56 protein-coding genes (2 of these 56 running past the window's edge) are annotated in these 55418 nt (G+C 64.1%); 39 read left to right on the top strand and 17 right to left on the bottom strand.

Features of this window, described 5'->3' with window-relative positions:
* The 6 genes from UP09_RS00945 to UP09_RS37345 all read left to right on the top strand — a co-directional run.
* Positions 1-358, top strand: partial view of a dihydrofolate reductase gene (locus UP09_RS00945; RefSeq protein ID WP_044536114.1) — the 3' portion only. The gene continues 155 nt to the left of window position 1, outside the view; 358 of the gene's 513 nt are visible here — the last part of the coding sequence; the start codon falls outside the window, past its left edge; its stop codon occupies positions 356-358.
* 146 nt (positions 359-504) lie between these two features.
* On the top strand, positions 505-1644 hold the full coding sequence (gene hflK, locus UP09_RS00950) for an FtsH protease activity modulator HflK (protein ID WP_044536115.1): 1140 nt from the start codon (positions 505-507) through the stop codon (positions 1642-1644).
* Positions 1641-2543: a protease modulator HflC gene (hflC, locus tag UP09_RS00955; protein ID WP_044536116.1), complete on the top strand. Its 903-nt coding sequence runs from the start codon at positions 1641-1643 to the stop codon at positions 2541-2543. The genes hflK and hflC overlap by 4 nt, the downstream gene beginning before the upstream one ends.
* A 110-nt stretch (positions 2544-2653) precedes the next feature.
* The gene (locus UP09_RS00960; protein WP_044536117.1) at positions 2654-2854 is read left to right on the top strand and encodes a DUF2065 domain-containing protein; all 201 of its coding nucleotides are present in this window, start codon (positions 2654-2656) and stop codon (positions 2852-2854) included.
* A 251-nt stretch (positions 2855-3105) separates the two neighbouring features.
* Complete coding sequence (locus UP09_RS00965) at positions 3106-4614, top strand: Do family serine endopeptidase (RefSeq protein WP_044536118.1); 1509 nt, start codon at positions 3106-3108, stop codon at positions 4612-4614.
* A gap of 155 nt (positions 4615-4769) precedes the next feature.
* The gene (locus UP09_RS37345; protein ID WP_156164379.1) at positions 4770-5099 is read left to right on the top strand and encodes a hypothetical protein; all 330 of its coding nucleotides are present in this window, start codon (positions 4770-4772) and stop codon (positions 5097-5099) included.
* Positions 5100-6174: 1075 nt separating this feature from the next.
* Here UP09_RS37345 and serB read toward each other — a convergent pair.
* Entirely contained in the window at positions 6175-7080 is a 906-nt protein-coding gene (serB, locus tag UP09_RS00970) for a phosphoserine phosphatase SerB (protein WP_044536119.1), read from the bottom strand.
* Between serB and miaA the strand changes: the two genes are divergently transcribed.
* From miaA to ilvC, 8 genes are all read left to right on the top strand, one after another.
* Entirely contained in the window at positions 7058-8008 is a 951-nt protein-coding gene (miaA, locus tag UP09_RS00975) for a tRNA (adenosine(37)-N6)-dimethylallyltransferase MiaA (RefSeq protein ID WP_245301723.1), read from the top strand. The two genes, serB and miaA, sit on opposite strands and share 23 nt — an antisense overlap.
* A gap of 429 nt (positions 8009-8437) precedes the next feature.
* Positions 8438-10213, top strand: coding sequence for an acetolactate synthase 3 large subunit (locus UP09_RS00980; protein WP_044536121.1), 1776 nt, complete (start codon positions 8438-8440; stop codon positions 10211-10213).
* Between the two features lie 178 nt (positions 10214-10391).
* Entirely contained in the window at positions 10392-11390 is a 999-nt protein-coding gene (locus tag UP09_RS00985; protein ID WP_044536207.1) for a threonine dehydratase, read from the top strand.
* 24 nt (positions 11391-11414) lie between these two features.
* On the top strand, positions 11415-11957 hold the full coding sequence (gene ilvN, locus UP09_RS00990) for an acetolactate synthase small subunit (protein ID WP_044536122.1): 543 nt from the start codon (positions 11415-11417) through the stop codon (positions 11955-11957).
* 3 nt (positions 11958-11960) lie between these two features.
* Positions 11961-12656 carry a class I SAM-dependent methyltransferase gene (locus UP09_RS00995; protein ID WP_044536123.1) on the top strand — a complete coding sequence of 232 codons (696 nt, stop codon included), beginning with the start codon at positions 11961-11963 and terminating at the stop codon, positions 12654-12656.
* Positions 12657-12691: 35 nt separating this feature from the next.
* Positions 12692-13567 carry an EamA family transporter gene (locus tag UP09_RS01000; RefSeq protein ID WP_044536124.1) on the top strand — a complete coding sequence of 292 codons (876 nt, stop codon included), beginning with the start codon at positions 12692-12694 and terminating at the stop codon, positions 13565-13567.
* Between the two features lie 7 nt (positions 13568-13574).
* Positions 13575-14186 (top strand): LysE family translocator, encoded by a 612-nt coding sequence (locus UP09_RS01005; protein ID WP_044536125.1) that lies wholly within the window; start codon positions 13575-13577, stop codon positions 14184-14186.
* A 151-nt stretch (positions 14187-14337) separates the two neighbouring features.
* Positions 14338-15357: a ketol-acid reductoisomerase gene (ilvC, locus tag UP09_RS01010; protein WP_044536126.1), complete on the top strand. Its 1020-nt coding sequence runs from the start codon at positions 14338-14340 to the stop codon at positions 15355-15357.
* A 131-nt stretch (positions 15358-15488) separates the two neighbouring features.
* On the opposite strand, the gene UP09_RS01015 is transcribed toward ilvC, so the two are convergent.
* A complete protein-coding gene (locus UP09_RS01015; protein ID WP_044536127.1) occupies positions 15489-15728 on the bottom strand; it encodes a PilZ domain-containing protein in 240 nt (79 codons plus the stop codon).
* A gap of 179 nt (positions 15729-15907) precedes the next feature.
* Here UP09_RS01015 and UP09_RS01020 point away from each other — a divergent pair, with 179 nt between their 5' ends.
* Positions 15908-18934: a bifunctional diguanylate cyclase/phosphodiesterase gene (locus tag UP09_RS01020; RefSeq protein ID WP_052832910.1), complete on the top strand. Its 3027-nt coding sequence runs from the start codon at positions 15908-15910 to the stop codon at positions 18932-18934.
* A 24-nt stretch (positions 18935-18958) separates the two neighbouring features.
* On the opposite strand, the gene UP09_RS01025 is transcribed toward UP09_RS01020, so the two are convergent.
* Both UP09_RS01025 and UP09_RS01030 read right to left on the bottom strand, forming a co-directional pair.
* Positions 18959-20065 carry a DUF2336 domain-containing protein gene (locus UP09_RS01025; protein ID WP_044536128.1) on the bottom strand — a complete coding sequence of 369 codons (1107 nt, stop codon included), beginning with the start codon at positions 20063-20065 and terminating at the stop codon, positions 18959-18961.
* Between the two features lie 169 nt (positions 20066-20234).
* Entirely contained in the window at positions 20235-21278 is a 1044-nt protein-coding gene (locus tag UP09_RS01030; RefSeq protein WP_044536129.1) for an adenylate/guanylate cyclase domain-containing protein, read from the bottom strand.
* A 158-nt stretch (positions 21279-21436) separates the two neighbouring features.
* On the opposite strand from UP09_RS01030, the gene UP09_RS38370 reads away from it, so the two are divergent.
* Together UP09_RS38370 and UP09_RS01040 are read left to right on the top strand one after the other, a co-directional pair.
* Positions 21437-21865, top strand: coding sequence for a lysozyme inhibitor LprI family protein (locus UP09_RS38370; RefSeq protein ID WP_245301724.1), 429 nt, complete (start codon positions 21437-21439; stop codon positions 21863-21865).
* Between the two features lie 25 nt (positions 21866-21890).
* Positions 21891-22127, top strand: coding sequence for a hypothetical protein (locus UP09_RS01040; protein ID WP_245301725.1), 237 nt, complete (start codon positions 21891-21893; stop codon positions 22125-22127).
* Between the two features lie 18 nt (positions 22128-22145).
* On the opposite strand, the gene UP09_RS01045 is transcribed toward UP09_RS01040, so the two are convergent.
* Positions 22146-22766, bottom strand: a complete 621-nt coding sequence (locus tag UP09_RS01045) for a hypothetical protein (protein ID WP_044536130.1) — start codon at positions 22764-22766, stop codon at positions 22146-22148.
* A 109-nt stretch (positions 22767-22875) separates the two neighbouring features.
* On the opposite strand from UP09_RS01045, the gene UP09_RS01050 reads away from it, so the two are divergent.
* Entirely contained in the window at positions 22876-23583 is a 708-nt protein-coding gene (locus tag UP09_RS01050; RefSeq protein ID WP_044536131.1) for a TetR/AcrR family transcriptional regulator, read from the top strand.
* Between the two features lie 168 nt (positions 23584-23751).
* Complete coding sequence (locus UP09_RS01055; protein WP_044536132.1) at positions 23752-25464, top strand: sulfatase-like hydrolase/transferase; 1713 nt, start codon at positions 23752-23754, stop codon at positions 25462-25464.
* Between the two features lie 96 nt (positions 25465-25560).
* Here the strand turns inward: UP09_RS01055 and UP09_RS01060 are convergent, their stop codons facing one another.
* From UP09_RS01060 to UP09_RS01070, 3 genes are all read right to left on the bottom strand, one after another.
* Complete coding sequence (locus UP09_RS01060) at positions 25561-27120, bottom strand: ABC transporter permease/substrate-binding protein (protein WP_044536133.1); 1560 nt, start codon at positions 27118-27120, stop codon at positions 25561-25563.
* Positions 27117-27905 (bottom strand): ATP-binding cassette domain-containing protein, encoded by a 789-nt coding sequence (locus UP09_RS01065; protein WP_044536134.1) that lies wholly within the window; start codon positions 27903-27905, stop codon positions 27117-27119. The genes UP09_RS01060 and UP09_RS01065 overlap by 4 nt, the downstream gene beginning before the upstream one ends.
* A 160-nt stretch (positions 27906-28065) precedes the next feature.
* Positions 28066-28281: a hypothetical protein gene (locus UP09_RS01070; protein ID WP_044536135.1), complete on the bottom strand. Its 216-nt coding sequence runs from the start codon at positions 28279-28281 to the stop codon at positions 28066-28068.
* Between UP09_RS01070 and UP09_RS37350 the strand changes: the two genes are divergently transcribed.
* The 3 genes from UP09_RS37350 (at position 28280) to UP09_RS01080 (ending at position 29758) form a co-directional block, all read left to right on the top strand.
* Positions 28280-28420, top strand: a complete 141-nt coding sequence (locus tag UP09_RS37350) for a hypothetical protein (RefSeq protein WP_156164380.1) — start codon at positions 28280-28282, stop codon at positions 28418-28420. The genes UP09_RS01070 and UP09_RS37350 overlap by 2 nt on opposite strands.
* Positions 28421-28510: 90 nt before the next feature.
* Complete coding sequence (locus tag UP09_RS01075) at positions 28511-29347, top strand: hypothetical protein (RefSeq protein ID WP_044536136.1); 837 nt, start codon at positions 28511-28513, stop codon at positions 29345-29347.
* A 45-nt stretch (positions 29348-29392) separates the two neighbouring features.
* Positions 29393-29758: a hypothetical protein gene (locus UP09_RS01080; protein ID WP_245301726.1), complete on the top strand. Its 366-nt coding sequence runs from the start codon at positions 29393-29395 to the stop codon at positions 29756-29758.
* Positions 29759-29766: 8 nt separating this feature from the next.
* Here the strand turns inward: UP09_RS01080 and UP09_RS01085 are convergent, their stop codons facing one another.
* Genes UP09_RS01085 through UP09_RS01095 form a run of 3 tightly spaced genes read right to left on the bottom strand, consistent with a single transcriptional unit; the run spans position 29767 to position 32788 of the window.
* On the bottom strand, positions 29767-30594 hold the full coding sequence (locus tag UP09_RS01085) for a carbohydrate ABC transporter permease (protein WP_156164381.1): 828 nt from the start codon (positions 30592-30594) through the stop codon (positions 29767-29769).
* Positions 30591-31439 carry a carbohydrate ABC transporter permease gene (locus UP09_RS01090; protein ID WP_052832911.1) on the bottom strand — a complete coding sequence of 283 codons (849 nt, stop codon included), beginning with the start codon at positions 31437-31439 and terminating at the stop codon, positions 30591-30593. The genes UP09_RS01085 and UP09_RS01090 overlap by 4 nt, the downstream gene beginning before the upstream one ends.
* Positions 31440-31447: 8 nt before the next feature.
* On the bottom strand, positions 31448-32788 hold the full coding sequence (locus UP09_RS01095) for an ABC transporter substrate-binding protein (RefSeq protein WP_044536138.1): 1341 nt from the start codon (positions 32786-32788) through the stop codon (positions 31448-31450).
* 72 nt (positions 32789-32860) lie between these two features.
* Between UP09_RS01095 and UP09_RS01100 the strand changes: the two genes are divergently transcribed.
* The 4 genes from UP09_RS01100 to UP09_RS01115 all read left to right on the top strand — a co-directional run bounded on the left by UP09_RS01100 (position 32861) and on the right by UP09_RS01115 (position 36787).
* Positions 32861-33913 (top strand): LacI family DNA-binding transcriptional regulator, encoded by a 1053-nt coding sequence (locus tag UP09_RS01100; RefSeq protein ID WP_044536139.1) that lies wholly within the window; start codon positions 32861-32863, stop codon positions 33911-33913.
* Positions 33914-33940: 27 nt separating this feature from the next.
* A complete protein-coding gene (locus tag UP09_RS01105) occupies positions 33941-36091 on the top strand; it encodes an ADP-ribosylglycohydrolase family protein (protein ID WP_044536140.1) in 2151 nt (716 codons plus the stop codon).
* A 63-nt stretch (positions 36092-36154) separates the two neighbouring features.
* On the top strand, positions 36155-36427 hold the full coding sequence (locus tag UP09_RS01110; protein ID WP_044536141.1) for a DUF3551 domain-containing protein: 273 nt from the start codon (positions 36155-36157) through the stop codon (positions 36425-36427).
* 99 nt (positions 36428-36526) lie between these two features.
* Positions 36527-36787, top strand: a complete 261-nt coding sequence (locus UP09_RS01115; RefSeq protein WP_044536213.1) for a DUF3551 domain-containing protein — start codon at positions 36527-36529, stop codon at positions 36785-36787.
* Positions 36788-36793: 6 nt separating this feature from the next.
* Here the strand turns inward: UP09_RS01115 and UP09_RS01120 are convergent, their stop codons facing one another.
* Positions 36794-38245, bottom strand: coding sequence for a short-chain fatty acyl-CoA regulator family protein (locus UP09_RS01120; RefSeq protein WP_044536142.1), 1452 nt, complete (start codon positions 38243-38245; stop codon positions 36794-36796).
* Between the two features lie 142 nt (positions 38246-38387).
* On the opposite strand from UP09_RS01120, the gene UP09_RS01125 reads away from it, so the two are divergent.
* From UP09_RS01125 to prpB, 4 genes are read left to right on the top strand one after another with little or no spacing between them, the layout of a single operon-like run.
* Entirely contained in the window at positions 38388-38822 is a 435-nt protein-coding gene (locus UP09_RS01125) for an acyl-CoA thioesterase (RefSeq protein ID WP_044536143.1), read from the top strand.
* 16 nt (positions 38823-38838) lie between these two features.
* Positions 38839-40353, top strand: a complete 1515-nt coding sequence (locus UP09_RS01130; RefSeq protein ID WP_044536144.1) for an MmgE/PrpD family protein — start codon at positions 38839-38841, stop codon at positions 40351-40353.
* Positions 40354-40388: 35 nt separating this feature from the next.
* Entirely contained in the window at positions 40389-41576 is a 1188-nt protein-coding gene (prpC, locus tag UP09_RS01135) for a bifunctional 2-methylcitrate synthase/citrate synthase (protein ID WP_044536145.1), read from the top strand.
* Between the two features lie 8 nt (positions 41577-41584).
* A complete protein-coding gene (gene prpB / locus UP09_RS01140) occupies positions 41585-42505 on the top strand; it encodes a methylisocitrate lyase (RefSeq protein ID WP_044536146.1) in 921 nt (306 codons plus the stop codon).
* A 72-nt stretch (positions 42506-42577) separates the two neighbouring features.
* On the opposite strand, the gene UP09_RS01145 is transcribed toward prpB, so the two are convergent.
* From UP09_RS01145 to UP09_RS01165, 3 genes are all read right to left on the bottom strand, one after another.
* A complete protein-coding gene (locus tag UP09_RS01145; RefSeq protein WP_156164382.1) occupies positions 42578-42958 on the bottom strand; it encodes a DUF1330 domain-containing protein in 381 nt (126 codons plus the stop codon).
* A 293-nt stretch (positions 42959-43251) separates the two neighbouring features.
* Entirely contained in the window at positions 43252-44244 is a 993-nt protein-coding gene (locus UP09_RS37355; RefSeq protein ID WP_156164383.1) for a hypothetical protein, read from the bottom strand.
* Between the two features lie 401 nt (positions 44245-44645).
* The gene (locus UP09_RS01165) at positions 44646-45569 is read right to left on the bottom strand and encodes a ketopantoate reductase family protein (protein WP_044536151.1); all 924 of its coding nucleotides are present in this window, start codon (positions 45567-45569) and stop codon (positions 44646-44648) included.
* A 187-nt stretch (positions 45570-45756) separates the two neighbouring features.
* Here UP09_RS01165 and UP09_RS01170 point away from each other — a divergent pair, with 187 nt between their 5' ends.
* From UP09_RS01170 to UP09_RS01180, 3 genes are all read left to right on the top strand, one after another.
* Positions 45757-46572 (top strand): ABC transporter ATP-binding protein, encoded by an 816-nt coding sequence (locus UP09_RS01170; RefSeq protein WP_044536152.1) that lies wholly within the window; start codon positions 45757-45759, stop codon positions 46570-46572.
* A complete protein-coding gene (locus UP09_RS01175; RefSeq protein WP_044536214.1) occupies positions 46572-47357 on the top strand; it encodes an ABC transporter permease in 786 nt (261 codons plus the stop codon). Before UP09_RS01170 ends, UP09_RS01175 begins: the two co-directional genes overlap by 1 nt.
* 115 nt (positions 47358-47472) lie before the next feature.
* Positions 47473-48189, top strand: coding sequence for a dihydrofolate reductase family protein (locus UP09_RS01180; protein WP_044536153.1), 717 nt, complete (start codon positions 47473-47475; stop codon positions 48187-48189).
* A gap of 73 nt (positions 48190-48262) precedes the next feature.
* On the opposite strand, the gene UP09_RS01185 is transcribed toward UP09_RS01180, so the two are convergent.
* Positions 48263-49108 carry a helix-turn-helix transcriptional regulator gene (locus UP09_RS01185; protein ID WP_044536154.1) on the bottom strand — a complete coding sequence of 282 codons (846 nt, stop codon included), beginning with the start codon at positions 49106-49108 and terminating at the stop codon, positions 48263-48265.
* A 92-nt stretch (positions 49109-49200) separates the two neighbouring features.
* Here UP09_RS01185 and UP09_RS01190 point away from each other — a divergent pair, with 92 nt between their 5' ends.
* Positions 49201-50094 carry an SDR family oxidoreductase gene (locus tag UP09_RS01190; protein WP_044536155.1) on the top strand — a complete coding sequence of 298 codons (894 nt, stop codon included), beginning with the start codon at positions 49201-49203 and terminating at the stop codon, positions 50092-50094.
* A 309-nt stretch (positions 50095-50403) separates the two neighbouring features.
* A complete protein-coding gene (locus tag UP09_RS01195; RefSeq protein WP_044536156.1) occupies positions 50404-51639 on the top strand; it encodes an MFS transporter in 1236 nt (411 codons plus the stop codon).
* Between the two features lie 93 nt (positions 51640-51732).
* Here the strand turns inward: UP09_RS01195 and UP09_RS01200 are convergent, their stop codons facing one another.
* Positions 51733-52182, bottom strand: coding sequence for a cupin domain-containing protein (locus UP09_RS01200; protein WP_044536157.1), 450 nt, complete (start codon positions 52180-52182; stop codon positions 51733-51735).
* A 147-nt stretch (positions 52183-52329) separates the two neighbouring features.
* Between UP09_RS01200 and UP09_RS01205 the strand changes: the two genes are divergently transcribed.
* The 4 genes from UP09_RS01205 to UP09_RS01220 all read left to right on the top strand — a co-directional run.
* Positions 52330-53355, top strand: a complete 1026-nt coding sequence (locus UP09_RS01205) for an ABC transporter substrate-binding protein (RefSeq protein ID WP_044536158.1) — start codon at positions 52330-52332, stop codon at positions 53353-53355.
* Between the two features lie 7 nt (positions 53356-53362).
* Entirely contained in the window at positions 53363-54058 is a 696-nt protein-coding gene (locus tag UP09_RS01210) for an NUDIX hydrolase (protein ID WP_044536159.1), read from the top strand.
* A gap of 215 nt (positions 54059-54273) precedes the next feature.
* Entirely contained in the window at positions 54274-55047 is a 774-nt protein-coding gene (locus UP09_RS01215; RefSeq protein ID WP_044536160.1) for an ABC transporter ATP-binding protein, read from the top strand.
* 5 nt (positions 55048-55052) lie between these two features.
* Positions 55053-55418, top strand: partial view of an ABC transporter ATP-binding protein gene (locus tag UP09_RS01220; RefSeq protein ID WP_044536215.1) — the 5' portion only. 339 nt of this gene lie beyond the right edge of the window; 366 of the gene's 705 nt are visible here — the first part of the coding sequence; it begins with the start codon at positions 55053-55055; its stop codon lies beyond the right edge, outside the window.

Raw genomic sequence — 55418 nt, forward strand, 5'->3', positions numbered from 1 at the left:
CAGGCCGCTTCCCGGACGAACCAACATCGTCGTGACGCGCGACGCGAACTACACGGCACGCGGCGCGGTCGTCACGACATCGTTCGAAAATGCCCGTGCGGTCGCGCATGGCGACGCGTTGCGGCGTTTGGCCACCGAGATTGCAGTGATCGGCGGTGCGCAGATCTACGCGCAATGGATGGATGTGGCCGATCGGCTCGAAATCACCGAAGTCCATGCCAGGCCCGAGGGCGACACGCGCCTTGCCACAATTGATGCGAAGGACTGGGAAGAGATCGCGCGGGTGCGAAATCCGGCCGGCGAGGGCGACAGTGCCGACTTCTCCTATGTGACATATCGTCGGCGCAGCCAACGTTAACCAATGTTTGCATTGACAATTTTGCCCCGGCGCATAGCTCGTGCGGCTAGGAAGCTTGCGTTGTAAGGGCCTCGACGGTCCCCTATAACCGGGCCGGACATTCGAGCCCGGACCGTTCCGGTCGAGGCTTGCCTAGGAGATGTTTGATGCCGTGGAAGAATCAAGGCGGAGGACCGTGGGGCTCAGGTCCGAAAGGACCATGGGGCAACGGTCCGCAATCGGTCGGGCCGAGGCCGCCGGACCTTGAGGACCTTCTGCGCCGCGGCCAGGACCGACTGCAGCAATGGCTGCCCGGTGGGGGTTTCAGCGGCATGGGCATCGCGCTGGTGCTGGTTGCCGCGCTGGTGATCTGGTTTGCGACCGGAATCTTCCGCGTCCAGTCGGAAGAGCTCGGCGTCGTCATGCGGTTCGGCAAGTATGTGCGCGATGCGCAGCCGGGCCTGCGCTATCATTTGCCGTATCCGATCGAGACCGTGCTGCTGCCAAAGGCGCTGCGCGTGAACACGCTCTCGATCGGTATGACCCTGATCGACGATCCCGCCCGGCGCGGCCGCACCATCCGCGACGTGCCGGAGGAGAGCCTGATGCTGACCGGCGACGAGAACATCGTCGACGTCGATTTCACCGTGCTGTGGCGCATCAAGCCGGGTGGGGCCGGCGCTTACCTGTTCAACATCCAGAATCCCGAAGGCACCGTGAAGGCGGTCGCCGAAAGCGCGATGCGTGAGGTGATCGGCCGTTCCGAAATTCAGCCGATCCTCACCGGCGCGCGGACCCAGACCGAAGCAACCGTGCAGGAGCTGATGCAGAAGACGCTCGATGGCTACGGCGCCGGCATCCAGATCGCGCAGGTGCAGATGCAGAAGGTCGATCCGCCGGCGCAGGTCATCGATTCGTTCCGCGACGTGCAGGCGGCGCGCTCCGACCTCGAGCGTGCGCAGAACGAGGCGCAGACCTACGCCAACCGCGTCGTGCCCGAGGCGCGCGGCCGTGCCGCGCAGATCCTGCAGGCCGCCGAAGGTTACAAGGAGCAGGCGGTCGCCGAGGCCAGGGGCCAGAGCGCGCGCTTCCTGAAAGTCTATGAAGAGTACAAGAAGGCTCCCGAAGTGACGCGTGAACGTATCTATCTGGAAACCATGGAGCGCGTGCTCGGTGGGTCCGAGAAGCTCGTCTATGACGGCGGACCGGGCCAGAACATCGTGCCGTATCTTCCGCTCGGCGAACTGACGCCGCGGCGTCAGGCAGCACAGGCCACAACCGGCCAGCCGCAGGGAGGCACGCGATGAGATCCCCCGTCACGGGCATTGCGACCCTGATCGTCCTGTTCGTCGTGGCCATCATAGCCTACAGCTCGATGTTCACCGTGCAGCAGACCGAGCAGGCCCTCGTGGTCCGGTTCGGCAAACCGGTCGACGTCGTCACCGAGCCGGGCCTGAACTTCAAGGTCCCGTTCACCGACAGCGTCATCTCGATCGACAAGCGCATCCTCGACCTCGAAAATCCGTCGCAGGAAGTGATCGCATCCGACCAGAAGCGGCTCGTCGTCGACGCCTTCGCCCGCTACCGCATCAAGGACGCGCTGCGCTTCTATACGAGCGTCGGCTCGATCCAGGCCGCCAATCTGCAGCTCACTACGCTGTTGAATGCGTCGCTGCGCCGCGTGCTCGGCGAGGTCTCCTTCATCACGGTTGTCCGCGACGAGCGCGAGCGGCTGATGTCGCGGATCCGCGATCAGCTCGACAAGGAGGCCGACGGCTACGGCATCCAGGTTGTCGACGTGCGTATCCGCCGCGCCGATCTGCCGGAGCAGAACAGCCAGGCGGTCTATCAGCGCATGCAGACCGAACGTCAGCGTGAGGCCGCCGAGTTCCGCGCCCAGGGCGCCCAGAAGGGGCAGGAGATCCGCTCGAAGGCCGACCGCGAGTCAACGGTGATCGTCGCCGAAGCCAACTCGACGGCGGAGCAGACACGCGGCGGCGGCGACGCCGAGCGCAACCGCCTGTTTGCCGAAGCCTACAACCAGGACAAGGACTTCTTCGCGTTCTATCGTTCGATGTCGGCCTATGAGAACAGCCTGAAATCGGGCGAGACGCGCTTCCTGTTGCGGCCGGATTCGGAATTCTTCAAGTATTTCGGCAATGCCAACGGCAAGCCGCCTGAGGCGGCGGCCGCGGCGAAGCAGTAGCTTCAAGATCTGTAGCTTCAAGACATGTAACTTCAAGATCTGGCGGCGACACGGTCGACGCGTCGCCGCCATCAAAGAAAAACAAACACCAAGCGGGAGGCTCTCATCCGATGAGGTCAATAGCGTTCGGCGACTTCCTCATCGGTTTGGGAATCCTGTTCGTGCTCGAAGGCATCATGTTCGCGGCAAGTCCGGCCTGGATGCGCCGGGCGATGAAGAGCGCGCTGGCGACGCCAGATAATATCCTGCGCGTCGTCGGCATCGGCTCGGCGGTCGGTGGGTTGCTGCTGATCTGGCTGGTACGGCGCTGATCGTCGTTGTCGTTCCGGGGCATGCGAAGCATCGAACCTCAGATGCGCGATTGCGCATCGGGGAACCTCGAGATTCCGGGTTCAGCCCTGTCGGGCTGCCCCGGAATGACAACCAAGAATGAACGCAATCGTGAGCCTTTTGCGGCCGGTTTTTCGCCGAAATGGCCGGCTCGGATGCTTGCGCCGAAAGCCCGTTCGGGCGCACTGTGCGATCAAACGATATTCACCCGTTTGCCTGGAGAGAAGCTGACATGACCGCTGCCAGACCAGCCCTGAGCCGTCGCCTCCGTCTGATGGGAGCCGCGATCTCGATCGGTGCTGCAAGCATGCTGAGCTCAGTGCCGGCGTTTGCACGCGGCCCCGATGGCATCGCCGACGTCGCCGAGAAGGTGATCGATGCCGTCGTCAACATCTCGACGTCGCAGACGATCGACGCCAAGGGCGGCGGTGGCGCGATGCCGCAATTGCCGCCGGGCTCGCCGTTCGAGGAATTCTTCGACGACTTCTTCAAGAACCGGCGCGGTCCGGGCGGTCCTGGCGGCAAGGGCGGTGAGAAGAACGGCGAGTTCTCGCCGCGCAAAACCAACTCGCTCGGCTCCGGCTTCATCGTCGACACCGCGGGCATCGTCGTCACCAACAACCACGTCATCGCCGACGCCGACGAGATCAACGTCATCCTCAACGACGGCACCAAGATCAAGGCCGAGCTGGTCGGCGTCGACAAGAAGACCGACCTTGCCGTGCTGAAGTTCAAGCCGCCGAAGCCGCTCATTGCGGTCAAGTTCGGCGATAGCGACAAGCTTCGCCTCGGCGAGTGGGTGGTCGCGATCGGCAACCCGTTCAGCCTCGGCGGCACGGTCACCGCGGGCATCGTCTCGGCGAAGAACCGCGACATCAGCCAGGGGCCGTATGACAGCTACATCCAGACCGACGCCGCCATCAACCGCGGCAATTCCGGCGGTCCGCTGTTCAATCTCGATGGCGAAGTGATCGGCGTCAATACGCTGATCATCTCGCCGACCGGCGGTTCGATCGGTCTCGGCTTTGCCGTGCCGTCGAAGACGGTGGCCGGGGTCGTCGACCAGTTGCAGAAGTTCGGCGAATTGCGCCGCGGCTGGCTCGGTGTGCGCATCCAGCAGGTCACCGACGAAATCGCCGAAAGCCTCAGCATCAAGCCGGCACGCGGTGCGCTGGTCGCCGGCATCGACGACAAGGGCCCGGCCAAGCCGGCCGGCATCGAACCCGGCGACGTCGTCGTGAAGTTCGACGGCAAGGACGTCAAGGACCCGAAGGACCTGTCGCGCATCGTTGCCGACACCGCGGTCGGCAAGGAAGTCGAGGTTGTCATCATCCGAAAGGGCAATGAGGAGACGCACAAGGTCACCCTCGGCCGCCTCGAGGACAACGACAAGGTTCAGCAGGCCAACGCCAAGCCGGCCGAGCCCACCGAGAAGCTGGTGACGCAGAAGGCGCTCGGCCTCGACCTGGCCGCGCTGAGCAAGGACCTGCGCACCAAGTACAAGATCAAGGACAGCGTGAAGGGCGTCATCGTCACCGGTGTCGACGCCAGCTCCGACGCCGCCGAGAAGCGCCTGTCGGCCGGCGACGTCATCGTCGAGGTGGCGCAGGAGGCGGTCGCCAGCGCCGCCGACATCAAGAACCGTGTCGAGAAGCTGAAAAAGGACGGCAAGAAGTCGGTGCTGCTGCTGGTCTCGAACGGCGACGGCGAACTGCGGTTCGTCGCGCTGGGCGTGCAGTAGGGACGCAGCAAGAGCCTCGCCCACCACTGTCATCCCCCGCGAATGCGGGGGATCCAGTACGCCGCGGCCGTAGAAGCCGCGAACCAATCGATTCTCTAATTGTTAGTGAGCGATATCACGCAACTTCAACACAGTGCTTTCGTCGGATCGTAATCTTGGATCGTTATGCCACCTGCGGGAGCAGCAGCGGTTCTCACCGCTTAAGCGCGCCGCGTTGGAGCGACACAATGTTAGGGATTGAAAAGAGGTATGTCGAACGCACGGCGCGGACCAAATCAAGATCATTCGTGAAACGGGTGATCATTAATAACTCAATGGCCTTACCCATTTTCCTGCTCTTTGCGATCGTCACTTGGAATGACGCAAAGTCGCCGGCGGATACTTTTTTTGCAATATTGTTCTCTATTGGCTTCCTGGGCGGGCTGCGCTTTTTCTATTTGGTGTGGCGCGCCGCGAAACAGCAAAGGGAGCTAAACATTCATTGATGCGCACAGATGATTTCAGAGCATTCCATGTTTCAGAACTGAACGCACTCCGCATTGACCGCTTCCAGGAATTACGGAATTACGGTGCACTGAAGCGATCGTCTGCAGCGGCAAAGGGTTAAGTGCACTGTCGTCGTAGCCCGTTCTTCCTGGCGTGTATCGCCGCGCTGGAGCTTGAGCACGTGGTGCCAAAGTCGATCTAGGCACGCGCGAAAGCCCGGCGCTCGCTAAAGCGCCGGGCGAATGCGAATATCTTCCAAACGGGCAATAGGTGACGGTGGGCGCTCACGCTCCCGCTGTCTATCCGTAGATGTACCGCTTGTGGCGTCTGCACCATAACACCGCGTAATTGCGACGACGGTGCACTTGATCGATGTGGAAGCGAAACCAAGCAAGCTTTTGGCGCGAGATGTGTAGGACACGCCGTTAATTGTGCATCTGACGCGCCGCGCGAGTTCTGATTTTCGTAATTCATCTTGACTGCCACCCCAACTCACCGCCATAATCGCGCCCGTCTCACCCAATGAGAGGGGCGTGCGCACGTCACGAACGCGCGGTGGGATGCGGTGGACGCTGACGGCGCGGTTGACGATCGCGCCGGCGGCGGACGGTGAAGTCGTGTGGTTTTGACGCCCCAAGGTTGGTGTCAAGTTCGTGAGACGCCGACGCTGATCACGAACGACGGTGACCAAAACGCCTGGGCACCGGGAAGAGCACGAAGTAAGCCGTAAACCATCGCGCAGGGAAAGCCGGGATGCCTCCGCTGGACCTGTATGCTCGTGTGCGCACTCTCTTTCTTACATTGCACACGAGATCGCGGGTGCAGCGCGCACCCGGCTTTCCCTGCGCCCTCTGCTAAGGAGAGGGCGGAACGAGATGCAGAACTCGGGCAAATCATGTCGCGAGAATGCGAAGGTATGACTCACAATCCGCGCTACAAATTCACTGTCGTCCCTGCGAAAGCAGGGACCCATAGCCACGAATGCTAATTGGTTTGCAGCGCCGGGGCCACAGCCTGCTTCAACGACTCAACCCTGTGGTTATGGGTCCCGGCCTTCGCCGGGACGACACCACGCTACCCCTCCACGAACTCGTTCCGCCGATACCCCTGCGCATACAGCAGCGCGGTGAGGTCGCCGTGGTCGATCCGCGCCGCGGCGGCCGCAGCGACCGCCGGCTTGGCGTGATAGGCGACGCCGAGGCCCGCGGCCTGGATCATGCTGAGATCATTGGCGCCGTCGCCGGTGACCAGCGTGTCGATGTCGTCGAGATCGAAGGATTCCATCAGCTCGACCAGGGTCGCGAGCTTGGTGGCGCGGCCGAGGATCGGTTCGACCACTTCGCCGGTCAGCTTGCCGTCCGCGACCTGCAACTGGTTGGCGCGGTTCTCCTGGAAGCCGATCTTCGCCGCGACCACGTTGGTGAACAGCGTGAAGCCGCCCGAGATCAGGCAGGTATAGGCGCCGTGGGCGCGCATGGTCATGACGAGCGCGCGGCCGCCCGGCGTCAGCGTGATGCGCTTCTCCAGCACCTCGTCGACCACGCTGACCGGCAGCCCCTTGAGCAGCGCGACGCGCTCGCGCAGCGCCGCCTCAAACTCGATCTCGCCGCGCATCGCGCGCTCGGTGATCCCGGCGACATGGGCCTTGAGGCCGGCGAAATCGGCGAGCTCGTCGATGCATTCCTCGCCGATCATGGTGGAATCCATGTCGGCCAGAAAAAGCTTCTTGCGCCGGGCGATCCGAGGCTGCACGACAATGTCGATCGGGAGGTCGCCGCGCGCCTGGTGCAGGCGGGCTTCGATCGCCTTGACGGCGTCCCGGTCGGTGTCCTGGCTCTCGAAAGGAATGTCGACCGCGACTTCGTTGAACAGCCACTGTGCCGGGCCGGGTGATGGCAGCACGGCCCGCGCGCCGTCGACGATGGTGGAGTCGAGCGCAGGGCTCGCGGGATTGCAAATGAGCGTGGCGACGAGGGACATGCGGGCGCATTCGGGATTGTTGGACAAGGCAGTCCTTATCGCAGGGCCGACCGCCAGCGGCAAGTCGGCGCTGGCGCTCGAGCTTGCGCGAGAATCCGGCGGCGTCGTGATCAACACCGATTCCATGCAAGTCTATCGCGACCTCCGCATCATCACGGCACGGCCGAGTGAGGACGAGGAGGCACTCGTTCCGCACCGGCTCTACGGCCATGTCGATGCGGGCGTGAATTTCTCCGCCGGCGCCTGGGTCGCCGACGCCGCAAAGGTGCTCGGCGAGGCGCGCACGCAAGGCCGCCGGCCGATCTTCATCGGCGGCTCCGGCCTCTATTTCAAGGCGCTGACGCGCGGCCTCTCAGCGGTGCCGCCGATTCCTGCCGAGGTGCGTGACAGCGTGCGGGCAAGGCTGGAGCGGCACGGCGTCGAGGCGCTACATGCCGAGCTCGCGGCGCGCGATCCGGTGTCCGCCGAACGCCTGATGCCGCGCGACCGCACCCGGATCGCGCGCGCGCTCGAGGTCGTCGAGGCGACGGGGCGTCCGTTGCCCGACTGGCATCGCGATGGCTTGCCGCCACTGCTGCCGCCGGGCGAGTTTTCCGCGATCTTCCTCGCACCTGACCGTGACCAGCTCTACGCGCGGATCGATGCGCGGTTCGGCACCATGTTGGAGGCCGGCGCGCTCGCCGAGGTCGAGCGGCTGGCGGCACGGGGCCTGGATCCGCTGCTGCCGGCCATGAAGGCTCACGGCGTGCCGGCTCTGATCCGGCACTTGAGGGGCGAAATCAGCCGGGAGGAGGCTGCCGAGATCGGCCGCGCCGACACCCGCCACTACGCCAAGCGCCAGTTCACCTGGTTCCGCCACCAGCTTCCGGAATTCGAATGGGTGGCCCCGGAGGATGCGAGGGAATGGCTCCAAAGTCGGATTTCGTAGCCCGGATGGAGCGAAGCGCAATCCGGGACTTGCATCTGTGGATCGTTCGGTCCCGGATTTCGCTGCGCTCCATCCGGGCTACGGGACCGGCGCCCGTCTGCCATGCACGTTGCGCCACCCAAAAACGCTCGCCGAACGGCCGGAACCCCGCTACAGTGCCGAAATCGCGAAAGTGGCTGCCTTGCCTTGACATTCGGGCTTTGGCCGCTATGTTTCGCGCAACCTTTGGGAAGCTTGGGTCACACCGTGCGCAACATTATTACCAAACTCCTTATCGTCGTCGTACCCAGGCACACCGCCGGGGATGGCTAGCGGCCATCCAGATACGGGCGGTGTGCATGGGGCCTCTGGGGCCCTTTTTTATTGCCTGAAGCAGACCTGCAAGAAACCAACAGAAGCCGCGCAAACCAAGCGCATCCGGAGCGAGCCATGACCGACAAGAGCCACGACCCCAATCAGATGACCGGCGCCGCGATGATCGTGCGCGCGCTCATCGATCACGGCGTGCAGCACATTTTCGGCTATCCCGGCGGCGCAGTGCTTCCGATCTACGACGAGATCTTCCAGCAGAGCGAGGTCGAGCACATCCTGGTCCGCCACGAGCAGGGCGCCGGCCACGCTGCCGAAGGCTATGCGCGTTCGACCGGCAAGCCCGGCGTGGCGCTGGTGACCTCAGGTCCCGGCGCAACCAACATGGTGACGCCACTGACCGATGCGCTGATGGACTCGATCCCGCTGGTCTGCATTTCAGGCCAGGTGCCGACCCACCTGATCGGCAATGATGCCTTCCAGGAATGCGACACGGTCGGCATCACGCGGCCCTGCACCAAGCACAATTGGCTGGTGCGCGACGTCAACGACCTCGCCAAGGTGCTGCATGAAGCCTTCTATGTCGCGATGACCGGCCGGCCCGGCCCGGTGCTGGTCGACGTGCCCAAGGACGTGCAGTTCGCGACCGGCACCTACCATCCGCCGCGCAAGTCGGACGTGCACATCTCCTATACGCCGCGCGTGAAGGGCGACGCGACCCTGATCCGCAAGACGGTTGCGATGCTGGCCTCCGCGAAACGCCCGGTGATCTACTCCGGCGGCGGCGTCATCAATTCGGGCCCCGATGCCTCGAAGCTGCTGCGCGAGCTGGTCGAGGTGACGGGCATTCCGATCACCTCGACGCTGATGGGGCTCGGGGCCTATCCGGCCTCGGGTCCGAACTGGCTCGGCATGCTCGGCATGCACGGCACCTACGAAGCCAACATGGCCATGCATGATTGCGACGTCATGCTGTGCGTCGGCGCGCGTTTCGACGACCGCATCACCGGCCGCGTCGATGCGTTCTCGCCGGGCTCGAAGAAGATCCACATCGACATCGATCCGTCCTCGATCAACAAGAACATCCGGGTCGACGTGCCGATCATCGGCGATTGCGGCAACGTGCTCGGCGACATCCTGCAGGTGTTCAAGGCGGAGGCGAAGAAGCCCGACATCAAGGCGTGGTGGCAGCAGATCGCGCAATGGCGCGCGCGCAAGTCGCTGTCCTACCGGAAGAACAACGATATCATCCTGCCGCAATACGCGATCGAGCGGCTGTTCGAGCTGACCCGCGGCAAGGACACCTACATCACGACCGAAGTCGGCCAGCACCAGATGTGGGCCGCGCAGTTCTTCGGCGTCGAGGAGCCGCACCGCTGGATGACCTCGGGCGGTCTCGGCACCATGGGCTATGGCCTGCCGGCCGCGATCGGCGTGCAGGTGGCGCATCGCGACAGCCTGGTGATCGACATCGCCGGCGACGCCTCGGTGCAGATGACGATGCAGGAGATGTCGACGGCGGTCCAGCACGAGCTGCCGATCAAGATCTTCATCCTGAACAACCAGTACATGGGCATGGTGCGGCAGTGGCAGCAGCTGTTGCACGGCAACCGCCTGTCGCACTCCTACTCGGAGGCGCTGCCGGATTTCGTCAAGCTCGCCGAGGCCTATGGCGGTGTCGGCATCCGCGCGCACAAGCCCGCCGATCTCGACGGCGCGATCAAGGAGATGATCTCGGTCAAAAAACCGGTGCTGTTCGATTGCCGTGTCGCGGCCCTGGAGAACTGCTTCCCGATGATCCCGTCGGGCAAGGCGCATAACGAGATGTTGCTGCCGGAAGAGGCGACCGATGAAGCCACCGCAAAGGCCTTCGCCGGCGGCAAGGCGCTGGTGTGACGATGCGCGACGCAAACACAAACTCCGCTGTCATCCCCGCGAAAGCGGGGATCCAGTACGCCGGGACGTCTGAGATTGAATCGAGAGGCCGCGGCGTACTGGGTCGCCCGGTCCATGTGCGCAATTGCGCACAGGCCGGGCGATGACAACGGAGAGAGCAGAGCGATTGGAAGCGAAGATGTTTGACCTCAACGAGCTCGAGCGCGCGCACAAAATCGTCGGCACGGTTGTGCCGCCGACGCCGGCCTATGCGTGGCCGCTGCTGGCCGAGCGGCTCGGCACGCGCGTCGTCGTCAAGCATGAGAACCACACGCCGATCGGCGCCTTCAAGGTGCGCGGTGGCCTCGTCTACCTGGAACGGCTGAAGCGCGAGCGGCCGGATGTGCCGGGCATCATCTCAGCGACGCGCGGCAATCATGGCCAGAGCCTGGCCTTTGCCGCTGGTCGACACGGCGTGCCGGCGGTGATCTATGTGCCGCGTGGCAACTCGGTCGAGAAGAACCGCGCGATGCGGGCGTTCGGCGCCGAGCTGGTTGAGCATGGCGAGGACTTCCAGGCCGCGAAGGAAGAGGCCCAGCGGCGCGCGCAGTTTGCCGGGCTGCACATGGTGCCGTCGTTCCATCCAGACCTGGTGCTGGGAGTTGCGACCTACGCGCTCGAACTGTTCCGGACCGCGCCTGACATCGACATTCTCTATGTGCCGATCGGGCAGGGCTCCGGCATCTCCGGCTGTATCATGGCGCGCGACCTGCTCGGTCTGAAGACGGAGATCGTCGGCGTGCAGTCGACGGAAGCGCCGTCCTATGCGCTGTCGTTCGCGGCCGGCAAGATCGTGACCACCGAAACCAGCGACACCCGCGCCGACGGCATGGCGACGCGGATTCCCGATCCGGAGGCGTTCGCCCTGATCCGCAAGGGCGCGTCCCGCATCGTGCAGGTCACCGACGACGAGATCGGGCATGCGATCCGCGCCTACTGGACCGACACGCACAATCTCGCCGAGGGCGCGGGCGCCGCTCCGCTCGCGGCCGCGCTGCAGGAAAAGAGCAGGCTCGCCGGCAAGCGGGTCGGCCTGATCCTGAGCGGCGGCAATATCGATTTCGATCTGTTCCGCACCTGGGTCGGAACGGATGCCAAAATGGATGCCAACCCCGCCGCCAAGCGGGCGGTGGCATGACGATGAGACCGTAAGGGGACGACAATGAACCAGCCCGCATCCGCCTACTTCCTTGAAGAGCGTCACGATCCCAACGAGACGCACACGCTGTCCGTGCTCGTGCAGAACGAGCCCGGCGTGCTCGCCCGCGTGATCGGCCTGTTCTCGGGCCGTGGCTACAACATCGACAGCCTTACGGTGTCGGAGACCGAGAGCCAGAAACACCTCTCGCGGATCACCATCGTCACCACGGGCACACCGATGGTGATCCAGCAGATCAAGCACCAGCTCGACCGCATGATTCCAGTTTACCGCGTGGTCGACATGACGGTGACCGGACAGGCGATCGAACGCGAACTCGCGATGGTCAAGGTGCGGGGCGGTGGCGACCACCGCGTCGAGGCGCTGCGGCTGGCGGATGCGTTCCGCGCCCGCGTGATCGACGCCACAACAGAGAGCTTTGTGTTCGAGATCACAGGCAATTCGTCCAAGATCAATCAGTTCATCGACCTGATGCGCCCGCTGGGCCTGGTCGAGGTGTCACGAACCGGGGTGGCCGCGATCACGCGCGGGCCGGAAGGGATGTGAATCATGTTGGCGCGCGACTGGTACTATACGCAACGGCGGCAGGTCGGTCTCGATACCGCGGTCGCCTCGATCTATGACCGCCACGACGACAGCGACGGCCGCGCCCATCAGGCGCTGACCATGCTCGGCGTCAAGCCGGGCTGGCGGGTCGCCGATATCGGTTGCGGCAACGGCGTGCTGGCGACCGAGGCCGCGCTGATGGGGGCCGAAGTCGACGCCATCGACATCTCGCCGGCGATGCTCGGGCTTGCCGAAATTTACGCCCGTGACCGCAAGGCGCGGGTCCGGACCCAGCCGGCCGGCCTGCTGTCTTTCGCCTACCAGCCCAACTCCTATGACCTGATCGTCAGCGAGTTCACGCTGCACCATCTGCCGGATTTCTGGAAAGCCGTGGCGATGTCGCGGATATTCAACGCGCTGAAGCCGGGCGCGAACTTCTATCTGCGCGACATGGTGTTCGTCAGCATGCCCGACGGCGTCGAACGCGACGTTGAGGGCTGGGCCGATTTCTCGATCAAGAACCACGATTTCGAGCGCGAAAGCGTGATGACCCACATGCGCGACGAATACTCGACCTTCGGCTGGGTCATGGAGCGCATGCTGACGGAGACCGGCTTCACGCTGGTCTCCGTCGATTATCACGCGCCGCTGCACGGCACCTATCTGCTGCGCAAACCGAAGCCGGACCAACAAATCTAGCCGTCGCACCCAAACGGAACCAAAGAAGAAAAACAATGAAGCCGGCTGATGTTGGCATCGCCGTCATGGTCGCGGTGATCTGGGGGCTCGCGTTCGTCGCGAGCCGGATCGCACTCGACGAATTCTCGCCGGAGCTGATGACGACGCTACGCTTCGCCATCGCGGCGTTGCCGTGCCTGTTCCTGCGCAAGCCCGACGTCTCCTGGCCGCTGCTGATCGCGATCAGCTCCACGCTGTTCCTCGGTCAATTCCTGGCGCAGGCCTTTGCCATCGCCCATGGCGTTCCAGTCGGCCTCTCCAGCGTTGTCGTGCAGAGCCAGGCCCTGTTCACCATCGGCTTTGCCGCCGTGATCTTCGGCGAGATGCCGACGCGCATGCAGGCCACAGGCGTCGCGATCGCCGCCATCGGCCTTCTGATGATCTGCGGCACCGTCGGCTACGACTTCAGCGTCGGTTCGTTCGCAATCCTCATGATCTGCCCGATCAGCTTTGCGATCGGCAATCTCCTGCTGCGGCGAGCGCACGGCGTGCCGATGTTCGATCTGTTTGCCTGGCTGTGCCTCTCGGCCGCAATCCCGCTTGCCCTGCTGACGTTGATCAGCAACGGACCGCAGCCGACCTGGCAGGCGCTGACCCACATGTCGCTGACCGGATTTATCTGCGTGGTCTGTCTCGGCGGCATCTCGACCAGCATTGCCTACTGGCTGTGGGGCCGGCTGTTGCGGGACTATCCCGCCGCACAGGTGGTGCCGTTCGCGCTGCTGGTGCCGTTCGTCGGCTCGGCCGCCTCCAGCATCGTGTTCGGCGAGAAATTCGGGCCGCTGCGGCTCGCGGGCATGATCACCGTCGTCGGCGGCATCGCCGTGATGCTGCTGTCGAAGCGGCCCAAAATTCTGCCGAAAGTCGCGTGAGGGCACCATGTCGCATTCGTTGCTGTTGGCCTTCGTTATCTTTGCCGTCGTGATGTTCTTCACGCCGGGACCGAACAACATCATGCTGCTGTCGTCGGGGCTGACCTACGGCCTGCGCCGCACGGTGCCGCATATTGCCGGCATCACGGTCGGCTTCGCCTTCATGGTCGGTGCGGTCGGCATTGGGCTCGGCGCGATCTTCATCACCTATCCGGTACTGCAAACGATCCTGAAATATGCCGGTGTGGCCTATCTGGTCTATCTCGCAGCCGTCATCGCCATGGCCGAGCCGCCGTCGGCGGACCAGGGGGATGAGAGGTCCGGCCGCGGCCCGATGACGTTCTGGGGCGCGGCCATGTTCCAATGGATCAATGCCAAGGGCTGGGTGATGGTGATCGGCACCATCACGGCCTATGCGGCGATTGCCGCCTTCCCCTGGAACATCGCGATCCAGGTAGGTGTGAGCCTGCTGCTGGGAACTGTTTCCTGTATCGCCTGGGCCCTGTTCGGCACCGCGCTGCGGCCGGTCCTGACCTCGCGCCGGGCGATCCGTGTCTTCAATGTGGTGATGGCCATCCTGCTGCTGGCCTCGCTCTACCCCGTCTTCATGGACGCATGATGCCGCACCGCGCCATGCGAGATGGGGGTTTCCCAGATGAGGGAAAATGCTCTAGACAACCCCGGAAATTCGCGGGCGCCCGGCGGTTCTGACCTTCCGAAAGCCTGATCCATCGGCCGATTCTCGGCCCCTTCAAATGAGGAAAAATACGATGCGAGTCTACTACGATCGCGATGCCGACCTGAACCTGATCAAGGGCAAGAAGGTCGTCATCGTCGGCTATGGCAGCCAGGGTCACGCCCATGCGCTCAACCTGAAGGATTCCGGCGTCAAGGACGTCGCCATCGCGCTGCGCAAGGGCTCGGCCTCCGCCAAGAAGGCCGAGAACGCCGGCTTCAAGGTGATGGAAGTCGCCGAGGCGGCCAAATGGGGCGACCTCGTCATGATGCTGACCCCGGACGAACTGCAGGGCGACATCTATCGCGAGCACCTGCATGACAACATGAAGAAGGGCGCAGCCCTCGTGTTCGCGCACGGCCTCAATGTCCATTTCAACCTGCTCGATCCGCGCGCCGATCTCGACGTGCTGATGATCGCGCCGAAGGGCCCCGGCCACACAGTGCGCTCCGAATATCAGCGTGGCGGCGGCGTGCCCTGCCTGATCGCGATCGCCAAGGATTCGTCCGGCAACGCCCATGACCTCGGCCTGAGCTACGCCTCGGCGATCGGCGGCGGCCGTGCCGGCATCATCGAGACGACTTTCAAGGAAGAGTGCGAGACCGATCTGTTCGGCGAGCAGGTCGTGCTCTGCGGCGGCCTGGTCGAGCTGATCAAGGGTGGCTACGAGACGCTGGTCGAAGCCGGCTACGCCCCGGAGATGGCCTATTTCGAGTGCCTGCACGAAGTGAAGCTGATCGTCGACCTGATCTATGAAGGCGGCATCGCCAACATGAACTACTCGATCTCCAACACCGCCGAGTATGGCGAATACGTCACCGGACCGCGCATCGTGACCGCGGAGACCAAGGCCGAGATGAAGCGCGTTCTCGCCGACATCCAGGGCGGCAAGTTCGCCCGCGACTGGATGCTGGAGAACAAGGTCAACCAGACCTCGTTCAAGGCGACCCGCGCCAAGCTCGCCCAGCATCCGATCGAGGAAGTCGGCGCCAAGCTCCGCGACATGATGCCGTGGATCAAGAAGGGCGCGCTGGTCGACAAGACCAAGAACTAAGGCCTGATCAACGCCTTTTCGTCATCGAGGTCGCGCGCTGCGCGATCTCGATGTCCAAGGGCTGTCAGGATCTGGATCTGTGAGATATCCGGCTCTCCCCGATTGCATCCGCTGGCGGGGAGAAGGTGTTTCTAGTCGAACGCCACCCCGAGCCGACAGGCTCTTCGCCAGGCGACATGGCAGGGCACGTGTAGCCCTTCCGCGGGCATCACCAGGGTGAATTGATCGGGGATGCCGGTCTGGCTCTCGACCTGGAGCGCTGCGCCCGTTGGCGACAGATTGCGGATCGTGCAATCGATCGCGCCGCCGCCGAACTCGATCGTCCCGGCCTTCAACACCCGTTGTCTGATACCCCGACGAGCGTCCGTCATCGTCCTGGTTCCATACTGGTTCGATTGGTCTCAACTTGAACCGGCTGCGTTAATGCAGATTTACCCGCGATGCCTGTAAGACTACGGGGCATCACCGCTGTTTTGACGGCTTATATTACGTACGAAATATTAAGGTGCCCCGGTCACCTTGGCCGTCGATATCTTGGGGCGGAATCGACATGCTGGGACTTTTTCGATGGCTGGGGCGGTCCCCAGGATCGCCGGTTGCGGTACTCGGCATCCTGCTGTCGATGTCCACGATCGTTTTGTTCTGCTTCGATATAGAGACCCGCTATCTGGAGCGGATCGTCGCTGCCAAGACCGATGCGCGCAGCTTCGCGAAAGTCCTTGCCGAACATACTGCCCTGGCATTCGATGATATCGACCGCGTTCTGCTTGAAGCAGAGGCGATCCGGGCCAGCAGCCTGGCGGTGAGGGGCACTGATCCCGCAACGGCAAACCTTGCGCTTCGCCAGTTGCAAAGCAACTCCTCCGTTCTCGTTGCGATCGGCTGGACCAACGCATCCGGCGACGTGTTGGCGCACTCCTATGCCGCCGCGCCGCCTCGCACCAATATCTCCGACATGGCGCACTTCGTCGCGCAGCGCGACAGCGCGGATGATCAGCTGTTCATTTCGCCGCCATATCGTTCGGCGGTCGGCGACAAATGGTTCAGCGCGGCATCACGGCGGTTGAGCAACCCCGACGGCAGCTTCGCCGGCATCGTCACTGCGCCGCTCGACCAATCGTACTTCGCCAGGATTTACCGCTCGATCGATCTCGGCAAGAACGGCTCTGTCGTGCTGTTGCATCGCGAGGGCCGCATTCTGGCCCGAGAACCCGAGCGGCGGGACGCGATCGGAAAGTCGTTCGCGGATGTCCCGCTGCTGACCGACTATCTGCCGACATCTCCGAGCGGTTCCTTCGAGTCGACCAGTCCGGTCGACGGCATTGAACGGATTGCCGGCTATCAGGCGGTACCCGGGTTGCCGCTGGTCCTCATCGTCACCTACGCGCGCACCGACGTCCTCGCACCGTGGTATCGCCACCTCTACACTTACGGTCTGCTCGTGGCCACGATCGTCTTGTTCATCCTGTTCGGGACCTATTTGCTGGTGCGGCAGACGAATCGACTTGCTGCGAAGACGCAGGCGTTGGGACGCACCAACACCCGGTTCGATGTGGCGATCAGCAACATGTCTCAGGGGTTGTGTTTGTTCGATGCCGACAAGAAGCTCGTCATCTCCAATCGTCAATATCAGGAAATGTACGACCTGCCGGACGATCTGGTCGTGCCGGGGACGCCGCTGGATCGCATCCTGCAGTTCTACAAGGATCGCGGTGAAGCCAGCAATCTGACCGTCGACCAGCATGTCCAGCTCATGCCGACCCAGCGCAAGCAGGATCACGAATTGGCGGACGACCGCAAGATATTCATTCAACGCAAACCGCTGCCGGATGGTGGCTGGGTCGCGACCCACGAAGACATCACAGAGTTGAAGCGCAGCGAGCAATTGCTCGCCGAAAAGGCCGCCGAACTCGGAGCCATCAACCTCCGCTTCGACGCTGCGCTGAACAACATGTCGCAGGGGCTGTGCATGTTCGATGCCGACCAGAAGATCGTGGTCGCGAACGCGCGTTACGGCGAAATCTATCGTCTGGACCGGGACCAGATCAGACCCGGAACGTCGCTTGCGCAGATCCTGGAATATCGTCGCGAGAAGGGCACCAACTTCGCCGATGTGGCGCCGGAGACCTATCTCACCCGGAACATCAAGGAAGCGGCCGAGGTTCGCGAACTCGTGGACGGCCGTGTCGTTGCAATCGCCCGCCACATCATGGCGGACGGCGGCTGGCTGACGACCCATGAAGACATCACGGAGCGGGCGCACAACGAGAAGAAGGTCGCGTTCCTCGCTCAGCACGATCTGCTCACGGGACTGGCCAACCGCGTCGTGTTTTCGGAGAAACTCGATGAAGCGGCGCGGCGGCTTCAGCGGCACGGCACCACGTTTACGGTGCTGATGCTCGATCTCGACAAGTTCAAGAACGTCAATGATACGCTCGGGCATCCCGCCGGAGATCGATTGCTGGTGGAAGTCGCCCAGCGTCTGAAATCGTCGCTGCGTGACACCGACGTGCTCGCCCGCCTCGGCGGCGACGAATTTGCGATCATTCAGGACAACGAGAAAGACCAGGTCGCCGGCGCGGTCGGACTCGCTCGCCGGATCATTGGCTTGATCGAGCAGCCTTTCGACCTCGGTGGCAACAAGGTCAATGTCGGGACCAGTGTCGGCATCGCATTCGCGCCCGAGCACGGCGACACCGCGGATGTCCTGCTGCAAAAGGCCGATATCGCGCTCTATGCGGTGAAATCCGGCGGGCGAAACGGCTTCCAGATATTCCGACCCGAGCTTACCGAGGCCGCCGACATGCAGAAGTCGTTGGAGAGCGACCTGCGCGACGCATTGTCCCGCAACGAGTTCGAGCTGCACTATCAGCCCATGGTCGATGCGACGACGCAGACCACTTGCGGCGCAGAGGCGTTTGTACGCTGGCGGCATCCGTCAAAGGGTATATTGCTTCCCGACCAGTTCCTCCGGGCGGCGGAATCGACCGGGCTGATGCTGCCGCTCGGCGAATGGATCCTGCGGCAGGCTTGCCTGGACGCAGCCCGCTGGCCGTCGCCGATCCGACTCGCGGTTAACATTTCCGCCGCCCAATTCGAAGGAGGCAATCTGCTCGACTCCTTGCTGGGCGCGCTGGTCGCATCCGGCCTGTCACCCGACCGGCTCGAACTGGAAATAGCCGATGACGCGGTCGTGCAGGGCAATCAGGTCCATCTGCGCACCATGCGACAGTTGAAGAATCTCGGTGTCTCGATCGTCCTCGACAATTGCGGTGCGGGATATTCTGCGGTGAGTTCCCTGGCGGGCTTCCCGTTCGATAAGATCAAGATCGACAAGCCGATCGCGCAGGGCATGGCAAATCGACGCGATTGCGCGGCAATGGTCTCGTCCGTGCTTGCCCTGGCGGAAGGGCTCAACGTCGCGACAGCCGCCAAGGGCGTCGAGACTGAAGCGCAGTTCGAAGCCCTGCGGGCGGCGGGCGTAGACTTTGTCCAGGGTTATCTGTTCGGGCGGCCGGTGCCGGTTGCCGAACTCGAGTTTAGCGCGCGCAGAACGTCAGCAAAACATGTTGCGTGACCATCGGAGGACGCGCTCTGCCGGCTAACCCGCCACCAGTGCCGGCTTTTCGATCCTGTTGTGCAACTGCCAGAAACGCACGGTGCGCTGCGCGGTTTCCAGCGACAGCCGGCGGTAATCCCGCTGCGCGACCGAAAGCGTCGCGTCGTCGATCGGATGCGGCAGCGGCCGCTTGCGCAGGATGGTTTCGACCGTCGGCCAGTTCAGACGGGCGGAGCGGCAGGGGATCAGCATCAGGTCGGCGCGGGGACCGAGCATCAGCCGCTCGATCATCTCGAGCGGCATGTCGTTGAGGACCGCGAGTGCGACCGTGACCTCGTCGAACTTGCCGGTTTCCGCGAATTTATAGACCGCCGCGTCGTCGAGCTCGTTCAATTGCTTCATCAGCTTGACCAGCTCTTCGGCGACACCGTAGTTGCGGCGCGGGGTGGCGCCGCCTTCCTGGGCGATATCGTTCAGCACCTTCTGGATTTCGTTGCGCACCGCGGGCGGCGCGAGCGCCAGCAGGCGGGCGCGCACCGCGTCCTTGGCGCGGCGCAGCAGCTCGCGCAGCAGCTTGGCCGGGAGATCGATGCGCAGTCCGAGGATTTCGACCAGCTCATCGTCGCCTTCGGCGCGTGCGACGATGTTGGAATAGCCGTTGTCAGAGAACTGCGCGCTCGCGTTCTTGGCGAGGCGCCGGATCACCCTGTCCTCGCCGCGACCGACGATCACGTCGGTGACGGATTCGGGCAGGTTCTCGCGCGTCGAGATAGCGAACAGATGCTCTTGTCCCTTGGTGCTGGCGATCTCGAGCAGCGCCTCGTTGCTGAGGCGGCTGGAATGGGTGAGCACGTCGCCGGCGACGCTGATGTCGTCGTCCCAGGCGAGCGACTGGATCACCTCAAACGGTGCGTAGTCGAGCGGCGCCAGCCGCTTGCTCAGCTCGGCCCGCGCACGCGTTTCGACGCGTGCGATCAGGAGACAAAGCACGTCGTCGAACACCTTGACCTGTTCGTCGTTGAGGCGATCGCCGTCGTTCAGGAACAGGTCAGTCACGCGCCGCAGCGTCTGGACGCGCTTCGCGGACGTTCCGTCCCGGACAGCATCTTCAAGTTCGGCAATGATCGATTGTGCCGGCTGTTGCGCCATTGATGGGCAGCCTGTTGTTGCTGGATGACACCTGCGTGCAGGATGCAGCGCGTGGTCTTACACCTGCGTTAAGGTGGAACCCGGCGCAAATACGGGTGCGTTGCATCCTTAACGGGCGGCCACTGGACACGATTCAATTCGCGCCTCCTGCAGTCGTTTAAGGATTTGTTCAGGATGATTGCGCTTGCACCGCGGCCGCCGGGCGACGCGCGATGGCGAATATGTCGATCGGCGCGGCGCGGCCGCGCAGCTGCGTCGCGCCGAGCGCGTCGATGACAAGGTCATCGGCGGGTGGCAGCAGGCGAAGCAGTTCGCCCGACACCAGCAGCGCGCGGCCGACTTCCTTGCAATGCTGCTGCAGCCGCGCCGTAACGTTCACGGTGTCGCCGAAATAGGCGATCTGCCGGCGGGAATCCCCGCATTCGCTGATGACGACCGGTCCGGCATGGAGCCCGGCACGAAACGCCGGAACCACGCCGAATTCCCTGCGATAGCGGTCGGCCCGTTGCGTAAGAAGATCCTCGATCGCGAACACGCAGTCGAGACAGCGCGGCGATGGTTGGCCGGCATGGACCGGCCATGTCACGATCACCTCATCGCCGACATAGGCATGGACTTCGCCGTCATGCGATACGATCGCCTCGTCGATATCAAAGAAGAAGCGCGTCAGGAGTTCCTGCACGCGCAGCTCGCCCATCGTCTCCGCGAGCGTGGTCGAGCCGACGAGGTCAAGAAACAGCAGCACACGCTGCTCGCGGACCGGCCTGCGATAGCGTCCGAGCACGACATTGAGCAGCGTCCGGCCGCCGATCATCCGGATCAGTTCGTAGAGCGCCGTGATCGGGATCGACAGCAGCAGGGAGGTGCCGATGATCTTTGGAAAGCTCTCGCCGATCCACTTCGCCTCGATACCATGTCCGTAGAGAACGACCTCGAGCGCCATTGCGGCGATCGCCACAACCGTGGCCATAATGACGGAGCGGGCGATCAGTTCGACGATCAGCGGCCTTTTTCGCAACCAGCCGCCACCAAACGCGGTCAGATTGAGATGCGTGCCCCACGCGGTCAGGGTGAGGGCGGCGCCTTCCAGGGCGCTGCGCAGATAGTTCGCGACAGAGGCCGCGCTGGATTCGTCGAAGACATAGCGAAACAACCCGCCAACGAGCAGGCCGAAGACGGCCAGAACGATCGCAGGCCTCATCGCGCGCCGCATGATCCCTCCACGCTCCTCAGATATCCTGCGCGGATCGGGAAGGCCAGCGGGCGCAGCATGGTCGGGAAGTGAACGGAGACCGCCGCCGTTGCACTAATGTGGGGTTGGGCCACTTGCGGCCCGAACCAGACCCGACGCGAAGCGACATGAAATCTGCCATGATCACGAGGACCCTTACCGGGATCGGCCGGTTTGCCGCAAAACTGCTGGTCGATCGCGCATCGCGCGTAGCGATCGCCGCGGCCTTCACCGCCGTCCTCGCTTCATCGGCTCAGGCCGGCGACCAAGGCGATCCCAAGCAGTCCTGTGACGGCAACACGTTCCAGATGGTCGAATGCCTGAAGGCCAAGACCGCGCAATGGGACAAGCGGATGAATATCGCCTACCAGCAGGCGATCAAGGATGCCGGCGAGAAACAGGGTGAACAGTTGCGTGCGGCGCAACGCCTCTGGATCCAGTACCGTGACGCCAATTGCCTCTATTACGGACTGGGCGAGGGCACCATCGCCCGTATCGATGCGGGTGAATGCATGCGCAACATGACGGAAGCGCGCGCCAAGGAGCTGGAAGATCTCGGCCATCAGTGAGCCATCTTCCGGTGTCACGCCAAACATGATGACCGAGGCAAAGAGCCAGGACGAACTGACCCGTCTCGCGGATGATGCGCTGCGGGCCCACCCCGGCTGCGAGACGGCCCGCGTGCCGGCAGTCGCTGCGCTGCCGCATAGTCACAGCGACCGCAACTGGGAAATTCCGAACGTTGTGCTGGGCGACAGCCTGATCAGCGATGTCGACCGCGCCGTAATGTCGGTTCATCGCCAGCTTGGCCGCAAATTTCATCTGGTCTAGCGCCGACGGCTGTGCAGCCTAGGCCGCCTGCGCCGGACGCGGTGCGGGCCGTGAGGCCATGCTGACCATCCGTAGCGCGAACACGGCGGCGAGCGGGATCAGGAACAGCGCGTAGAGCGGCATCTCGGGAATCCGCTTGCCGAACGAGACCGTGAACTGCAGCAGCAGATAATAGCCGCCGGTCAGGTGCAGCACGCGCCAGGCGCGCGGACCCAGCATGGCCGCGGTGCGATCGAACGAGGTCGCGGTCAGCGCGATGATGAAGCCATATCCGATGCCGCCGAAGATGTAGGACGCAGCCGAGGTCGCGCCCGCGAAGCCGGCCGGGTCGATGCTCGCGAACCAGACGATCGCAACCGCATGGATGGCGTGCGAGGCGGCAAAGGTGACGCCAAGATAGCGCCGGTTGCGGCGCTGCCACCGCGTCCAGGCGTTCGGCCTGAGATATGCCAGCGACGCGGCCGAGAAGGCGAGGCAGAAGAACAACAGCGAGGTTCGCGCGGTGAAGCGGATCACCATCCGCACGCCCTCGACCTCGAACTGCCGCATCCCGGCAATCCAGATCGAAAGCACAATCAGGGTCAGCGTGAGCAGGGCGAACAGCCGCCAGCCCTCGAACCAGTTCCGACGCATCGGCATGTGCGGCCTCCCTCGCTAATGTAATCACCAGTTACATGGCGTCGCGACAGGTCGTCAATCCGTGTAATCGGCGCTTACATTCACAAGGGGGTGATGCTAGAGGTCCGGGATGCGCCGCCCCGCCACCCGTTCACCGTCCGGATCCCGAAAGGCCAAGCCGCGCCCGGCCACGGCGCGCGCGCCGGCGGCGAAGCCGTATCACCATGGCGACCTGCGCCGCGTCCTGATCGACGCCGCCATGCAACTGGTCGGCGAGGGTGGGCCGGAGGCGGTCAGCGTCCGCGAGGCCGCCCGCCGTGCCGGGGTCTCGCCAGGGGCGCCGTTCCGGCATTTTCCGAGCCGTGATGCCCTGATGAACGCGGTGGCGGAGGAAGCCCAACGCCGCTTCCGCGCCGAGATCGAGGCGGCGTTGTCCGATGCGCCGCCCGGCGACCCCCTGGGCCGTTTCCGCCGGCTCGGGATGGCCTATCTGCGCTGGGCGATGAAGAACCCCACCCATTTCGAGATCATCTCCAGCCGCCGCTTTTTCGACCATGACCGGTCGGCCGGGGTTACCAGCGACAATGCCGAGTTGATCGCCCTGACCGAGCGCTTGTTGGCGGAAGCTGTCTCGGCTGGCCAGCTCGGGCCTGTGGATCTGAAGCTGGTCCAGATCGCCGGCCGCGCGCTGGTCTACGGCTTTGCGCGGATGAACATCGACGGCCATTTGCCGCGCTGGGGTGTCAGCGATGCGGATGTCGAGCAGACGGCCGCAGGGATCATCGATCTCTTCATCGCGGGTATCGCAAGGCACGTAACGCCTGCTGCGAAAGTTTAAGGCGCGCAAAGCCGGCCCGGCCGCCTGCGGGTCGGCAAGTTCATTGCGTGTTCATGACGATTCCACTACGTTTTTATGACGCGATGCAGGTTCCGGCTGCGCCGTGCGTCTCCTGGCCTTTGCCAGCCAAGGCCCTTGTATTGCGCCGGGTTGTATTGCGTCTCACCCATGGCGCCCGCGCCACAACCAAATTCCTCCGTTGCCGCGCTCGCCGGCGGCCTCGTCGCCATCGGAATCTGGCGGCTGATGGCGGTCGCCGCGCCGCATCTCGGTGCGCTGATCCTGATGCTGCGGACCGAAACCGATTTCGGCGCGCGGCTCTGCTTCCTGTTGACCTGGGGAATCCTGAACTTCCTGTTCATCGCGCTGCTGCGCAGGCCGGCGCTGTCGGGGGCGCTGTCGCTGACCTTGGTCGTGGTGCTGGTGCTGCTGTCGCGGTTCAAGCACGACGTGGTGCAGATGACCGCGAACTTCGTCGACCTGATGGTGATCGACCGCGACACTGCGGCCTTTCTGCTTACGATCTTCCCGAACCTGCGCTGGTCGATCATCAGTGCCGGCCTCGTCACGCTGCCGCTGATGTACGCGCTGTGGTGGCTCGATCCGTTCCGCATCCGCCGCCTGCCGGCGGCCGCCGCCTGCCTCGCCTGCACGGCAGTGCTCTCGGCCTATGCCTTCACCTGGCCGGACGAGGCCTGGCGCGGTTACTACGACGACGGCTACCTGTCGAAATTTGCACGCTCCGGCGTCACCGCGGTCTCCGATTTCGTCAGCTACGGCTTCATGGAGTCGGATGCGAGCGTGAATGACCGGCTCAAGGTGCCGCTGGTCGATGCCTGCCATCCCTCGGGCCGACGGCCGAACATCATCATGATCCATGATGAGTCGAGCTTCGACATCCGCGCGGCCGCTGGCGTGAAGGTGCCGCCGGGCTACGGCAGCCAGTTCAAATCCTTTGACGGCGTCGAGCGGACATTCCTGGCCGAGAGCAATGGCGGGCCGAGCTGGTTTACCGAGTACAACGTGCTGGCGGGGCTGTCGTCCCGTTCGTTCGGCCGTTTTGCCTATTTCGTGACCCGCATCGCATCGGGGCGCGTCGAGCGCGGACTGCCGCTGGCGCTCCGCCGCTGCGGCTACGATACGCTTTCGCTCTATCCCGCGTTCGGCGCTTTCATGAGCGCGCGCAGCTTCCAGGCCACGACCGGCGTCCAGCGTTTCTATGACGCGCACGATCTGCACGCCAAGGACGTCGAGCCCGACAGCTTCTTCTACGACAAGGCCGTGAGCCTGATGGCGGAGCAGAAGACGCCGGGCGCGCCACTGTTCGTCTTCGTCTATCTCGCCGCCAACCATTTCCCATGGGAGACGAAATTCCGTCCCGATTTGCTGCCGTCCTGGAAGCGGCCGGGCAACGTGGCCTCGGTCGACGAATATCTGCGCCGGCAGGCCATGAGCGCCAACGACTATGCCGGCTTCGTCGCGGCGCTGAAGAGGAGTTTTCCGGCGCAGCCGTTCCTGATCGTGCGTTACGGCGATCACCAGCCGGAATTTTCGCCGCAACTGCTCGATCCCGAGCTCGACGAGGCCGGCATCGGCAAGAAGCTCATGGCGTATGACCCGCGCTACTACGCGACATACTATGCGATCGACGCCGTCAACTTCGAGCCGGTGAAGAGCCCCGCGGTGATGGACACGATCGATGCCGCCTATCTGCCACTGGTGATCCAGGAGGCCGCCGGCATTCCGCTCGATCCGTCGTTCGAGGAGCAGAAGGCCATCATGCTCCGCTGCAACGGCATGTTCTATTCGTGCAGGGATGGCGCCGAGGCACGCCGCTTCAACCGGCTGTTGATCGATGCCGGAACGATCAAGGGACTTTGAATTCCGTCATTGCGAGCGTAGCGAAGCAATCCATCGTTCCGCGCGCGAGGAAAGATGGATTGCTTCGTCGCTACGCTCCTCGCAATGACGGACAGATCATTTGCCCCCGACCTTCTCCCACAGCCAACGCGCCACGGCATCCGGCGACGATGTTGCATCGTTGCCAGACGCGCGCAGATTCGCCGCGCGCATCGCAGTAATGTCGATCTTGCCGAGCAGCGGCTGCAGCGCTCCGGTCAGCGCCTGATCGTCCTTGCGCTTCGGCGACAGCAGCAGGATCGCGTCATAGGGCGGAATCGCGTTCCTGTTGTCCTCAAGCGCGACCAGATCGTATTTCGCGATCAGCCCATCGCTGGTGTAGCCGGCGATCACGTCGACCTCGCCGGAGGCGACCGCGGCGTACATGAAATCCGGCTGCATCTGCCGCTGGGTGCGGAACGACAGCCCATAGGCCTTCTGGATGCCGGCCCATTCAGGCCGCGAGAAGAATTCGTAATCGCCGGCGATCGACATGGTCGGCGCCCGCGACGCCAGGTCGGCGATCGTGCGAATCCCGAGTTCGTCGGCGCGCTTCTTCGGCATCACCAGGGCGTAGGCATTCTCGAAGCCGAGTTCGCCGAGCAGGGTGATGTTCGCTCGCGCCAGCGTCGCCGTTAACTCGCTCAGCAGTTCGGCACGCGGCTTGATATCGGTGTGGTGGAACTGGTTGGCCCACAGCGTGCCGGAATAGTCGATATAGACGTCGATGTCGCCGGTGGCGAGCGCATCAAAGATCACGTTGGAGCCGAGGCCTGCGCGCATCGTGGCCGATAGCCCGGCCGATTGCAGCCGCTGCGCGATCAGCGCCGACAGCACATATTGCTCGGTGAAGGTCTTGGCGCCGACCACATAGCTCGCATGCGGGCGCGCGATCGCCTGCAACAGCGTGGCCGCGATCAGGGCGGCGATACCGAGACCGCCGAGCCCGGCGCGTACGCGGCTGCGGTTACGCAGGCCGTTCTCGATCAACGCCAGCAACTGGTCGACGGTAAGCGCGAGCACGGCCGCGGCCAAGCAGCCGAACAGCACGAACACCCAGTTCTGGGTCTGCAGCCCCGCGAAGATGTAATTGCCGAGGCTGGTCTGGCCGATCGGCGTCGACAGCGTCGCGGTGCCGATCACCCACACCGCCGCGGTGCGGATCCCCGCCATCATCACCGGCAGCGCCAGCGGCAGCTCGACCGTGAATAACGACTGTCGCGGCGTCATGCCGACGCCTTGGGCTGCCTCCAGGATTGCCGGATCGACGCCCAACAGCCCGGTGATGGTGTTGCGCAACACCGGCAGCATCGAATAAAGCGCCAGCGCGAGCACCGCCGGCAGGAAGCCGAATGCGGAAAAGCTGAAGCCGAACCACGTGGCTGAAAGCGCCGCGAGCGCCAGCAGCAGCGGATAGAACAGCGCCAGCAGTGCGAGGCCCGGCACCGTTTGTACGACGCTGGCAAGCCCAAGCAGCGCGCCGCGCAGCAGCGGCCGGTTGCGGGCGATGATCGCCAGCGGCAGGCTGACGGCGAGCCCGAGCGCCAGCGCGGCGAGGCTGACGCGCACATGATTGCCGAGGTAATCGGGCAAGTGCGCCAGCGCCTCGCTCCAGCGTGGGTCGGCTGATAGGCTCATGTCGCGCCATCCCGCGGCAGCAGCGCGCTCAGCCGCTGCGCCTGCCGCCGCGGCGTGCGCATCAGCTCGCCGACGTAAGGCTCGGTGCTGGCCGAAAGCTCCGCCGGCGTGCCCTGCGCCAACAGCCTGCCGCCGCGCATGACCGCGACACGATCGGCGAGCAGGATCGCCTCCGTCATGTCGTGGGTGATCATCACGGTGGTCAGGCCAAGCTTGTGATGCAGCGCGCGATAGTCGTCGCCCAGTGCGTCGCGGGTGAGGGGGTCGAGGGCGCCGAACGGCTCGTCCATCAGCACGATCCGCGGTTTGGCCGCCAGCGCGCGCGCCACGCCGACGCGCTGGCGCTGGCCGCCGGAGAGCTCATGCGGCAGGCGGTCGCGATATTGCGCGCGGTCAAGCCGCACCAGGTCCAACAACTCGTCGACCCGTGCTGTTATCTCGGCCTGCGGCCAGCCCAACAGCCTTGGCGTGACGCCGATATTGCCGGCGACCGACAGGTGCGGAAACAGCCCGCCGCTCTGGAAGACATAGCCGATGCGGCGACGTAGCAGGATCGGGTCGACCTGGCTGACATCCTCGCCCTCGACTGAGATCCGGCCGCGGTCGGCCTCGATCAGCCGGTTGGTAAGTCTGAGCAGTGTGGTCTTGCCCGAGCCCGAGCCGCCGACGATCGCCAGGAATTCGCCCTCGGCCACGTCCAACGAGACATCGTCGACCGCCACCACGCGGCCGCCGTCAAAGCTCTTGCCGACATGCGCATAGGCGATCAACGGCGTTGCGGGCATTGCGAAGCGGCCTTGGGGTTCACCATCATGAACGACAGTGATAACCCATAAAAGGCGCTTTGACTTGAGCCGAAGACGCGGTCGACGGTTCGCGTCGCGCGTCGCTCCTGATCAGATGTTTACCAAGAATCAGGTCCGCATCGGCCGGCTTGTGAGCACATCACACATCGTTCTTGGGCACGTATTTGCCCATGATGCATTTGTAGCTCTGCACTCGCCATTCGTGATACGGCCCCTTGGCGAGCCAGTCGGCGATGCCGATTTGTGCATTGACTGCGCAGGCTCCCATGGTGATGCCGGATTGATCACTGGTGGTGACAACCTTCTCCATGCAGAGCTGGGAATTGCAGAGAATTGCGACGAGCGTAACAAGCATGACGGCCCTTGTCGGTGTGAATATCCCGGTCAAATTCGACTCATGCAGGGTTCATGCCATTATCAACGCCCGCCGTGTCGCGGTGAGCAATTCCGGGAAAATACGGTTGGCCTGGATGATCGCTGCCGGCGGCGCGTAGCCGCACGCCTGCGGATGCGCTATAGTCCGTGCCCAACTACGACGTGAGATCGGGGCCAGCGAGGAACGTTGCGCTGTCGGGGCTGCATCGATGATGACGTTACCTGAATTGGCGGCAAGCGCCCTGGAAAAGTTTCTCGCTGCGCATGTGCAGCGCACCTTCGGGGCGTCGCAGGCGCGTTTTGGCGAATTGCTCCCGGCTGCCGCCCGCATCGCCCTGGAATGCATCGGCAACAGCGATGCGCTTTACCACAATGTCGAACATACGTTGCTGGTTACGCTCGCCGGGCATGACATCATGTGCGGCCGTGCGCTGCGGACCCATATCACCGCTGAGGATTACACGCACACGATCATTGCCTGCCTGACCCACGACATCGGCTATGTACGTGGCCTCCTGAAGGGCGACGGTCCGGATGGCTACGTCATCGATGCCGCCGGCAAGAAGGTGGTGTTGCCGCGCGGCTCGTCGGACGCAGGGCTGATGCTCTATCATGTCGACCGCTCCAAGCTCTACGTGCTTGATAGGCTCGAGGCCGTGGTTCCGCTCGACCGCGAGCGGGTCGCGCGCGACATCGAGGGCACGAGGTTTCCGGCATCGGAAGGCCAGCAATACGACGACGAGGCGGCGATCGTCCGCGCCGCGGATTTCATCGGGCAGCTCGGCGATCCCAACTACATCCGGAAGGCCAACGCGCTCTATCACGAATTCGAGGAGGTCGGCATCAACCGCCAGCTCGGCTATGACTCGCCGGCCGACATCGTCGATCGCTATCCGCAGTTCTACTGGAACATGGTGGCGCCGCACATCCAGGGCGCGATCGGTGACCTCAACATGACGGCGCGGGGACGGCAGTGGATCGCCAACCTTTACGGCAACGTGTTCCGCGCTGAACGGGAGATCGGACTATCCGGTCCGCAGAGCTGAGATTTGCAGAGCTGAGATTACCGGCGTCACCGGGTTGCGCGACCGATGCAAATCGGCGACCTTGGGCCGAGGGTCGATGGTCTGCCGGGGCCGCAGGTCGAGATGTCGACGGGCTCGTGCCGCCAGATCGGAAGCTTCGTGACGCGGCAGGTCTCCAGCGTCACCTGCGCCGCCACCGACCGGAACGGCAAGACATACGAATTGAGCTTCGAGTCGGACGGCTCGCCCATGACGCTACGCCGGTTGCGGCAGGCGTCGCTGCCGAGCGTCCGGTTGCGCGCCCGCCAGATCGCGCAGATCGAGTGCCGCCTCAAGGCCCGCGCCGCGCAAGTCCGGCCGCGGGACATCACCGCCTTCATCATTCGCTGCCTGGGCGAGGACGACGGCAAGCCGGCCGGCGATCAGCAATAAAGCTGCGACTATGATTTGACCGCGCCTGCGGTCATGCCGTCGATGAAGCGGCGCTGCAGCAACACGAACACCAGCACGACCGGCAGCACGATCATAATGGCCGCGGCCAGCATCTCGCCCCAGTCGGTCGAATACTGGCCGGTCAGATTGTAGAAGCGCACGATCGCCGTGACGTTGCTGTCGTTCTGCAGGAAGGTGACGGCGACGACGAACTCGTTCCACGCATTCAGCCCGACGATGATCGCGACCGTCAGCAGCCCTGGCCGCATCATCGGCAGGATGACGTAGAGGAACACCTGCCAGGGCCGCGCGCCGTCGACCCGCGCGGCCTCTTCGAGCGCGACCGGAATAGCGAGCGCATAGGTCCGCAGCAGGAAGATCGCAAACGGCGAAAACATCGCCGTGTAGATCAGCGCTACCGCAGGGATCGAATTGACCAACCCGAGTTTGGCAAAGATGAAATAGAGTGGATACAGATAGAGCTGCACCGGCACGGTGATCGACGCCATGAAATAGAAGATCAGGACGCGCCAACCCTTGCCCTTCTGGCGCGCCAGAACATAGGCGCAGGGCGTCGCCGTGATGCAGACCATCAGGATGGTCAGACCGGCGACTTCGGCGCTGTGCAGCAGGCTCGGGCCGAGCGCGGCGTTGCGCCAGGCCGAGGTGAAGTTCTCCCAGTGCAACTGGGTCGGCGGCGCCAGCGGATTGGTTGATATCTCGACCGTCGTCTTCAGCGCGTTCATCACGGCGAGCACGATCGGCAGCAGCGAGCTGAACGATGCGACGCCGATCAGTGCGAAGCTGATGGTTCTGTTCCAGCGGTCTTCCTTCATGTCGATCGTGCGTCGTCGCCGCGCTGGAGCCAGAGATAGGCGGCCGTTGCACACAGGCCGAACAGGCTCATCACGCAGGCGGCCGCCGCGGCCTGCCCGACGTCGCCTTCGAAGAAGGCGTGCCGATAGGCCAGTGTCGCGAGCACCTCGCTGCCATAGGCCGGCCCGCCGCGGGTGACGATGAAGATGAACTCGAACACCTGGAACGACCAGATCACGGTCAGGATCAGCATCAGCGTAAGTGTCGGGCGGATGCCGGGCAACAAGACATAGCGGAACAGGGCGAAGAAGCCCGCGCCGTCGAGCCGCGCCGCCTCGATCTGGTCGATGCTGATCTGGCGCATCGCGGCCAGGAACACCACCGCGAGAAAGCCCCACCAGTGCCAGATATCGACGGCCGCTACCGCATAGAGCGAGCGATCCGGATCGGCGAGCGGATCGGAGATCGAAAATCCGTGCTCGTTCAGCCAGGCGACGACGCCCGTGGCGGGGCTGAAGATCATGCCCTGGAAGATGCGGCCGGTGACCGCGACCGCGATGATGCGCGGCAGGAAGATGATCGACTGCACCACGATCCGCGCCTCGGGCGCCATCAGGAGCGCGGCGGCCATCAACAGCGCGATGCAGACCGGGACGGTCAGGAAGATCGCGGTCCAGATGAAATTGTTTGTCAGCGCCGACCAGAACACGGGGTCGTCGAACATGTTGTGGAAATTGGCGAGTCCCGCCCACACCGGCGTGCCGACACCATCCCACATGAAGAACGCCGCCGTGAAGGTCAGCACGGCGGGAATCAGTATGATGCAAACATTGATCAGGAGCGCCGGAAGCGCGAACAGCCACATTGCTTTGCTCAGGCCGTGCGCGGCGGCAGCGGCGGCACCTTGCCGTCCTTGGCCTCCTGGCTGAACAGCGTCTGCATCCGGCCGAGATAGGCCTCCGTCGTGATCTTGTTGAGCCAGACCTGCTCGATGCCGTCGATCAAATAGCTGTTGGTGGCGCCGGGCCAGAACGTCCAGGTCGTGAAGCCGTACTGGCCCCTGCTGAAGGCCTCATGCAGTGTGGCGATGGTCTTCTCGAACAGCGGATAGCCGATTCCTTGCAGCATATCCGGCGGCAAATCCTTCACCGGCAGCGCCCATTTGCCCGGCCAATCGCGGTTCATGCTTTCGTAGAATTTCCGCGTCAGCATGAAGTCGAACACCGCCGCAGCGCCGTCAGGATTCTGCGAAGTTTTCGCGATCGACAGCGTCGCGCCGCAGGCCAGATGCACCAGCGATCCCGTGAACGCCGAGCCGAGCGTGGGAACGGAGGTCACGTCCATCACGGTATCGGGCTTCGACATGCCGTACGACTTGGTGCCGAACGACCACGTGCCGCCTAGCGCCATTGCGGCCTTGCCGGCCACCACCTGCAGGAAACTCTGCTCGATGGTCAGCGAGAAATAGTTCTTGCCGAAATAGCCCTTGTTGAACCAGGCCTTCGATAATTCGACCGCCTCGACGAACGGCTGCGATGTCCAGGGTAGTTCGCCGGAGAGCGCCTTGCGGACATTGTCGGGGCCGGCGACGTTGTTGAGGAACACCGTCATCAGCCACTCGTTGACGCCCTTCCAGTCGGCGTTGCCGACGCCGAACGGGATGATGCCCTTGGCGAGGGCGGCGTCGGCTACCTGTTCCATCTCGGCGCGATTGGTCGGCAGCTTCCAGCCGTTCTGCTTGAACAGCTCCTTGTTGTAGAACAAATGGATCGACTCGTAGTCGCGCGGCAGCGCGTAGAGCTTGCCGCCATAGACGCTGGTGTTGAGCAGCGGCGCCAGGAAGCGCTCCTTCCATTTGTACTTGTCGGCATAGTCGTCAAGCGCCAGCACCTGACCGGCGTTTGCGATTGCGGTGAGATAGGCGGGGCCGGCGGTCTGAACGATATCGGGGCCGTTGCCAGCAACCAGCGCGACCTTCAGCAGATTGTTGACGGCGGCACCTTTCACTTCGATCTGCAGCAGGTATTTGTCCTGCGAGGCGTTGAACGCCTCAACCAGATCGCTGCGCAAGGTGGCCTGGCCGTCCGAATTCGCCTGTCCAAACCAGAACGTCACGACCTTGCGTCCATCCTCGGCGCGTGCGCCGCGGGGCAACTGGCTCGCGAGGGCGGCTGCAGGAATCGCGGCAACGATCTGGCGTCGGGTCAATGGCATGGCGTACCTCGCTCCTGCGCACGATGCGCTGATATGTTGCTTTTGCTTTAGTAATACGTATAACTATGCATAATGAAGCCGTCAACAACGACAAGAGGGCGCAACTGGCGCGGCGCGCGTGCACCCGCCCGCCCGACCCAGAAGGATATTGCGCTGGCGGCCGGCGTCTCGCAGGCGGCGGTGTCGCTGGTGCTGAACAAGACGGAAACCCCGTCGGTTCCGGCGGCGACGCGGGCCCGCATCCTGAAGGTCGCCGGTGAACTCGGCTATCAGCCGAACCATCCGGCGCGGATGCTGCGCAGCGCGCGGACCATGACATTCGCCTGCGTGATCCCTGATATCACCAACCCGTTCTATCCCGGTCTCGTCCGCGGACTGCAGACGGTCGCGGCGCCGGCCGGCTATGATGTGCTGATCTACGACACCGACGGCCGCCCCGAAGGCGAGGCGCGCGCCATCGACTGGCTGTTGCAGGGCCGCGCCGACGGCGTGGTCGCGACATTCTTTCACCTCCGCGTCCCCGAGCTTGCGGTGCTGGCACGCAACGGAATTCCGCTGGTTCGTCTCGAGAGCCAGCACAAGCCGGACGGGCCGCTCGCGATCGACAGCGTCTACATCGACAATGTGGAAGCGGCGGCGGCGATGACGCGCTTCCTGATCGCGCGCGGTCACCGGCGCATCGCGATGATCCAGGCCGAGTTCGGTCCGAGCAAGCGGCGGGCGCTCGGCTATAGTTCGGTGATGCGCGAAGCTGGATTGTCGCCGGAATTCGTGACGGATAGCGCGTACTCCGAAGAGTCGGGCGCACGCGCGATGAAGCGGCTGCTGGCCGAAAAGCGCAACCGGCCCACCGCCGTGTTCGGCGCCAGCGACGTGCTGGCGCTGGGCGCGATGGAGGAGGCGCGCAATGCTGGACTGTCGATTCCCGGCGACATCGCGATTGCCGGGTTCGACGATATTCCGGTCGCCAAGCTGTTGGGCCTCACGACGGTGCGCCAGCCCGAGCTCGATCTCGGCGCGCTCGCCGCAACGACGCTGATCAAGCGGCTGCAGCCGGGCGGCCTGAAGGCGCCCGGCAGGAGCTTTGAGCTGAAATTCGAAATCATGAAACGCTCGTCGGTCTGACCGACGCGCTGAGGGAGAAAACACATCGTGCCGGCCATTCCTCACGACTATGCGGAACGCGTCTACGCAGGCGTTCTGGGCAAGCTGATTGGCGTCTATCTCGGCCGTCCCTTCGAGGGCTGGACTTATGAGCGGATCATGCAGGAGCTCGGACCGATCAATTATTACGTCAATGAGCGCCGCGACGTCGCGCTACGCTCGCACCATCTGGTCGTAACCGATGACGACGTGTCCGGCACCTTCGCGTTCCCGCGCGCGCTTGAAGACAACGGCTTCCCGAAACATCTGACCTCCGAGCAGATCGGCCACGCGTGGTTGAACTACATTGTGGAGGAACGCGCGATCCTATGGTGGGGCGGCATCGGCAATTCCACCGAGCACACCGCCTATCTCAGGCTCAAGGCCGGCATTCCGGCCCCGCAAAGCGGCTCGATTGCCCTCAACGGCAAGACGGTGGCCGAGCAGATCGGCGCGCAGATCTTCATCGACGGCTGGGCGATGGTCAGCCCGGGCAATCCGGAGCAGGCGGCCTATCTGGCCGAACAGGCCGGCCGCGTCAGCCACGACGGAGAGTCCGTCCACGCCGCCAAGCTGCTGGCGGCGATGGAGGCGCAGGCCTTTGTCGAGCGCGACGTCCAGAAGCTGTTGGATGTCGGACTTTCATTCGTGCCGAAGGACGCGTTGATCCGCCGCGTCGTCGAGGACGTCCGCGAATGGCATGCCGGCGACAACGGCCGCGACTGGGAGCGGACCCGCGCGCTGATCGCCGGGCGTTACGGCTATGACAAGTTCGCCGGCAATTGCCACGTCGTCCCCAACCACGCGCTGATCATTCTGGCCACGCTCTACGGCGAGACCAGTTTTCAGGACGCGATGCGCATCGCCAACACTGCCGGCTGGGACACCGACTGCAACGCCGGCAATGTCGGTTGCCTGTTCGGCATCAGGACGGGCCTTGCCGGCATCGACACCGGTCCGGACTTCCGCACGCCGGTCGCCGACCGGATGTACATCTCGACGGCCGACGGCGGCGGCGCGATATCAGATGCCGTGATCGAGGCGCAGTCGCTGATCAAAGCAGGGCATGCGCTGGCAGGCCGGCCGGCGCCCGCTGCCGTGAAGAACGGTGCGCGTTTTAATTTCGAATTTCCCGGCAGCCTGCAGGGTTTTCATGCGCTGGGCGGTTCACCGGCGCGGTTGCATGAGGCTAGCCTGCGGAACGTTGCCGGACACAGCAAGAGCGGATCGCGCAGCCTCGCGATCGACCTGCGCCGTCTGGCGCCCGGACGCGTGGCGCGCGTCGCCAGTCCGACCTTCTTCGACAAGGAGGTCTTCACCATGCCGACCTATCAGCTGATCGCCTGTCCGACGCTCTATTCCGGCCAGACCGTCGAATGCCGACTCGAGTCGGATCGCGGTAGCGGCAAGGTTACGGTTCGGCCGTTCGCCAGCGTCTACGATGCGCGCGACGAGCTCAGGCAGATCCATGGCGATCAGCAGGAGCTTGCCGCCGGCAGCGAGGTGCTGCTGAGCTGGCGTATCCCGGAGACCGGCGGATATCCGATCTTCGAGATTGGCGTCGAGATCGCGACGGACGATCCGCTCGGCGCCGATGGCACGATCTATCTCGACACCCTCACCTGGCGCGGCGCGCCCGACACCATCCTCGCGCGGCCTGACGACAATCTAAGCGCCATGTGGAAGCATGCCTGGGTCAACAACGCCAGCCAGTTCCAGACGCGATGGGAAGGGCTGCGCGTCACCAATGGCGATGGCATCGGCTTCATCGCGCAGGGAACGCGCGACTGGAAGGATTATCGCGTCGCCTCCGAGGTGACGCCGTTGCTTGCGGACGCCTGGGGGCTCGCCGCGCGCGTTCAAGGGCGCGAGCGCTATTACGCACTGATGTTCGACCGTGCCGGTCGCGGCCGTGTCAGGCTCGTCAAGCGGCTGCACGACGAGACCATCCTCGCCAGCGATCGCTTCGACTGGGAACTCGACCACAGCTATGAACTCGCTCTCCAGCTTCGCGGCAATGAGATCGAGGCTTGCATCGGGGACAGGAAGATCTTCGCGGTTCGTGATACCGAGGGCCTTCCGTTGACCGGCGGTGCCGTCGGCCTGATTGTCGATACGGGGTCGCTCGCGACGCAGAGTGTGCGCATCTCGCCGTTGTGACGGCTCGCCTGTTGACTAACCCCGGCCGTTGTGGGGAAACGGTCCGATACCAAGGAGAATCCGATGCGTCCGAAACTCTACGCGCTTGCCGCTCTTGGCGTGTGTTTCGCCGGGCCCGCCGCGGCGCAGGCCTATGATCCGAACTATCCGGTGTGCATGCAGGTCTATGGCGGCACGCTGACGCCGGAATACATCGATTGCAGTTTTACGTCGCTTCCGCAGTGCCAGGCCTCGGCCTCCGGGCGACCGGCGTCCTGCACGGTCAATCCGTTCTATGCAGGTCCGAAACCGGCGCCGCGGAGCCGGGTGCACCGGCGTCGCAATCACGCCGACTGATCCCTCGGAATCGGGCGCGTCGCATGGCAGCGTTCGCGTCGCTGCGGTTGACTAACTCCGCCCGTTGTGACGAAACCGTCCGATACCATGGAGAATCCGATGCGTTTGAGACTCTTCGCGATCGCCGCTTTTGCGGTCGCCTTCGCGGGGCCTGCGGCCGCACAGACCTACGACCCGAACTATCCGGTGTGCATGCAATACTACGGCGGCTCGTTCGGCGGGAACTACATCGATTGCAGCTTCACCTCGATACCGCAGTGCCAGGCGACGGCGTCGGGCCGTCCGGCGGAGTGCTACGTCAACCCCTATTACGCAGGTCAGGCGCAGGTGTGGAAGCGCCGGGCGCGTCATCACCGCTGACACCGCTCAATTTCGCCGATGCGGAGCACGACCCGCTGTCTCAGGCACGGCGGCGTAGGGCGCGAAGCGCGACACCGTTTCGTCGACATTGAGCGGGCGTCCAATCGGCGGGAAGGCGCGTTGCGGGCACTCCCGCCGCTGACAGACCTTGCAGCTCACCCCGATCGGCGTCGCGTTTTCGGGGCTCGCAAGGTCGAGGCCGCGTGAATAGACGATCTGATCGGCGTGCCTGAGATCGCAGCCCAGTGCCACCGCGAATGTCTTGCCTGAGGAGCCGTAACCGCCGGGACTGTGCGTGACGGTGCGTGCGATCCACAGATACGTGCGGTCGTCGGGCATGCGGGCAATCTGGGTCAGGATCTTGCCCGGGCTCGCAAAGGCTTCGTAGACATTCCAGAGCGGGCAGGTGCCGCCGACGCGCGAGAAGTGGAAATCGGTTGCCGACTGGCGCTTGGAGATGTTCCCGGCGCGATCGACCCGAATGAAGAAAAAGGGAATGCCGCGCGCCGCAGGCCGCTGCAGCGTGCTGAGCCGGTGGCAGGCGGTTTCGAAGCCGACGCCATATTCCTCGCCCAGCAGTTCGATGTCGTAGCGAAGCCGTTCGGCAGAGGCGAGGAACTTCCGATACGGCATGACCAGGGCGCCGGCGAAATAATTGGCGAGGCCAATTCGAGCCAGCCCTTCCGCCTCCTGGCTGCTGAACCGCGATGTCTTCACCAGTTCGGTCACGTCGTGATCGAAGGCCAGCATCGCCACCTGGGTGGCAAGCTGGAAGGCGAATTGTCCCGGCCGCAGCCGCTGCGAGACGTGCAGGATGTTGGTGCTGCGGTCGAACCGGCGCTGCGTGCCGATGGCGCCGGGATCGAGGACGACGGACACCTTGTGCTCGCGTGCGAGATAGGCGGTCAGGCTGTCGGCCATCGCGCCCGGCACGAGCGCGAGGTCCGACGCCAGCGCTTCCGCCGCCTCGTCCAGCCGGGGGATGTAGTTGTTGTTCGCGTAGAAGAAGTCGCGGACCTCCTCATAGGGCGTCGACGGCAGCAGGACGGTTTCGGCCTGGCGGTCTTCGCCCAGTTGCGCGGCCAACGTCGCGGCCTGTTCGGCCGCCTGGCGATGGCGGCGGTGCAGGCCGATCAAGGCGCGGCCCACCGCCGGCATGTTGATCGCGAGTTCGCGCAACTCGGCGGTCGAGATCGTCTCGCCCAGGGTGGGATCGGCGAGGACGTCACGCAAATCGGCAATCAGCCGGGCTTCGTCGTCCTCGGAGAACGATTGCACGTCGAGGCCGAAGGCGCTGTTCAGCGCGAGCAGGACCGGCAGCGTCAGCGGTCGCTGGTTGTTCTCGAGCTGGTTGAGGTAGCTGAGCGAGATATTGAGCTTGGCCGCGAGCGCGGCCTGGGTCAGGCGCCGCTCCTCCCTCAGCCGCCTCAGGCGGACACCCATGAATGTCTTCTTCATCGGCTTGTCCTCGACTTTGCAAACTTTGCAAAAGGTGTGGGATTCCTACGCAAAAATCCACAATATCAGCCATTTTCAATCGGATGGTTTAGCGGATATTGCGAAGCTATGACCGAAAGACAAGAGGCCGGAGCTAAACAGAATGAATTTATCCGCTGTGCGCGACGAACCCGGTCCGGCCGGCGAGACACGCTTTCTGGATGTCGTCTTTCCGGATCGCGCCAACCATTACGGAACCCTGTTCGGCGGCAACGCGCTGAGCCTGATGGGCCGGGCTGCCTTCATCGCCGCGGTGCGCCGGGCTCGCCGCAATGTCGTGATGGCGACATCAAACAAGATCGAGTTTGCCGAACCGGTCGCGGTCGGCGAACTTGTCGAGGTGATTGCACGGGTGGAGCGCGAGGGCCGCAGTTCGATGACGGTCGCCGTCGAGATGATCCGGGAAAATCCGATCAGCGGGCAACGGCGGTCGGTCGTTCGCGGCAGTTTTGAGATGGTGGCGGTCGACGATGCCGGCCGTCCGACTGCGATGGGTGAGGCGGCCGATACGTCGTCGCCGGCCTTTCAATTGACTTGAGCACAAGGAAGCTTTCGTGAAGCAGCATAGCGTTCGCACCTACAAATCCGCCGAGAAGCTCGCGCGGGTCGACCAACTCGCCTGGAAGATCGCGGAAGTGGCCGCCGACCCGGTCGCCGTCGCGCCTGATGTGGTCGAGATGATCGGCAACCGCATCATCGACAATGCGGCCGTCGCCGCCGCCTCGGTCGCGCGCCGGCCGGTGCGAAGCGCGCGCGCCCAGGCGCAGGCCCATCCGTTCCAGCCCGGCGCAACGGTGTTCGGCCTGGCTCAGTCCGAGCGCATCTCGCCGGAATGGGCTGCCTGGGCGAACGGCGTTGCCGTGCGCGAGCTGGATTTCCATGACACGTTTCTCGCCGCCGATTATTCACATCCCGGCGACAACATTCCGCCGATCCTTGCGGTCGCACAGCATTGCGGGCTCGGCGGCGCGGCGCTGATCCGGGGGCTGGCGACCGGCTACGAAATCCAGGTCGACCTCGTGAAGGGCATCTGCCTGCACGAGCACAAGATCGACCACATCGCGCATCTCGGGCCATCGGCAGCGGCCGGCATCGGCACGCTGCTCGGCTTGCCGACCGAGACGATCTACCAGGCGGTGCAGCAGGCGCTCCACGTCACCACGACGACGCGGCAATCGCGCAAGGGCGAAATCTCGAGTTGGAAGGCCTACGCGCCCGCCTTCGCCGGCAAGATGGCGATCGAGGCCGTCGACCGCGTGATGCGCGGCGAGGGCGCGCCGTCGCCGGCATGGGAGGGCGAGGACGGCTTCATCGCCTGGCTGCTGTCCGGGCCAAAGGTCGAGTACAGCGTGCCGCTGCCGGAGAAGGGCGAGGCCAAGCGCGCCATTCTCGACACCTACACCAAGGAACATTCCGCCGAGTATCAGAGCCAGGCGCTGATCGATCTCGCGCGCAGGCTCGGGCCCAAGATCGGTGATCTCACCAAGATCGAGAGCATCGTGATCCACACCAGCCATCACACCCATTATGTGATCGGCACCGGCGCCAACGATCCGCAGAAGATGGACCCGACCGCGAGCCGCGAAACGCTCGACCACTCCATCATGTACATCTTCGCCGTCGCACTCGAAGACGGCGGCTGGCATCACCAGACGTCCTATGCGCCGGAACGCGCGGGGCGCCCTGAAACCGTCGCGCTTTGGCACAAGATCTCGACGCTTGAGGACCCTGAATGGACCCGGCGCTATCACAGCACCGATCCGCGCCAGAAGGCGTTCGGCGGCCGTGTCGTCGTCACGCTCAAGGGCGGCTCGGTCATATCAGACGAGATCGCGGTGGCGGATGCGCATCCGCTCGGCGCGCGGCCGTTCGCGCGGCCACAATACGTCGCCAAGTTCCGAAGCCTTGCTGAAGGCATCATCGCGCCAGCCGAGCAGGATCGCTTCCTCGCCGCCATCGATCGCCTGCCGTCGCTTAGGGCAGGTGAACTGAACGGGCTGACCTTCAGCGTTGCGCCCGAGCGTCTCGGCGGCATGCAACCGTTCGGCATCTTCGATTGGAAAAAGTAGCAGCCGCACCGCAGTGGCCGAGCAAGGAGAATATCATGGCTGACGATACCAAAACGGCCGCGAAACGGGCGCCGAAGAAATCCGTCGCGCTGTCCGGCATTGTCGCCGGCAACACCGCGCTCTGTACGGTCGGGCGAACCGGCAACGATCTGCACTATCGCGGCTACGACATTCTCGATGTCGCCGAGAGTTGCGAGTTCGAGGAGATCGCGCATCTCCTCGTGCACGGCACGTTGCCGACGCCGGCGGAGCTTGCGGCCTACAAGGCCAAGCTGAAGGGGCTGCGTGGCCTGCCGGGCGCCGTCCGTGCCTCGCTCGAAGCGTTGCCGGCAGCCGCGCATCCGATGGACGTGATGCGCAGCGGCGTCTCGACGCTCGGCTGCGTGCTGCCGGAGGCTCACGACCACAACCATCCGGGCGCACGCGACATTGCCGACCAGCTGATGGCCTCGCTGGGCTCGATGCTGCTTTACTGGTACCACTTCGCCCATCACGGCCGCCGCATCGAGGTGGAAACCGACGACGACTGCATCGGCAGCCATTTCCTGCATTTGCTGCACGGCAAGGCGCCGTCGGCCTCGCACGAGCGGGCGATGCACACCTCGCTGATTCTGTACGCCGAGCACGAGTTCAACGCCTCGACGTTCACCGCGCGATCGATCGCCGGCACCGGCTCGGACATCTATTCCGCGATCGCGGGCGGGATTGGCGCGCTGCGCGGTCCCAAGCATGGCGGTGCCAACGAGGTCGCCTTCGAGATCCAGAAGCGCTATGCCGATCCGGATGAAGCGGAAGCCGATATCCGCCGCCGCCTCGAAGCCAAGGAGGTCGTGATCGGCTTCGGCCATCCGGTCTACACGATCTCGGATCCGCGCAACGAGGTGATCAAGGAAGTCGCGCGCAAGCTGTCGCGCGAGAACGGTTCGATGAAGATGTTCGAGATCGCCGACTGCATCGAGAGGGTGATGGGAGAGGCGAGGAAGATGTTCGCGAACCTCGACTGGTTCAGCGCGGTGTCCTATCATGCGATGGGGGTGCCGACCGCGATGTTCACGCCGCTGTTCGTGATCTCCAGGACGTCGGGCTGGGCCGCTCATATCATCGAGCAGCGGATCGACAACAAGATCATCCGCCCCTCGGCGAACTATGTCGGGCCGGAGAACCTGACTTTCATCCCGCTCGGCGAGCGCGGCAAGCCGCCGTCGCCGGTGCGGGCCGCTTAGGAGCCGTCATGCCGTATCTTGTTGCCGCCGATCTTCCCTCCGAGAGCGCAGGCCGCAGATTTCGCGCCCTGCTGCGCGAACCCGGCATCCTGCAACTGCCGGGCACGCATAATGGCATGGCGGCGCTGCAGGCCAAGGCGGCCGGCTTCACGGGGCTCTATCTGTCGGGCGCGGCCATGACGGCATCGATGGGCCTGCCCGATCTCGGGGTGATCACGGTCGATGAAGTCGCATTTTTCGTGCGTCAGATTGCGCGTGCATCCGGCCTGCCGCTGCTGGTCGACGGCGACACCGGCTACGGCGAGGCGCTGAACGTGATGCACATGGTCCGCGTCTTCGAGGAAGCGGGCGCCGGCGCGGTGCATCTGGAGGATCAGCTTCTCCCCAAGAAGTGCGGCCATCTGAACGACAAGAAGCTCGCTGATGCCGGTGACATGGCCGCCAAGGTCCACGCCGCGGCGAAGGCGCGCCGCGATCTCGTCGTGATCGCGCGCACCGATGCCGCCGCAACCGAGGGCCTCGACGGCGCGGTGGCGCGGGCCAAGCTCTACATGGAAGCCGGCGCCGACGCGATCTTTCCCGAAGCGCTCAACACGGCCGAGATGTTCCGTGCCTTCGCCGAGCGGATGCCCGGCACGCCGTTGCTCGCCAACATGACCGAGTTCGGCAAGACGCCGTTCTTCACGGCGGCCGAGTTCGAGGCGATGGGCTACGCGATGGTGATCTGGCCGGTCTCGTCGCTGCGGGTCGCCAACAGGGCGCAGGAGTTGCTTTACGCGGCGATCGCGCGCGACGGCGGCACCCACAAGATGATCGACAGGATGCAAACCCGGGCCGAGCTCTACGCGACCATCGGGCTGCACGACTACGAAGCGCTGGACGCCTCGATCGTCGCGACGGTGATCCCCGAAGGCATGCCGCAGCGCTGACGCGGGTAGGCCTTGAAACCAAAGAGGCCGCCAACACCGGCGGCCTCGCGATGGGCGTGTATCGTTCCGAGGCTAATTCGCCAGGCCCTCGGTGACATAAGACCTGGTCTTAATCGCCTTGCTTCGCTCGGCACCAAGTGCCGCCCAGGCCGGCGAGTTGCGCGAGGCTTGGGCCTTTGCGAGGCTATCATAGACCACGATGGTCACGCGCTTTGGTGCTTCGCCTTCGAGCGCGACAGTGTTTCCGCCTCGAGCCAGATATGTTCCGCCAGTCGACTTGATCACCTCCGTGACTTTCGGGACATAGGCGTTTTGCGCGGCTTGATCGATGATCTCGATCTCGGTGACGACATAGGCCTTTGGCGACGACTGGGCGTGAAGCCCCTGGATGGCGACGGCGCCAACCGCGATGCCGGCAAGCATGGACAAGGCAACGGTGTATTGTGTTTTCACGGTGAGTCTCCCTATGATCTTTGTTTCAATGCGCGCACGCAGGTGAGCGTACGCGTTCGCTGACCGCTGGAATTTCAAATTCGAGAACAATGATGGCCGATGGATCAGGCTGCAACGGTCGCAAGCGGAGAGTTCGGCGTGTCTCCGTTTTATCTGCAGCTCTCGGCGAGCAAAAACGCTCGGCCGCGCGAGGAGCCTACACCGTCATCGGATTGATGCCTATGTCTGTTTGGGCTCAGAGAGGCGAAATGCCGGCTGCGCGGTGAGAATCCCTGCAGCCCGGCTTGACCTGCTCAGGGCTTGTTGTCTCCGACCAGCTTGATGGCGTCGAGCATCGCCTGACCATATTGATCGGCGAAAATCCGGATCGCTGCCCGTACGCTTTCGATCGAAAATCCGTGCCTCCAACGCGACGGATCTTCAACGATCTGTTTTTTCCAGAACAGGAATTTCTGATCGATCAGCGCCTGGCTGTTATCGGCCGACATGTCGATGACGAGAACCAGCTTGTCCGGCTCCCCTCTGGTATTGGAAGGCGACCAGCCAACCAGATAAGGCCCTTCGCCATCGAAGTTGGCGTGTTGATGCTGCGCATCGCTGATGGCGGCCTCCGAGGCGTTGAGATCATAGTGAGCGACCGCGAACTCGCAGTCGTCGTTCCTGGCTTGCTTGGCGTCCGGATTATCGAGCGGCCAGATCGTTACCATCTGATCTTTCAGCGGAGCACTGGCGGTCTCCTGACGCGGAAAGAACGCGACGAAGGAATTGCAGACCATCGTCAGCTTGGCTTGATTGGCTGAGGTGGCTTTGGAATGGAAAACGACGAGGCCGTAGGCGCCGGCTCCGGCAGGAGGAATCTCCCTTGCGCGCAGATACGCGCGGACCGGCTCGAGAGGTGTTGTTGCGGAGTCGCTTTCGCTGGTGGTGGTCGCAGCACTGCTGGGGCGGATGGCGGCTCTGTGCGGGGTGGGCCCGCCACCTCCGCCACCTTCGGGGGAGCTCTCGATGGCAGGTCCGGTGCCGTGGCCGGCCCTCTCGACAGCAGGCCCAGGGTTGTGGGGGGCGCTCTCGACAGTAGGCACGGCCTCGTGGCCGGCCCTCTCGACCGGATGCCCGACCTCATGGCCGGCATCCTGGTGGGCTTTCGCGGCCCTGGCCGCCTCTTCCAGCGCCTTGATTTCCAGCGCTCTGCATGCGGCGGGATCAAGTCGACATTCGGCGTGAGCGCCGCCGGAAAAAATAAGCGCAATCGGTAACAAGAATAAAAATCTAGCTCGTGTCATCATGGCCACCTGCTGCAGGGGCTTTGAGAAACAACTTGCCCACAAATGTTATCACGACGCTGGCAATGAAACAGAAGACGGTACTTGCGACCACGATAAACACGGTTCCGGCGCTGGTGTCGGGCCGAACCCACCAAACCATCGCAATCCCGAGGAAAAGTCCTATGGCGCTAGCGAATGCGTAGTTGTTCAACGTTGGGCCCATTGGCTGCCGCGTGGTCAGGCCGCGCAATTTATGAGTGAGTTTGCCTCAGATTGCATCCTGATTGCAACACGCAACTTTGTGTAGCGATTGTGGCCGGCGAGGCGTCGGCGATCGCTCCCGGTCGCGCAGTTCCATTGCGTCCCGGCATAGATCGGCTCCAGCCTCAAAACGGAGGTCTCGTGTCGTGTACGTACGCGCTCTACGCCGGGGCGCCCATCACATAGGGCTTCAGCACCGCGTAGAGCATGCTGTGGGTCGGCGTCGCGACGCCGAGCTTGCGGCCGAGCTCGACCACCTTGCCGCTGAGCCACGGCAGTTCGAGCCGATTGCCGCGCTCGAGATCGAGCGCCATCGACGCCTTCATGGCAGGCGGCGCGTGTCCGATGAAATCCAGCACCTTTGCCAGTGCATCCGGCGGCAGCTTGATGCCGCTGGCGCGGGCGACGGCGATGGTTTCCTCGCAGGCCGAGATAAAGAACGGGCGCAGATCAGGATCGTCGCGCAGTCTGCCCATCGGTTGCCGGGTCACGGCTGTCATGCCGGCGTTGGTGGCGAGCCCGACGAACTTCATCCAGAGATCGGTGATGATCGCCTCGCTCAGCGTCGCATCGAAGCCGGCCTTCAGGCAGAGCGCGAGCAACGCCTGGCCGCGCGGCGTGACGCGGCCGTCGAGCTCGCCGAAGATCATGCGCATGAAGGTGCCGACCTGGTTGATCACGCCGGGCTTGATGATCGACGCGCTGATCTGTGCGACGCCGCCCATCACCGCGTTTGGTCCGAGGATCGGGATCAGCCGTTCGGGCGCGTCGATCCCATTCTGCAGCGGGATCACGGCTGTATCCGGCCCGACCATCGGCTTGATGTGTGCCCCGGCGCTCTCGACATCCCACAGCTTGACGCAGAACAGCACGACATCGACTGGGCCGACGCTTCCCGGATCGTCGGTCGCCTGGGTCGGCACCAGATGGGTGTCGCCGCGGCCGCCCTGAATCCTGAGCCCTTCGTTCCGCATCGCCGCCAGATGGGCGCCACGCGCGATGAACGTGACGTCGGCTCCGGCATGCGCCAGCGCGGCACCGAAACCACCCCCTACGCCTCCGGCGCCAACGACTGCAATCCGCATGATCTGTCTCCTGGCTCTGGCTCGGGGGCCGGGCGCTTTGCCGCATTGATGGCGGCAGCCTTAACGATGTCGGGCCAATTCTCAACCCGCTATCCCGCAGAGGACGCCTGCGCCATCTTCCTGCGTTGAACTTGCCCGCCCGACTCGCTAAGCCATTCTGCAAACTCGGGAGGTAGGCGCGGTGGAGATGACAGGGCCGACGGCGGTCGCGCTTGACAACGCGACGGTGGCGTTTCGGTTGGCGGATGGGCGCGTCTATACCGCGGTCGAGCAGGCAAATCTGGCCGTCGCGCATGGCGAGTTCGTCGCCATTGTCGGGCCGACCGGTTGCGGAAAGTCGACATTGCTGAACGTCGCGGCCGGACTTTTGAAGCCCGCGGCCGGGACGGCGCGGATCTTCGACAAGCAGCTTTCGGGCTTGAACCGCGATGCCGGCTATTTGTTTCAGGCCGACGCCCTGTTCCCATGGAAGACCGCGATCGACAATGTCGCAATCGGGCTCGAGATCAGGGGCACGCCGCGGGCCGAGGCGTTGGCGCGCGCGCAAAAATGGCTCGGCTCGGTCGGGCTTGGCGCCTTCGCCAACCGCTATCCGCACATGCTGTCCGGCGGCCAGCGCAAGCGCGTCGCGCTCGCGCAAGTGTTGATCCGTGATCCAAAAATCCTGCTGATGGACGAGCCGTTCGGCCCGCTCGACGCGCAGACCCGGCAGATCATGGGCAATCTGCTGCTGGAATTGTGGACCGCCGACCGCAAGGCGGTGCTGTTCGTCACCCATGACCTCGAGGAGGCGATCGCGCTCGCCGATCGCGTCGTGATCATGTCGGCCGGCCCTGGCGCCCGGATCATCGGCGACTGGCGCATCGCGCTGCCGCGGCCGCGCGACATTTCCGAGATCCGCATGGAGAAGGACTTTCACGCCCTGCACCGCGAGATATGGAGCGTGCTGAAGGACGAGGTGATGAAGGGTTACGTGCAGTCCTCGCAGGCGGGGGCGGCGTGATGTCACGCGTGACTTTGTTGTCGCTGCAAATCCTGGTCGCCGTCGTCGCGCTCGCGCTGTGGCAGTTCCTCACGTCGGTGCCGGTGTTCGGCAAAATCCTGCTGCCGCCGTTCTTCTTCTCCAACCCGGTCGACGTGTTCAGCCAGATCGTCAACTGGTTCTACACCGGCGTGATCTGGAAGCATCTCGCGATCACGCTGTGGGAATCGATCCTTGCCTTCGTGATCGGCTCGGCTGCCGGCATCCTGGTCGGCTTCTGGTTCGCGCGGCAGCCGCGCGTCGCCGCGGTGTTCGATCCCTATGTAAAGATGGCCAATGCGCTGCCGCGCGTCGTGCTGGCGCCGATCTTCGCGCTGTGGTTCGGGCTCGGCGTCTGGTCCAAGGTCGCGCTCGGTGTCACGCTGGTGTTCTTCATCGTATTCTTCAACGTCTACCAGGGCGTCAAGGAAGTCCCGACCACGGTGCTCGACAACGGCCGCATGCTCGGCATGAGCGAGCGGCAATTGATGCGCCACGTCTACTGGCCGTCGGCGCTGTCCTGGATGTTCTCTTCCCTGCACACCTCGGTCGGCTTCGCGGTGGTCGGCGCTGTGGTCGGCGAATATCTCGGCGCCGCCGCCGGCCTCGGCTATCTGATCCAGCAGGCCGAGGGAACGTTCGACGTCGGCGGCGTGTTCGCCGGCATGTTCGTGCTGTCGGCGTTCGTCATCCTGATCGACATGGCCGTGACTGTGGTGGAGAAGCGGCTGCTTGTCTGGCGGCCGACGGTGGCGCCGCGGGATTAGGACGGGCCCGCCGCGAGTTGATCTCCACGTGCGGCGACATAGATGAAGCTGTGCCCGACTCGGCCACCACAGCGGCTCCTATCATCGCACCATTCAACCCGAAGAGTACTCGCTCATGCGCCCCCACATCATCTGCCACATGGGCACGTCGATCGACGGCCGCCTTCATCCCAGCCGTTTTACCGCGGTGGCGGCGGGCATCTCTGCCAGTGTCCTGCGCGGACATTATGAAAGGATCCACGACGGCTTCGACGCCGATGGATGGATCATCGGCCGCAAAACCATGAGCGAAATGGCCAAAGGAACCGAGCGACACATCGCCAAGGCGCTAAGGGTTCCACGCGAGACCCACGTCGCCAGGCGCCATGGCCGCAAGCTCGCGGTCGGTATCGACCCTTCGGGCCGCGTCCACTATGGCAAGGACAATGTCGGCGGCGACCACGCCGTGGCGGTGCTGGGCGAGCAAGTCTCCGACGCCTATCTCGCCGAACTGCGCGAGGACGGCGTGTCCTATATCTTTGCTGGCCCAAAGGGCGATGATCTGCCCCGCGCCATGGAGCAGCTTGGCTCGGTGTTCGGCGTCAAGAAGATGCTTCTTGAAGGCGGCGGCGGGATCAATGGCGCGTTCCTCAAGCACAGGCTGATCGACGAATTCAGCACGTTGATCCATCCGGCCGTCGACGGCGTGGCTGGGACGCAAAGCATCGTCGACTATCACGGCCCGGAAGGCGATCGACCCGGCGCCGGGCAGGCGCTCCGGCTGACCCACTGCGAGACGCTCGAGGGCGGCATGGTCTGGCTGCGTCACGCCGTGGAGCGTGCACCCGGTTGATGGGGCTGCGATAGCCAGTGCCGTGATCGCGGCGTGGGATACGGCGTGTCAGGCATCTCGCCGAGCGCGACAATCACGCGGGTTCAACTGCGGGCGTCGAGTCCATCAGCCCGCGGATCTTGTCCACCACATCAGGGTCGGTCGGATTGTAGACGATCATGCTGAGGTCCGGACGGCCATCGATCGCGAACGCGGAATATTCGAAGGAGACCGGGCCGAGAACGGGGTGCCTGAGGTGCTTGACGGCCTCCCCGTGGCTGCGAACGTCGTTGTCGCGCCACATCGCCGCGAATTCGGGGCTCAGCCGGCAGAGCTCATCGACGAGTGGTTGCACCTCCGCCGCGGCGCCTGCGCGCGCGGCGTCGACCCTGAATGCGCCCACCACGAACCGCGCCACGCTCTCCCAATTGGCCTGCGCGGCGCGGACGCGCGGATCGAGAAAGATGAATCGCAAGACGTTGCGCTGGTGCGGCGGCAGCGCGCCATAGTCGGTCAGCATGATGGTCGCGGCCCTGTTCCAGGCCACGATATCCCAGGTCGCGGTCCTGATGATGGCGGGGCTCGGCAGCAAGGCGTCGAGCACGCGCTGCAGCCGCGGCGTTACACCTTCGTTCTTCTGGTAGCGCACCTCGGGCGAGCGGCCGAGGCCGAGCAGGAACAGATGCTCGCGCTCGACATCCGTCAGCATCAGCGCGCGGGCAATCCTGTCGAGCACATCGGCCGAGGGCGCGCCGCCGCGGCCCTGTTCGAGCCATGTGTACCAGGTCGCACTGATGTTGGCGCGCTGCGCGACTTCCTCGCGGCGCAGGCCGGGCGTGCGCCGGCGCCCTGAAGGAAAGCCGAACGCGGCCGGATCGAGCTTGGCGCGGCGGCCCTTCAGATAGGTCCCGAGCAGGTTTTCAGCGACGTATTCGCTCATCCGGTTAGCTATTATACCATGATAAGATCACTACTTTACCAGAATAGCCTAACAGCCGAGATGTGTCTCCAACGAAACTTGGAGACTTGCTCATGCGCATATTTGTCACTGGAGCCACCGGTTGGGTCGGCTCGGCCGTTACGAAAGACCTGATCGCCGCCGGCCATCAGGTGCTCGGCATGACCCGCTCGGACAAGGGCGCGGAAGCACTGGCCGCCGATGGCGCCGAGGTTCACTACGGGACGCTCGAAGATCTGGATAGCCTGCGAAGCGGCGCGGCGCAGTCGGACGCCGTGATCCATTGCGCCTTCAATCACGACTTTTCGAGGTTCGCACAGAACTGCGAGGATGACCGCCGCGCCATCGAGGCACTTGGCGCTGTGTTGGAAGGGTCGAAGCGCCCGTTGATCACCACGTCTGGCGTCGCGCGCGTGGCGCTAGGCCGCGTCGCGACCGAGGACGATCCGCCGATTCCCGTCTCGTCCACCTATCCGCGCGCGTCCGAAGCGACGACCACGGCGGTGGCGGCGCGCGGCGTGCGCGCCGCCGTGGTCCGGCTTCCGCCGTCGGTACATGGTCATGGCGATCATGGTTTCGTGCCACGTCTCGTCAGCTTCGCGCGCGAGAAGGGCATCTCCGTCTATATCGGCGAGGGGCTCAACCGCTGGCCGGGGGTGCATCGCCTCGATGCGGCGCGCGTCTATCGCCTTGCGCTCGAGCGTGGCGTCGAAGGCGGACCGTTCCATGCCGTGGCCGACGAGGGCGTGCCGTTCAAGGCAATCGCCGAGGTGATTGCCCGCCGCCTCAACATTCCCCTGGTCTCGAAATCGCCTGACGAAGCGATGGAGCACTTCGGCTTCTTCGGCCGATTCGTGAGTTTCGACGTTCCAACCTCCAGCGCGCGCACCAGGTCGCGGCTCGACTGGCAGCCGCAACAGCCTGGGCTGATCGCCGATATCGATCACCCCGCCTATTTCGCGCAATAGCGATTGACCGTCATTGCGAGGAGCAAAGCGACGAAGCAATCTATGCGTCCGCGTGCGCGGAGAGATGGATTGCTTCGCTGGTGCTCGCAATGGCGGGTGAGGGAGCTTCGTCAATCCAGCAGCTTCGCATCGTCGGGCACCTGCAGCGGCGCCTTGATTGCGGCTGTTCGAGATCGAACGACAAGCCCGCGCTAGGTCGTGTAACACTTGCGCCATCATTCGTGACTCGTCTTCCGCGGACGGCGCGTGCATGAAGGGGCGAGGCCGTGCAGGGAGCGGGCTTGGGGGCTTTGGGGGCCAGGGGCGCAAATGCTCGACGAAACGTCACCGCGTTATGCCGGCTGGCGTGTCGTGCTTGCCTGCTTCCTGATGGCGTTGTCGATCTTCGGCTTCGCCTTGTATGGCCACGGTGTCTACCTGGCCGAGTTGCAGCGCTTGAACGGCTGGTCGGCCTCGCTGATATCGGGCGCAAGCACGCTCTCGCTCCTGATAGGCAATGTGGTTGTCATATTCACCGACGAGATCGTGGCGCGCCTTGGAGTGAGGCGCCTTGTGCTCGCGGGAATCGCGAGCCTTGCCGGCTCGATGGCGCTGCTCGCATTTGCGTCCGCACCCTGGACGCTCTACGCGGCGTTTGCGCTGATGTCGCTCGGATGGGTCGGGATGGGCACGGTCGTCATTTCTGCGCTTGTCGGCTCATGGTTCGTGAAGCGGCGAGGCCTGGCGATCAGCCTGGCATTCCTCGGTGCAAGCTCGGGTGGCGTCATCGTGACGCCGCTGCTGGTGCTGCTCGTCGCCCATGTCGGCTTCCAGGCGGCGATGCTGATCGCGGGCACGGCCATGGTTGCCATTCTCGTGCCGGTCACCTTCGCCTGGGTTGGCGCGCCGTCAGCATCCGCCGGCCCGGTCGTCCCAAGGATAGGCGATCCGTCCCAACCGCAAGCAAGCGTGCGGCCTGACGGCATCTCGCGTCGGCAGGTCGTGCGGCGGCTGGCGTTCTGGACAATCGCGATTCCCTTCGCGCTGGGCGTGATGGCGCAGGTCGGCTTCATCGTGCACCAGATCGCAATCCTGGAGCCGAAGATCGGTCCCGTGCGCGCCGGGCTTGCTGTCAGCGTGATGACATCGATGGCGATTGTCGGACGGCTTTCCCTCGGCATGGTCGCCGATCGCATCGATCCGCGGATTGCGGCGGCGGCATCTCTCCTGAGCCAGGCCGCGGCTTTGCTGGCGATCTGGCAGACGGACGATGTTCGGATGGTCCTCGCAGCCTCCGCCGTCTTCGGCTTTTCCATCGGCAACCTCATCACGCTGCCGCCGCTGATCATTCATCGGGAGTTTGACGCAACGGGCTTTACGGTGGTCATGGGGCTGTTCACGGCGATCAGCGGGACGATCGGCGCGCTGGGTCCCGGATTGATCGGCCTGGTGCGCGGCTGGAGCGGCGACTATGGGGCGGCGCTCGTGCTCTCGATCGTGCTGGAAATCATCGCCGCCGCGATCGTCGCCGTGCGAAGTTTTTCGAGTCCGCCTTACGATGCCTAGGATTTGTTAGTCATTCCGGGGCGCGCACAGCGCGAACCCGGAATCTCGAGATTCCGGGTTCGCTTCGCGCCCCGGAATGACGACAAGCGGTCGTCAATCCAGCAGCTTCGTATCGTCAGGCGCCTGGGGCGGGGTCTTGATCGCGATCGCCTTCAGCGGGCGGCCGTTCGGCTTGGTGCCGCCATGCGGGGTGCCTTTCGGAATCACGATGAGATCGCCCGGTTTCACCGCGATCTCCTTGTCGCCGAGCCAGACCGTGCCGGTGCCTTCCAGGATGAACTGCATCTCATTGGTGTTGGGATGCATGTGCTTCGGCACGTTGCCGTCCTGGATCGAGACGGTGGCGCCATCGGCGGACACGAACGTCCTTGAGCGGAGGCCGCCGGCATTGGCCGCGCCGAGCTGGTCGCCCTCGATCTCGCCGGTATGGATGACCTGCGCGGTGATAGCATCGGCGGCGAGCGCCGGGCGCAGCAAATGAGTGACGCCGCAGCCGGCAGCGAAGGCTGCGACAAGCGACAACGTCGTGGCAATGCGATTCATGAGAAGGGTCCCTTGGTGTTCCTCTGGAGTTTCTTGTAGGGCGGATGCTATGCCGCTGATACAGGATTGACCAGTTATCGGAAAGTCGCCTTCTCAAGCCTGCCGCGCTGCACTATCGTGCCGCCAAATTTGGAAGTGGAGGACGTCATGAGGACGATGTTTGACAAGGTGGCGGGTGCATTGCTGGCGCTCGTGCTCGGCACGGGCCTTGCCGCGGCGCAAACCAAAATCACCGTCGCGGTCGGTGGCGGCGCCTGCCTCTGCTATCTGCCGACGGTGCTGGCCAAGCAGCTCGGCGAATACGACAAAGCCGGGCTCGCGGTCGAGCTGGTCGACCTCAAGGGCGGCTCTGACGCGCTCAGGGCGGTGCTCGGCGGCAGCGCCGACGTCGTCTCCGGCTATTTCGATCACTGCGTCAACCTCGCGGCCAAGAAGCAGGAGCTGCAGGCGTTCGTGGTCTATGACCGCTATCCCGGCCTCGTGCTGGTGGTCTCGCCGAAACACACCGGTGAGATCAACTCGGTCAAGGACCTCGCCGGCAAGAAGGTCGGCGTCAGCGCGCCGGGCTCGTCGACCGATTTCTTCCTGAAATACATGCTGAAGAAGAACGGCCTCGATCCGATGGGCACGTCGGTGATCGGCGTCGGGCTCGGCGCGACTGCGGTCGCGGCGATGGAGCAGGGCCAGATCGACGCCGCCGTGATGCTCGATCCCTCCGTTACGGTGCTGCAAGGTAGCTACGCCGACCTCAAGATCCTGAGCGACACCCGCACCCAGCACGACACGCTCGCGGTGTTCGGCGGCGAATATCCGGGCGGCGCGCTCTATTCGACCACGGCCTGGGTCAACGGGCACGAGAAGGAGGTGCAGGCGCTGACCAATGCGATCATGGCGACGCTGTCCTGGATCCATTCGCATTCGGCCGAAGAGATCATGGCGAAAATGCCGGAGGAGATCGTCGGCAAGAACAAGGCCCTCTACCTCGCCGCGCTGAAGAACACGATTCCGATGTTCTCGGAGACCGGCAAGATGGACCCGAAGGGCGCGGATGCGGTGCTCGCGGTGTTCAGCGAGGGTTCGCCGGAGGTGGCGAAAGCCAACATCGACGTGACCAAGACCTACACCAACAAATATGTCGAGCAGGTCAAGAAGACGACGGGGAATGCCAAGTAAGCATAGCATGCAGTCTCCGGTCATCCATCGCGTCACCACGCTTGATCTGGCGTTGCAGAAGCGGCCGTGGCCGTTTGCGGACCAACGGCGCGCCGAGATCGACGCGCACTTCGCCGCCCAGCAGCGCGCGAAACCGAGCCTGTGGAACGGCCGCGTGCTGCTCGGCCGTGATCCGGTGTTCGCGGGCGAGCGGCTCAGCGCCAATTATTTCGAGACCGATTTCGCAACCTTCCTCGCCTGGCGCGACTGGGGCTTTCCCGACAAGGAGATATTCAACGGTTTTGGCATGGGCGCGCTGCTCACCAGCGACGGCGCCTTCGTGATGGGCGAGATGGGCCAGCACACCTCCAATCCCGGACGTATCTACTTTCCGTCAGGCACGCCCGATCTCGACGACATCAGGGGTGACACCGTGGATATCGCCGGCAGCGTGCTGCGCGAGCTGGAGGAGGAAACTGGCCTCTCTCCGGCCGATTGCCGCGCGGACGCGGATTGGCACTGCGTCTATACCGGCCCGGCGCTTGCCATGATGCAGATCCTGCGCGTCGACATGCCGGGCGAGGCGCTGCGGGCGCGGCTCGAGGCCAATCTCGCGCGGCAGGACGATCCCGAACTGGCCGCGATCCATCTGGTGCGCAGCCGCGCCGATCTCAACGCCGCGATGCCGCGCTTCGTCACCGCGTTCATCGAAACGCAGCTGTAACCGCGTCCTTGCGGCCATGCGGAAGCTTTGAGCAGGCCTGCGCCGCGCCGACGCAGCCATGGCGCTTGACATCATCGGCCGCTCCCCCTGTGATAGGCACCAAGAAAACAAAAAACGCAGTGCACAATCTCCGGGGAGGAATGTATGCCGGTCACGAAGGCTGCGCGTCGGCCTGCGGCCGTATCGGTCGCGGATTTGGGGCGTAGGGGACCGCCGTGCTCGCTGTCGAAGGCCTGACCAAGCGGTTTGGCGGCTTTCGCGCCGTCAACAATTTGTCGTTCCGCGTCGAGCAGGGCGAGATCCTTGGCTTGATCGGCCCGAACGGCTCGGGCAAGAGCACGATCTTCAACATGCTGTCGGGCACGCTGCCGCCGACGTCAGGCTCGATCCTGTTTGACGGCCGCGAGATCGCGGGCCTCGCCCCGCACCGGATTATCGTCAGTGGCATCGGCCGCACCTTCCAGATCCCGCGTCCGTTCCATCGTCTCAGCATTTTCGAGAATGTGGCGCTCGCCGCCTTCTACGGCCAGGGCCGCCATAGCCGCGCCAAAGCCGAGGAGGCGGCCGAACGCGCGCTCGCGATGGTCGGCCTGCCGACCGATCGCCACGCCAGCGTCGAAGGCTTGGGTGCCGCTGGGTTGAAGAAACTGGAGCTGGCGAAAGCGCTCGCCACCGGGCCCAAATTGCTGCTCGCCGATGAAAGCCTCGGCGGACTCGACGAGACCGAGATGGACCAGGCCGCCGACATGCTGCGCCGGATCCGCGACGAACTCGGCATCACCATCATCTGGGTCGAGCACATCATGGGCGTGTTGATGCGTGTGGTCGATCGCGTGATGGTGCTCGATCACGGCGAGAAGATCGCCGAAGGCCTGCCGGCCGATGTCGCCGGCGACGCCAAGGTGATCGAGGTCTATCTCGGCACCGATGCCGATGCGAGCCTGGCGGCCGCCGTCGCCGAGCAGGCGCGCCGCCGGATCGGGGCGTGACCGGCATGCTCGAGCTCAGATCGATCGATGCGGGCTATGGCAGCTTCCAGGCACTGTTCGATGTCAGCCTCGACGTCAAAGCGGGCGAAGCCGTCGGCGTGATTGGTCCGAACGGCGCGGGCAAAACCACCTTGATGCGTGTGATCTCCGGGTTGATCCGGCCCATGAGGGGCACCATCGCGATGGAGGGCACCGACGTCGTGGCGACGCCGGCGCACCGCATCGTCAGCCTCGGCATTGCGCATGTGCCGGAGAACCGCCGGCTGTTTCCGCGGCTCACCGTCGACGACAATCTGAAGATGGGCGCTTTCATGCCAGGCGCACGCGCTCACTATTCCGAACGGCTCGAATTCGTGTTCGATCTGTTCCCG

It is taken from the genome of Bradyrhizobium sp. LTSP885 (assembly GCF_000938305.1).
GTDB lineage: Bacteria > Pseudomonadota > Alphaproteobacteria > Rhizobiales > Xanthobacteraceae > Bradyrhizobium.

Bases quoted from the DNA above. Each gene is read 5' to 3' on its own strand.
- hflK (WP_044536115.1), top strand. From the start codon at position 505: ATGCCGTGGAAGAATCAAGGCGGAGGACCGTGGGGCTCAGGTCCGAAA.
- hflC (WP_044536116.1), top strand. From the start codon at position 1,641: ATGAGATCCCCCGTCACGGGCATTGCGACCCTGATCGTCCTGTTCGTC.
- UP09_RS00960 (WP_044536117.1), top strand. From the start codon at position 2,654: ATGAGGTCAATAGCGTTCGGCGACTTCCTCATCGGTTTGGGAATCCTG.
- UP09_RS00965 (WP_044536118.1), top strand. From the start codon at position 3,106: ATGACCGCTGCCAGACCAGCCCTGAGCCGTCGCCTCCGTCTGATGGGA.
- miaA (WP_245301723.1), top strand. From the start codon at position 7,058: ATGAGCGTGGCGACGAGGGACATGCGGGCGCATTCGGGATTGTTGGAC.
- serB (WP_044536119.1), bottom strand. From the start codon at position 7,080: ATGTCCCTCGTCGCCACGCTCATTTGCAATCCCGCGAGCCCTGCGCTC.
- UP09_RS00980 (WP_044536121.1), top strand. From the start codon at position 8,438: ATGACCGACAAGAGCCACGACCCCAATCAGATGACCGGCGCCGCGATG.
- UP09_RS00985 (WP_044536207.1), top strand. From the start codon at position 10,392: ATGTTTGACCTCAACGAGCTCGAGCGCGCGCACAAAATCGTCGGCACG.
- ilvN (WP_044536122.1), top strand. From the start codon at position 11,415: ATGAACCAGCCCGCATCCGCCTACTTCCTTGAAGAGCGTCACGATCCC.
- UP09_RS00995 (WP_044536123.1), top strand. From the start codon at position 11,961: ATGTTGGCGCGCGACTGGTACTATACGCAACGGCGGCAGGTCGGTCTC.
- UP09_RS01000 (WP_044536124.1), top strand. From the start codon at position 12,692: ATGAAGCCGGCTGATGTTGGCATCGCCGTCATGGTCGCGGTGATCTGG.
- UP09_RS01005 (WP_044536125.1), top strand. From the start codon at position 13,575: ATGTCGCATTCGTTGCTGTTGGCCTTCGTTATCTTTGCCGTCGTGATG.
- ilvC (WP_044536126.1), top strand. From the start codon at position 14,338: ATGCGAGTCTACTACGATCGCGATGCCGACCTGAACCTGATCAAGGGC.
- UP09_RS01015 (WP_044536127.1), bottom strand. From the start codon at position 15,728: ATGACGGACGCTCGTCGGGGTATCAGACAACGGGTGTTGAAGGCCGGG.
- UP09_RS01020 (WP_052832910.1), top strand. From the start codon at position 15,908: ATGCTGGGACTTTTTCGATGGCTGGGGCGGTCCCCAGGATCGCCGGTT.
- UP09_RS01025 (WP_044536128.1), bottom strand. From the start codon at position 20,065: ATGGCGCAACAGCCGGCACAATCGATCATTGCCGAACTTGAAGATGCT.
- UP09_RS01030 (WP_044536129.1), bottom strand. From the start codon at position 21,278: ATGCGGCGCGCGATGAGGCCTGCGATCGTTCTGGCCGTCTTCGGCCTG.
- UP09_RS38370 (WP_245301724.1), top strand. From the start codon at position 21,437: ATGATCACGAGGACCCTTACCGGGATCGGCCGGTTTGCCGCAAAACTG.
- UP09_RS01040 (WP_245301725.1), top strand. From the start codon at position 21,891: ATGATGACCGAGGCAAAGAGCCAGGACGAACTGACCCGTCTCGCGGAT.
- UP09_RS01045 (WP_044536130.1), bottom strand. From the start codon at position 22,766: ATGCCGATGCGTCGGAACTGGTTCGAGGGCTGGCGGCTGTTCGCCCTG.
- UP09_RS01050 (WP_044536131.1), top strand. From the start codon at position 22,876: ATGCGCCGCCCCGCCACCCGTTCACCGTCCGGATCCCGAAAGGCCAAG.
- UP09_RS01055 (WP_044536132.1), top strand. From the start codon at position 23,752: ATGGCGCCCGCGCCACAACCAAATTCCTCCGTTGCCGCGCTCGCCGGC.
- UP09_RS01060 (WP_044536133.1), bottom strand. From the start codon at position 27,120: ATGAGCCTATCAGCCGACCCACGCTGGAGCGAGGCGCTGGCGCACTTG.
- UP09_RS01065 (WP_044536134.1), bottom strand. From the start codon at position 27,905: ATGCCCGCAACGCCGTTGATCGCCTATGCGCATGTCGGCAAGAGCTTT.
- UP09_RS37350 (WP_156164380.1), top strand. From the start codon at position 28,280: ATGACGGCCCTTGTCGGTGTGAATATCCCGGTCAAATTCGACTCATGC.
- UP09_RS01070 (WP_044536135.1), bottom strand. From the start codon at position 28,281: ATGCTTGTTACGCTCGTCGCAATTCTCTGCAATTCCCAGCTCTGCATG.
- UP09_RS01075 (WP_044536136.1), top strand. From the start codon at position 28,511: ATGATGACGTTACCTGAATTGGCGGCAAGCGCCCTGGAAAAGTTTCTC.
- UP09_RS01080 (WP_245301726.1), top strand. From the start codon at position 29,393: ATGCAAATCGGCGACCTTGGGCCGAGGGTCGATGGTCTGCCGGGGCCG.
- UP09_RS01085 (WP_156164381.1), bottom strand. From the start codon at position 30,594: ATGAAGGAAGACCGCTGGAACAGAACCATCAGCTTCGCACTGATCGGC.
- UP09_RS01090 (WP_052832911.1), bottom strand. From the start codon at position 31,439: ATGTGGCTGTTCGCGCTTCCGGCGCTCCTGATCAATGTTTGCATCATA.
- UP09_RS01095 (WP_044536138.1), bottom strand. From the start codon at position 32,788: ATGCCATTGACCCGACGCCAGATCGTTGCCGCGATTCCTGCAGCCGCC.
- UP09_RS01100 (WP_044536139.1), top strand. From the start codon at position 32,861: ATGAAGCCGTCAACAACGACAAGAGGGCGCAACTGGCGCGGCGCGCGT.
- UP09_RS01110 (WP_044536141.1), top strand. From the start codon at position 36,155: ATGCGTCCGAAACTCTACGCGCTTGCCGCTCTTGGCGTGTGTTTCGCC.
- UP09_RS01115 (WP_044536213.1), top strand. From the start codon at position 36,527: ATGCGTTTGAGACTCTTCGCGATCGCCGCTTTTGCGGTCGCCTTCGCG.
- UP09_RS01120 (WP_044536142.1), bottom strand. From the start codon at position 38,245: ATGAAGAAGACATTCATGGGTGTCCGCCTGAGGCGGCTGAGGGAGGAG.
- UP09_RS01125 (WP_044536143.1), top strand. From the start codon at position 38,388: ATGAATTTATCCGCTGTGCGCGACGAACCCGGTCCGGCCGGCGAGACA.
- prpC (WP_044536145.1), top strand. From the start codon at position 40,389: ATGGCTGACGATACCAAAACGGCCGCGAAACGGGCGCCGAAGAAATCC.
- prpB (WP_044536146.1), top strand. From the start codon at position 41,585: ATGCCGTATCTTGTTGCCGCCGATCTTCCCTCCGAGAGCGCAGGCCGC.
- UP09_RS37355 (WP_156164383.1), bottom strand. From the start codon at position 44,244: ATGATGACACGAGCTAGATTTTTATTCTTGTTACCGATTGCGCTTATT.
- UP09_RS01165 (WP_044536151.1), bottom strand. From the start codon at position 45,569: ATGCGGATTGCAGTCGTTGGCGCCGGAGGCGTAGGGGGTGGTTTCGGT.
- UP09_RS01170 (WP_044536152.1), top strand. From the start codon at position 45,757: ATGACAGGGCCGACGGCGGTCGCGCTTGACAACGCGACGGTGGCGTTT.
- UP09_RS01175 (WP_044536214.1), top strand. From the start codon at position 46,572: ATGTCACGCGTGACTTTGTTGTCGCTGCAAATCCTGGTCGCCGTCGTC.
- UP09_RS01180 (WP_044536153.1), top strand. From the start codon at position 47,473: ATGCGCCCCCACATCATCTGCCACATGGGCACGTCGATCGACGGCCGC.
- UP09_RS01185 (WP_044536154.1), bottom strand. From the start codon at position 49,108: ATGAGCGAATACGTCGCTGAAAACCTGCTCGGGACCTATCTGAAGGGC.
- UP09_RS01190 (WP_044536155.1), top strand. From the start codon at position 49,201: ATGCGCATATTTGTCACTGGAGCCACCGGTTGGGTCGGCTCGGCCGTT.
- UP09_RS01195 (WP_044536156.1), top strand. From the start codon at position 50,404: ATGCTCGACGAAACGTCACCGCGTTATGCCGGCTGGCGTGTCGTGCTT.
- UP09_RS01200 (WP_044536157.1), bottom strand. From the start codon at position 52,182: ATGAATCGCATTGCCACGACGTTGTCGCTTGTCGCAGCCTTCGCTGCC.
- UP09_RS01205 (WP_044536158.1), top strand. From the start codon at position 52,330: ATGAGGACGATGTTTGACAAGGTGGCGGGTGCATTGCTGGCGCTCGTG.
- UP09_RS01210 (WP_044536159.1), top strand. From the start codon at position 53,363: ATGCAGTCTCCGGTCATCCATCGCGTCACCACGCTTGATCTGGCGTTG.